General features: G+C 68.5%; 64 protein-coding genes (1 of these 64 running past the window's edge). 41 read left to right on the top strand and 23 right to left on the bottom strand.

Annotated elements, in window-relative coordinates; genetic code table 11:
* The 6 genes from ABT070_RS10590 to ABT070_RS10615 all read left to right on the top strand — a co-directional run.
* A protein-coding gene (locus ABT070_RS10590; protein WP_351757636.1) for an SCO4651 family lipoprotein crosses the window boundary here: on the top strand, positions 1-189 show its 3' portion. Its footprint begins 720 nt before the window's first position; 189 of the gene's 909 nt are visible here — the last part of the coding sequence; its start codon lies off the left edge, out of view; it ends in the stop codon at positions 187-189.
* Between the two features lie 93 nt (positions 190-282).
* Positions 283-1,104 carry an SCO4651 family lipoprotein gene (locus ABT070_RS10595; RefSeq protein ID WP_351757639.1) on the top strand — a complete coding sequence of 274 codons (822 nt, stop codon included), beginning with the start codon at positions 283-285 and terminating at the stop codon, positions 1,102-1,104.
* A 293-nt stretch (positions 1,105-1,397) separates the two neighbouring features.
* On the top strand, positions 1,398-1,928 hold the full coding sequence (gene rplJ, locus ABT070_RS10600) for a 50S ribosomal protein L10 (protein ID WP_351757641.1): 531 nt from the start codon (positions 1,398-1,400) through the stop codon (positions 1,926-1,928).
* Positions 1,929-2,039: 111 nt separating this feature from the next.
* The gene (gene rplL, locus ABT070_RS10605; protein WP_189147766.1) at positions 2,040-2,423 is read left to right on the top strand and encodes a 50S ribosomal protein L7/L12; all 384 of its coding nucleotides are present in this window, start codon (positions 2,040-2,042) and stop codon (positions 2,421-2,423) included.
* Positions 2,424-2,981: 558 nt separating this feature from the next.
* Entirely contained in the window at positions 2,982-6,467 is a 3,486-nt protein-coding gene (rpoB, locus tag ABT070_RS10610) for a DNA-directed RNA polymerase subunit beta (protein WP_351757644.1), read from the top strand.
* 97 nt (positions 6,468-6,564) lie between these two features.
* Positions 6,565-10,464: a DNA-directed RNA polymerase subunit beta' gene (locus ABT070_RS10615; protein WP_351757645.1), complete on the top strand. Its 3,900-nt coding sequence runs from the start codon at positions 6,565-6,567 to the stop codon at positions 10,462-10,464.
* A gap of 80 nt (positions 10,465-10,544) precedes the next feature.
* Here ABT070_RS10615 and ABT070_RS10620 read toward each other — a convergent pair whose 3' ends face one another.
* The 14 genes from ABT070_RS10620 to ABT070_RS10685 form a co-directional block, all read right to left on the bottom strand.
* Entirely contained in the window at positions 10,545-10,805 is a 261-nt protein-coding gene (locus ABT070_RS10620; RefSeq protein WP_054238759.1) for a hypothetical protein, read from the bottom strand.
* Positions 10,802-11,050 (bottom strand): hypothetical protein, encoded by a 249-nt coding sequence (locus tag ABT070_RS10625; protein WP_351757648.1) that lies wholly within the window; start codon positions 11,048-11,050, stop codon positions 10,802-10,804. Before ABT070_RS10625 ends, ABT070_RS10620 begins: the two co-directional genes overlap by 4 nt.
* Before the next feature lie 15 nt (positions 11,051-11,065).
* The gene (locus tag ABT070_RS10630; RefSeq protein WP_351757650.1) at positions 11,066-11,959 is read right to left on the bottom strand and encodes a peptidoglycan-binding protein; all 894 of its coding nucleotides are present in this window, start codon (positions 11,957-11,959) and stop codon (positions 11,066-11,068) included.
* A 131-nt stretch (positions 11,960-12,090) separates the two neighbouring features.
* On the bottom strand, positions 12,091-12,552 hold the full coding sequence (locus ABT070_RS10635; RefSeq protein WP_351757653.1) for an ATP-binding protein: 462 nt from the start codon (positions 12,550-12,552) through the stop codon (positions 12,091-12,093).
* Positions 12,553-12,582: 30 nt separating this feature from the next.
* On the bottom strand, positions 12,583-13,323 hold the full coding sequence (locus tag ABT070_RS10640) for a hypothetical protein (protein ID WP_351757655.1): 741 nt from the start codon (positions 13,321-13,323) through the stop codon (positions 12,583-12,585).
* Positions 13,323-14,468: a hypothetical protein gene (locus tag ABT070_RS10645; protein WP_351757658.1), complete on the bottom strand. Its 1,146-nt coding sequence runs from the start codon at positions 14,466-14,468 to the stop codon at positions 13,323-13,325. The genes ABT070_RS10640 and ABT070_RS10645 overlap by 1 nt, the downstream gene beginning before the upstream one ends.
* 36 nt (positions 14,469-14,504) lie before the next feature.
* Complete coding sequence (locus tag ABT070_RS10650) at positions 14,505-15,527, bottom strand: hypothetical protein (protein ID WP_351757661.1); 1,023 nt, start codon at positions 15,525-15,527, stop codon at positions 14,505-14,507.
* 43 nt (positions 15,528-15,570) lie between these two features.
* A complete protein-coding gene (locus ABT070_RS10655) occupies positions 15,571-16,758 on the bottom strand; it encodes a hypothetical protein (protein WP_351757662.1) in 1,188 nt (395 codons plus the stop codon).
* A gap of 26 nt (positions 16,759-16,784) precedes the next feature.
* Complete coding sequence (locus ABT070_RS10660; RefSeq protein WP_351757665.1) at positions 16,785-17,999, bottom strand: hypothetical protein; 1,215 nt, start codon at positions 17,997-17,999, stop codon at positions 16,785-16,787.
* Positions 18,000-18,091: 92 nt separating this feature from the next.
* Complete coding sequence (locus ABT070_RS10665; protein WP_351757667.1) at positions 18,092-19,408, bottom strand: hypothetical protein; 1,317 nt, start codon at positions 19,406-19,408, stop codon at positions 18,092-18,094.
* 4 nt (positions 19,409-19,412) lie between these two features.
* Positions 19,413-20,333 carry a phage distal tail protein gene (locus ABT070_RS10670; protein ID WP_351757670.1) on the bottom strand — a complete coding sequence of 307 codons (921 nt, stop codon included), beginning with the start codon at positions 20,331-20,333 and terminating at the stop codon, positions 19,413-19,415.
* A 19-nt stretch (positions 20,334-20,352) separates the two neighbouring features.
* Positions 20,353-21,642 (bottom strand): phage tail family protein, encoded by a 1,290-nt coding sequence (locus tag ABT070_RS10675; protein ID WP_351757673.1) that lies wholly within the window; start codon positions 21,640-21,642, stop codon positions 20,353-20,355.
* A complete protein-coding gene (locus ABT070_RS10680) occupies positions 21,639-22,832 on the bottom strand; it encodes a phage tail protein (protein ID WP_351757675.1) in 1,194 nt (397 codons plus the stop codon). Before ABT070_RS10680 ends, ABT070_RS10675 begins: the two co-directional genes overlap by 4 nt.
* Before the next feature lie 10 nt (positions 22,833-22,842).
* Positions 22,843-23,553, bottom strand: coding sequence for a hypothetical protein (locus tag ABT070_RS10685; protein WP_351757677.1), 711 nt, complete (start codon positions 23,551-23,553; stop codon positions 22,843-22,845).
* A 28-nt stretch (positions 23,554-23,581) separates the two neighbouring features.
* Here ABT070_RS10685 and ABT070_RS10690 point away from each other — a divergent pair, with 28 nt between their 5' ends.
* A complete protein-coding gene (locus ABT070_RS10690) occupies positions 23,582-24,259 on the top strand; it encodes a hypothetical protein (RefSeq protein WP_351757680.1) in 678 nt (225 codons plus the stop codon).
* Positions 24,260-24,331: 72 nt separating this feature from the next.
* On the opposite strand, the gene ABT070_RS10695 is transcribed toward ABT070_RS10690, so the two are convergent.
* Positions 24,332-24,541 (bottom strand): hypothetical protein, encoded by a 210-nt coding sequence (locus ABT070_RS10695; protein ID WP_351757683.1) that lies wholly within the window; start codon positions 24,539-24,541, stop codon positions 24,332-24,334.
* Positions 24,542-24,859: 318 nt separating this feature from the next.
* On the opposite strand from ABT070_RS10695, the gene ABT070_RS10700 reads away from it, so the two are divergent.
* Positions 24,860-26,011, top strand: a complete 1,152-nt coding sequence (locus ABT070_RS10700; protein ID WP_351757685.1) for a hypothetical protein — start codon at positions 24,860-24,862, stop codon at positions 26,009-26,011.
* Positions 26,012-26,155: 144 nt separating this feature from the next.
* On the opposite strand, the gene ABT070_RS46255 is transcribed toward ABT070_RS10700, so the two are convergent.
* From ABT070_RS46255 to ABT070_RS10725, 5 genes are all read right to left on the bottom strand, one after another.
* On the bottom strand, positions 26,156-26,563 hold the full coding sequence (locus ABT070_RS46255) for a hypothetical protein (protein ID WP_451101751.1): 408 nt from the start codon (positions 26,561-26,563) through the stop codon (positions 26,156-26,158).
* A gap of 116 nt (positions 26,564-26,679) precedes the next feature.
* Entirely contained in the window at positions 26,680-26,970 is a 291-nt protein-coding gene (locus tag ABT070_RS10710) for a hypothetical protein (protein WP_054238774.1), read from the bottom strand.
* Positions 26,971-27,075: 105 nt separating this feature from the next.
* Positions 27,076-27,678: a phage tail tube protein gene (locus tag ABT070_RS10715; protein ID WP_020132649.1), complete on the bottom strand. Its 603-nt coding sequence runs from the start codon at positions 27,676-27,678 to the stop codon at positions 27,076-27,078.
* A gap of 143 nt (positions 27,679-27,821) precedes the next feature.
* Complete coding sequence (locus ABT070_RS10720) at positions 27,822-28,235, bottom strand: phage tail termination protein (protein WP_351757688.1); 414 nt, start codon at positions 28,233-28,235, stop codon at positions 27,822-27,824.
* A gap of 545 nt (positions 28,236-28,780) precedes the next feature.
* Entirely contained in the window at positions 28,781-29,272 is a 492-nt protein-coding gene (locus ABT070_RS10725; protein WP_351757691.1) for a helix-turn-helix domain-containing protein, read from the bottom strand.
* Between the two features lie 222 nt (positions 29,273-29,494).
* Here ABT070_RS10725 and ABT070_RS10730 point away from each other — a divergent pair, with 222 nt between their 5' ends.
* From ABT070_RS10730 to ABT070_RS10740, 3 genes are all read left to right on the top strand, one after another.
* A complete protein-coding gene (locus tag ABT070_RS10730; RefSeq protein ID WP_351757693.1) occupies positions 29,495-29,893 on the top strand; it encodes a WhiB family transcriptional regulator in 399 nt (132 codons plus the stop codon).
* A complete protein-coding gene (locus ABT070_RS10735; RefSeq protein WP_351757696.1) occupies positions 29,886-30,548 on the top strand; it encodes a hypothetical protein in 663 nt (220 codons plus the stop codon). The genes ABT070_RS10730 and ABT070_RS10735 overlap by 8 nt, the downstream gene beginning before the upstream one ends.
* A 125-nt stretch (positions 30,549-30,673) precedes the next feature.
* Positions 30,674-30,841 carry a MerR family transcriptional regulator gene (locus ABT070_RS10740; protein ID WP_502990162.1) on the top strand — a complete coding sequence of 56 codons (168 nt, stop codon included), beginning with the start codon at positions 30,674-30,676 and terminating at the stop codon, positions 30,839-30,841.
* A 106-nt stretch (positions 30,842-30,947) separates the two neighbouring features.
* Here ABT070_RS10740 and ABT070_RS10745 read toward each other — a convergent pair whose 3' ends face one another.
* Entirely contained in the window at positions 30,948-32,225 is a 1,278-nt protein-coding gene (locus ABT070_RS10745; RefSeq protein WP_351757699.1) for a putative hexosyltransferase, read from the bottom strand.
* A 141-nt stretch (positions 32,226-32,366) separates the two neighbouring features.
* Between ABT070_RS10745 and ABT070_RS10750 the strand changes: the two genes are divergently transcribed.
* From ABT070_RS10750 to tuf, 5 genes are all read left to right on the top strand, one after another.
* Positions 32,367-33,476: a glycosyltransferase family 2 protein gene (locus ABT070_RS10750; protein ID WP_351757701.1), complete on the top strand. Its 1,110-nt coding sequence runs from the start codon at positions 32,367-32,369 to the stop codon at positions 33,474-33,476.
* 257 nt (positions 33,477-33,733) lie between these two features.
* Entirely contained in the window at positions 33,734-34,105 is a 372-nt protein-coding gene (gene rpsL, locus ABT070_RS10755) for a 30S ribosomal protein S12 (protein WP_003948652.1), read from the top strand.
* A 3-nt stretch (positions 34,106-34,108) separates the two neighbouring features.
* Positions 34,109-34,579: a 30S ribosomal protein S7 gene (gene rpsG, locus ABT070_RS10760; RefSeq protein ID WP_020132641.1), complete on the top strand. Its 471-nt coding sequence runs from the start codon at positions 34,109-34,111 to the stop codon at positions 34,577-34,579.
* Between the two features lie 39 nt (positions 34,580-34,618).
* The gene (fusA, locus tag ABT070_RS10765) at positions 34,619-36,745 is read left to right on the top strand and encodes an elongation factor G (RefSeq protein ID WP_351757704.1); all 2,127 of its coding nucleotides are present in this window, start codon (positions 34,619-34,621) and stop codon (positions 36,743-36,745) included.
* 156 nt (positions 36,746-36,901) lie between these two features.
* Entirely contained in the window at positions 36,902-38,095 is a 1,194-nt protein-coding gene (tuf, locus tag ABT070_RS10770) for an elongation factor Tu (RefSeq protein WP_351757707.1), read from the top strand.
* Between the two features lie 108 nt (positions 38,096-38,203).
* Here the strand turns inward: tuf and ABT070_RS10775 are convergent, their stop codons facing one another.
* Positions 38,204-39,238, bottom strand: coding sequence for a hypothetical protein (locus ABT070_RS10775; protein WP_351757710.1), 1,035 nt, complete (start codon positions 39,236-39,238; stop codon positions 38,204-38,206).
* Positions 39,231-39,836, bottom strand: a complete 606-nt coding sequence (locus tag ABT070_RS10780; protein ID WP_351757713.1) for an RNA polymerase sigma factor — start codon at positions 39,834-39,836, stop codon at positions 39,231-39,233. The genes ABT070_RS10775 and ABT070_RS10780 overlap by 8 nt, the downstream gene beginning before the upstream one ends.
* 533 nt (positions 39,837-40,369) lie before the next feature.
* On the opposite strand from ABT070_RS10780, the gene rpsJ reads away from it, so the two are divergent.
* The 25 genes from rpsJ (at position 40,370) to infA (ending at position 54,319) form a co-directional block, all read left to right on the top strand.
* Positions 40,370-40,678: a 30S ribosomal protein S10 gene (gene rpsJ / locus ABT070_RS10785; protein WP_003948644.1), complete on the top strand. Its 309-nt coding sequence runs from the start codon at positions 40,370-40,372 to the stop codon at positions 40,676-40,678.
* 18 nt (positions 40,679-40,696) lie between these two features.
* Positions 40,697-41,341 carry a 50S ribosomal protein L3 gene (rplC, locus tag ABT070_RS10790; protein WP_351757716.1) on the top strand — a complete coding sequence of 215 codons (645 nt, stop codon included), beginning with the start codon at positions 40,697-40,699 and terminating at the stop codon, positions 41,339-41,341.
* A gap of 7 nt (positions 41,342-41,348) precedes the next feature.
* Positions 41,349-42,005, top strand: coding sequence for a 50S ribosomal protein L4 (gene rplD, locus ABT070_RS10795; protein ID WP_020132635.1), 657 nt, complete (start codon positions 41,349-41,351; stop codon positions 42,003-42,005).
* Positions 42,005-42,424, top strand: coding sequence for a 50S ribosomal protein L23 (gene rplW / locus ABT070_RS10800; protein WP_020132634.1), 420 nt, complete (start codon positions 42,005-42,007; stop codon positions 42,422-42,424). The genes rplD and rplW overlap by 1 nt, the downstream gene beginning before the upstream one ends.
* A 40-nt stretch (positions 42,425-42,464) precedes the next feature.
* Positions 42,465-43,301: a 50S ribosomal protein L2 gene (rplB, locus tag ABT070_RS10805; RefSeq protein WP_020132633.1), complete on the top strand. Its 837-nt coding sequence runs from the start codon at positions 42,465-42,467 to the stop codon at positions 43,299-43,301.
* A 12-nt stretch (positions 43,302-43,313) separates the two neighbouring features.
* Positions 43,314-43,595, top strand: coding sequence for a 30S ribosomal protein S19 (gene rpsS / locus ABT070_RS10810; RefSeq protein WP_020132632.1), 282 nt, complete (start codon positions 43,314-43,316; stop codon positions 43,593-43,595).
* Positions 43,596-43,636: 41 nt separating this feature from the next.
* Positions 43,637-43,984, top strand: a complete 348-nt coding sequence (gene rplV / locus ABT070_RS10815) for a 50S ribosomal protein L22 (RefSeq protein WP_054238783.1) — start codon at positions 43,637-43,639, stop codon at positions 43,982-43,984.
* Entirely contained in the window at positions 43,984-44,817 is an 834-nt protein-coding gene (gene rpsC / locus ABT070_RS10820; protein ID WP_054238784.1) for a 30S ribosomal protein S3, read from the top strand. The genes rplV and rpsC overlap by 1 nt, the downstream gene beginning before the upstream one ends.
* Before the next feature lie 5 nt (positions 44,818-44,822).
* Positions 44,823-45,242: a 50S ribosomal protein L16 gene (gene rplP / locus ABT070_RS10825; RefSeq protein ID WP_006140905.1), complete on the top strand. Its 420-nt coding sequence runs from the start codon at positions 44,823-44,825 to the stop codon at positions 45,240-45,242.
* On the top strand, positions 45,242-45,466 hold the full coding sequence (gene rpmC, locus ABT070_RS10830; RefSeq protein ID WP_005481220.1) for a 50S ribosomal protein L29: 225 nt from the start codon (positions 45,242-45,244) through the stop codon (positions 45,464-45,466). The genes rplP and rpmC overlap by 1 nt, the downstream gene beginning before the upstream one ends.
* Positions 45,466-45,753 carry a 30S ribosomal protein S17 gene (gene rpsQ / locus ABT070_RS10835; protein WP_351757722.1) on the top strand — a complete coding sequence of 96 codons (288 nt, stop codon included), beginning with the start codon at positions 45,466-45,468 and terminating at the stop codon, positions 45,751-45,753. The genes rpmC and rpsQ overlap by 1 nt, the downstream gene beginning before the upstream one ends.
* Positions 45,754-45,856: 103 nt before the next feature.
* Complete coding sequence (rplN, locus tag ABT070_RS10840; RefSeq protein WP_003992364.1) at positions 45,857-46,225, top strand: 50S ribosomal protein L14; 369 nt, start codon at positions 45,857-45,859, stop codon at positions 46,223-46,225.
* Between the two features lie 2 nt (positions 46,226-46,227).
* Positions 46,228-46,551 carry a 50S ribosomal protein L24 gene (gene rplX, locus ABT070_RS10845; protein ID WP_030039760.1) on the top strand — a complete coding sequence of 108 codons (324 nt, stop codon included), beginning with the start codon at positions 46,228-46,230 and terminating at the stop codon, positions 46,549-46,551.
* Entirely contained in the window at positions 46,551-47,108 is a 558-nt protein-coding gene (gene rplE / locus ABT070_RS10850; RefSeq protein WP_020132628.1) for a 50S ribosomal protein L5, read from the top strand. Before rplX ends, rplE begins: the two co-directional genes overlap by 1 nt.
* 5 nt (positions 47,109-47,113) lie before the next feature.
* Entirely contained in the window at positions 47,114-47,299 is a 186-nt protein-coding gene (locus ABT070_RS10855) for a type Z 30S ribosomal protein S14 (protein WP_030890724.1), read from the top strand.
* Positions 47,300-47,512: 213 nt separating this feature from the next.
* Positions 47,513-47,911, top strand: coding sequence for a 30S ribosomal protein S8 (rpsH, locus tag ABT070_RS10860; RefSeq protein ID WP_028807312.1), 399 nt, complete (start codon positions 47,513-47,515; stop codon positions 47,909-47,911).
* A 24-nt stretch (positions 47,912-47,935) separates the two neighbouring features.
* Positions 47,936-48,475 carry a 50S ribosomal protein L6 gene (rplF, locus tag ABT070_RS10865; protein ID WP_171398928.1) on the top strand — a complete coding sequence of 180 codons (540 nt, stop codon included), beginning with the start codon at positions 47,936-47,938 and terminating at the stop codon, positions 48,473-48,475.
* 3 nt (positions 48,476-48,478) lie between these two features.
* Entirely contained in the window at positions 48,479-48,862 is a 384-nt protein-coding gene (rplR, locus tag ABT070_RS10870; RefSeq protein WP_020132625.1) for a 50S ribosomal protein L18, read from the top strand.
* 64 nt (positions 48,863-48,926) lie between these two features.
* Positions 48,927-49,532, top strand: a complete 606-nt coding sequence (rpsE, locus tag ABT070_RS10875) for a 30S ribosomal protein S5 (RefSeq protein ID WP_171398929.1) — start codon at positions 48,927-48,929, stop codon at positions 49,530-49,532.
* Positions 49,532-49,714, top strand: a complete 183-nt coding sequence (gene rpmD, locus ABT070_RS10880; RefSeq protein WP_005313525.1) for a 50S ribosomal protein L30 — start codon at positions 49,532-49,534, stop codon at positions 49,712-49,714. Before rpsE ends, rpmD begins: the two co-directional genes overlap by 1 nt.
* Before the next feature lie 2 nt (positions 49,715-49,716).
* The gene (gene rplO / locus ABT070_RS10885) at positions 49,717-50,172 is read left to right on the top strand and encodes a 50S ribosomal protein L15 (protein WP_351757729.1); all 456 of its coding nucleotides are present in this window, start codon (positions 49,717-49,719) and stop codon (positions 50,170-50,172) included.
* Positions 50,173-50,429: 257 nt separating this feature from the next.
* The gene (gene secY, locus ABT070_RS10890; RefSeq protein ID WP_020132622.1) at positions 50,430-51,743 is read left to right on the top strand and encodes a preprotein translocase subunit SecY; all 1,314 of its coding nucleotides are present in this window, start codon (positions 50,430-50,432) and stop codon (positions 51,741-51,743) included.
* Positions 51,743-52,405 carry an adenylate kinase gene (locus tag ABT070_RS10895; RefSeq protein WP_351757732.1) on the top strand — a complete coding sequence of 221 codons (663 nt, stop codon included), beginning with the start codon at positions 51,743-51,745 and terminating at the stop codon, positions 52,403-52,405. The genes secY and ABT070_RS10895 overlap by 1 nt, the downstream gene beginning before the upstream one ends.
* A 105-nt stretch (positions 52,406-52,510) precedes the next feature.
* The gene (gene map / locus ABT070_RS10900) at positions 52,511-53,347 is read left to right on the top strand and encodes a type I methionyl aminopeptidase (RefSeq protein ID WP_351757735.1); all 837 of its coding nucleotides are present in this window, start codon (positions 52,511-52,513) and stop codon (positions 53,345-53,347) included.
* Positions 53,348-54,097: 750 nt separating this feature from the next.
* Entirely contained in the window at positions 54,098-54,319 is a 222-nt protein-coding gene (infA, locus tag ABT070_RS10905) for a translation initiation factor IF-1 (RefSeq protein WP_003948620.1), read from the top strand.
* The last annotated feature ends 3 nt before the right edge of the window (positions 54,320-54,322 follow it).

Genomic DNA, 54,322 nt, shown 5'->3' on the forward strand with positions numbered 1-54,322 from the left:
ATCTGGGTCGACGACCGGGATCTGCTGGTCAAGAAGGTCGAGAAGGGCGAGACCACGGCGGGCGCCTACACCCAGACCGCGTACTACAGCGACTACGGCACCGAGGTCTCCGCCGAGGTGCCCCCGGCGAGCGACACCGCGGACTTCTCGGAGCTGGTGAAGCTGCAGGGGGCGGGTACCGGCTCGTAAATCACGGGACCTCGCCCGATCCCCTGGGATACGTTCACGGTCTTGCTGTTAATCGACCGTGTGTTCGCTGTATGGGGTTCTGGGGGAAGTTGGATGAGGTCTTCCGTGGGTGTCCTCGGGCTGTCCGCGCTGCTCGTCGCCGGGTGTGCCGGGGCGGGCGGCACGGAGGGCGGGGGTGGCTCGGCCGCCGAGGCCGCGGTCACCCGGGCCGCGGAGAAGGCGGAGCAGGCCGTGTCCCTGCGCTACCGCATGACCGGCCGGACGCCGGAGGAAGGCCGCATCAAGGCCGAGGCCGCGATCGGCACCGAGCCGCCGGTCATGAGCCTGAAGTCCACCGTGCTCAGTGGACCCGATCAGGGCACGGGCGAGTTCCGGCTGGTCAGCGGGGTGCTGTACGTGGGCTCCGACGAAGCAGGTGAGGGCGGCAAGCACTGGATCAAGTTCGGGGCGCCGGGCAGCTCCGACACTCCCAGCGGGATCAAGGTCGACACCGGCACGATGGTGGACCGGGTCCGGGAGAACCCCTCCCACGAGGGTGGCTTCCTCGCCGCGGCCGACGACCTGAAGAAGGCCGGCTCCGAGACCGTCGAGGGCGTGCGCACCACCCGCTACACGGGCACGGCCACCGTCGACGACATCCGCGCCTCCTACGAGGACGAGGACAAGGGCGTCCGGCAGCGGACCGAGAAGAGCCTCGCCCAGTACGAGAAGCAGGGTGTGGACGAACTCACCATGGACCTGTGGGTCGACGCGGAGGACCGTACGCGGCAGCTGCGGGTGCAGGGCTTCGGGCGGCACGGCGAGCTCGACCTCACCATCACGTTCCTCGACTTCGGCAAGCCCGTGACCGTGAAGGTGCCGCCCGCCTCGGACACGCTGGACATGGCCGAGGAGCTGAAGAAGGCCCGGGACTGAGGTCCGGACAGCCCCCGTACGGGCGGATTTGCTTGACGGCGCCCCGTTCACGTACGCTCCTCGAGAAGCCAAAGACCGCTGGTCGTTGCCGTGCTCTCGCAAGAGGGGGCGGTGGCCGAAGGATCCGCTGCAATGCGGACGACCCGCGCAGGTGTCAGTGGATACGCTCCCGGACGAAATCCTTCCACGGAATTCATTCGGTCGAGTCACGCCCCGTGCGCCTGCGCCGGGGCGTTTCGTTGTCCCAGCCCCTTCTGAGCGGTCCTCATCACCCGGAAGGAGGCCGACGCTCTATGGCAAGGCCCGACAAGGCTGCCGCGGTAGCCGAGCTGACGGACGCGTTCCGCAGCTCGAACGCCGCCGTGCTGACCGAGTACCGGGGTCTCACCGTGGCGCAGCTCAAGACGCTGCGTCGTTCGCTCGGTGAGAACGCCCAGTACGCCGTGGTGAAGAACACGCTGACCAAGATTGCGGCCAACGAGGCCGGGATCACGACGCTCGACGACCTGTTCAATGGTCCGACGGCAGTCGCCTTCATCACCGGTGACCCGGTGGAGTCGGCGAAGGGTCTTCGTGACTTCGCCAAGGACAACCCGAACCTCGTCATCAAGGGCGGTGTCCTTGACGGCAAGGCGCTGTCCGCCGACGAGATCAAGAAGCTTGCGGACCTCGAGTCCCGCGAGGTTCTGCTCAGCAAGCTGGCGGGTGCCTTCAAGGGTAAGCAGACTCAGGCTGCTCAGCTCTTCCAGGCGCTTCCCTCGAAGCTCGTCCGCACCGTGGACGCTCTTCGTGCCAAGCAGGCCGAGCAGGGCGGTGCCGAGTAACTCGGCTCGCACTTTGACCGCCGCCTGACGTGGCGGTCGACGCGGGCCGAACGTACGCCCGCCGACATGTACATCCGGCACCTGCCGAATTGAATGGAAGGATCGCCCACCATGGCGACGAAGCTGTCCCAGGAAGAGCTGCTCGCGCAGTTCGAGACCCTCACCCTCATCGAGCTCTCCGAGTTCGTGAAGGCGTTCGAGGAGAAGTTCGACGTCACCGCCGCCGCCGCGGTCGCCGCTGCCCCGGCCGGCCCGGCCGCCGCCGCTGAGGTCGCCGAGGAGCAGGACGAGTTCGACGTCGTCCTCACCGGCGCCGGCGAGAAGAAGATCCAGGTCATCAAGGTCGTGCGTGAGCTGACCTCCCTGGGCCTGAAGGAGGCCAAGGACCTCGTCGACGGCGCTCCGAAGCCCGTCCTCGAGAAGGTCGCGAAGGAGGCCGCCGAGAAGGCTGCCGAGTCCCTCAAGGCCGCCGGCGCCTCCGTCGAGGTCAAGTAACACCTCCCGGTCGGCGACGACCGGACGCGAAGGCTGAATCAGTCCCTCCGGGGCTGTAACGCTCACGCACCGAAGAGCGATCATCCATCTGGGTGGTCGCTCTTCGGCGTTCCTGGGAGCGCGGCCACGGTTGCCTCACACCTGCTTGACCGGGGGGTATGGTGATCTTCATCGTGTCTCCGAGCGCCCGAGTTCGCGCAGGGGGGCCTTGACGAACCGCACGCAGCGCGCAATTCTCAGGACGCGTCGTCACAAGGATCCGAATCCGAGGCATGGATCGACGGCGGAGAGGGCAGTATCACCGTGCGTTGAGGACTAGCAGACCGAGGGCGTTGAGAACTACGAGGGTCTCGAAAAACCCGCACTGGACATCAGTGTGCCAAGTGGCTACACTGACCCTTTGCGCTGCCTGTTAGCTGTTCCCTGCCCGTCACCAGGGGCATGCCCTCACTTGAGCCCGGACGACCAGACAATCCCTCACCTGGGATTTCTGTCTCTGTGCGCAGGAGGGGAGCCGGTACGCGCGTAGTGAGTCCGAGCCCTCGGAAGGACCCCCTCTTGGCCGCCTCGCGCAACGCCTCGATCGCGAATACGAACAACGCCGCCAGCACCGCCCCGCTGCGCATCTCCTTTGCAAAGATCAGGGAGCCCCTCGAGGTTCCGAACCTTCTCGCGCTGCAGACCGAGAGCTTTGACTGGCTGCTCGGCAACGACGCATGGAAGGGTCGCGTCGAGGCCGCTCTGGAGTCCGGTCAGGACGTCCCCACCAAGTCCGGTCTGGAAGAGATCTTCGAGGAGATCTCGCCGATCGAGGACTTCTCCGGGTCGATGTCGCTGACCTTCCGCGACCACCGTTTCGAGCCTCCGAAGAACAGCATCGACGAGTGCAAGGACCGCGACTTCACGTACGCGGCCCCGCTCTTCGTGACGGCCGAGTTCACCAACAACGAGACCGGCGAGATCAAGTCCCAGACGGTCTTCATGGGCGACTTCCCGCTCATGACCAACAAGGGCACCTTCGTCATCAACGGCACCGAGCGTGTCGTGGTGTCGCAGCTGGTCCGTTCGCCGGGCGTCTACTTCGACTCCTCGATCGACAAGACGTCCGACAAGGACATCTTCTCCGCCAAGGTGATCCCCTCCCGGGGTGCCTGGCTGGAGCTCGAGATCGACAAGCGCGACATGGTCGGTGTGCGTATCGACCGCAAGCGCAAGCAGTCCGTCACCGTCCTTCTGAAGGCTCTCGGCTGGACCACCGAGCAGATCCTCGAGGAGTTCGGCGAGTACGAGTCCATGCGCGCCACCCTGGAGAAGGACCACACCCAGGGCCAGGACGACGCGCTGCTGGACATCTACCGCAAGCTGCGTCCGGGCGAGCCGCCGACCCGTGAGGCCGCGCAGACGCTGCTCGAGAACCTCTACTTCAACCCCAAGCGCTACGACCTGGCCAAGGTCGGCCGCTACAAGGTCAACAAGAAGCTCGGTGGCGAGGCCCCGCTCAACGCGGGTGTCCTGACCGTCGAGGATGTCATCGCGACCATCAAGTACCTGGTCAAGCTGCACGCCGGGGAGACCGAGACGGTCGGCGAGTCCGGTCGCTCGATCATGGTCGAGACCGACGACATCGACCACTTCGGCAACCGTCGTATCCGCAGCGTCGGCGAGCTCATCCAGAACCAGGTCCGTACGGGTCTGGCTCGTATGGAGCGCGTCGTGCGTGAGCGCATGACGACCCAGGACGTCGAGGCGATCACGCCGCAGACCCTGATCAACATCCGGCCGGTCGTCGCCTCCATCAAGGAGTTCTTCGGCACCAGCCAGCTGTCCCAGTTCATGGACCAGAACAACCCGCTGTCGGGTCTGACGCACAAGCGTCGTCTCAACGCCCTCGGCCCGGGTGGTCTCTCCCGTGAGCGGGCCGGCTTCGAGGTCCGTGACGTGCACCCGTCCCACTACGGACGCATGTGCCCGATCGAGACCCCCGAAGGCCCGAACATCGGTCTGATCGGTTCGCTCGCCTCCTACGGCCGCGTCAACGCGTTCGGTTTCGTGGAGACGCCGTACCGCCGGGTCACCGAGGGTGTCGTCACCGACGAGGTCGACTACCTGACGGCCGACGAAGAGGACCGGTTCGTCATCGCGCAGGCCAACGCCACGCTCGACGACGACCTGCGCTTCACCGAGAACCGCGTCCTGGTCCGCCGCCGTGGCGGCGAGGTCGACTACGTCCCCGGTGACGACGTGGACTACATGGACGTCTCGCCGCGCCAGATGGTGTCGGTCGCGACCGCCATGATCCCGTTCCTCGAGCACGACGACGCCAACCGTGCCCTCATGGGCGCGAACATGATGCGTCAGGCCGTGCCGCTCATCAAGAGCGAGGCCCCGCTCGTCGGCACCGGCATGGAGTACCGCTCCGCCGTCGACGCCGGCGACGTGGTCAGGGCCGAGAAGGACGGTGTGGTCCAGGAGGTCTCCGCGGACTACATCACCACGACCAACGACGACGGCACGTACATCACGTACCGCCTGGCCAAGTTCTCCCGCTCCAACCAGGGCACCTCGGTCAACCAGAAGGTCATCGTCAACGAGGGCGACCGGATCATCACCGGTCAGGTCCTCGCCGACGGCCCGGCCACCGAGAACGGCGAGATGGCCCTGGGCAAGAACCTGCTCGTGGCGTTCATGCCGTGGGAGGGTCACAACTACGAGGACGCGATCATCCTGTCGCAGCGCCTCGTGCAGGACGACGTCCTCTCCTCGATCCACATCGAGGAGCACGAGGTCGACGCCCGTGACACCAAGCTCGGCCCGGAGGAGATCACCCGGGACATCCCGAACGTCTCCGAGGAGGTCCTCGCCGACCTCGACGAGCGCGGCATCATCCGTATCGGTGCCGAGGTCGTCGCCGGCGACATCCTCGTCGGCAAGGTCACGCCCAAGGGCGAGACCGAGCTGACGCCGGAGGAGCGCCTGCTGCGCGCGATCTTCGGTGAGAAGGCCCGTGAGGTCCGTGACACCTCGCTGAAGGTGCCCCACGGCGAGATCGGCAAGGTCATCGGCGTCCGCGTCTTCGACCGTGAGGAAGGCGACGAGCTGCCGCCGGGCGTGAACCAGCTGGTTCGGGTCTACGTGGCGCAGAAGCGCAAGATCACGGACGGTGACAAGCTCGCCGGCCGCCACGGCAACAAGGGTGTCATCTCCAAGATCCTGCCCATCGAGGACATGCCGTTCCTCGAGGACGGGACCCCGGTCGACATCATCCTCAACCCGCTGGGTGTGCCGTCCCGAATGAACCCGGGACAGGTGCTGGAGATCCACCTCGGCTGGCTCGCCAGCCGCGGCTGGGACGTCTCCGGTCTCGGCGAGGACTGGGCGAAGCGTCTCCAGGGCATCGGCGCCGACCAGGTCGCCCCGGGTACCAACGTGGCCACCCCGGTCTTCGACGGTGCGCGTGAGGACGAGCTCGCGGGCCTGCTGAACCACACCATCCCGAACCGCGACGGCGACCGCATGGTGCTCCCGACCGGCAAGGCGCGGATGTTCGACGGCCGCTCCGGCGAGCCGTTCCCGGAGCCGGTCTCGGTCGGCTACATGTACATCCTGAAGCTGCACCACCTGGTCGACGACAAGCTGCACGCCCGTTCGACCGGTCCGTACTCGATGATCACCCAGCAGCCGCTGGGTGGTAAGGCGCAGTTCGGCGGTCAGCGTTTCGGCGAGATGGAGGTGTGGGCGCTGGAGGCTTATGGCGCCGCGTACGCCCTCCAGGAACTGCTGACGATCAAGTCCGACGACGTCACCGGCCGCGTGAAGGTCTACGAGGCCATCGTCAAGGGCGAGAACATCCCCGAGCCTGGCATCCCCGAGTCCTTCAAGGTGCTCATCAAGGAGATGCAGTCTCTCTGCCTGAACGTGGAGGTGCTGTCCAGTGACGGTATGTCCATCGAGATGCGTGACACCGACGAGGATGTCTTCCGCGCTGCGGAGGAGCTCGGCATCGACCTGTCCCGGCGTGAGCCGAGCAGCGTCGAAGAGGTCTGACGGGAGTTCGGCAGGGCTCACGAAGTTGAGCCCTGCCGGCCCCAGGACCCCCGTATCAGACCCCAAGACTTACAACCCTGAGAGGGATTGACGCATAGTGCTCGACGTCAACTTCTTCGACGAGCTCCGGATCGGTCTGGCTACCGCTGACGACATCCGTCAGTGGAGCCACGGCGAGGTCAAGAAGCCCGAGACGATCAACTACCGCACGCTCAAGCCCGAAAAGGACGGACTCTTCTGCGAGAAGATCTTCGGTCCGACCCGGGACTGGGAGTGCTACTGCGGCAAGTACAAGCGTGTCCGCTTCAAGGGCATCATCTGTGAGCGCTGCGGCGTCGAGGTGACCCGCGCCAAGGTGCGTCGTGAGCGGATGGGTCACATCGAGCTGGCCGCTCCCGTGACGCACATCTGGTACTTCAAGGGTGTCCCGAGCCGTCTGGGCTACCTGCTCGACCTGGCTCCCAAGGACCTCGAGAAGGTCATCTACTTCGCGGCGTACATGATCACGTACGTCGACGACGAGCGCCGTACCCGTGACCTGCCCTCGCTGGAGGCGCACGTCTCCGTCGAGCGTCAGCAGATCGAGAACCGTCGCGACTCCGACCTCGAGGCCCGCGCCAAGAAGCTCGAGACCGACCTGGCCGAGCTCGAGGCCGAGGGCGCCAAGGCCGACGTGCGCCGCAAGGTGCGCGAAGGCGCCGAGCGTGAGATGAAGCAGCTGCGTGACCGCGCCCAGCGCGAGATCGACCGCCTCGACGAGGTGTGGGCCCGCTTCAAGAACCTCAAGGTCCAGGACCTCGAGGGCGACGAGCTGCTCTACCGCGAGCTGCGTGACCGCTTCGGCACGTACTTCGACGGTTCGATGGGTGCCGCGGCACTGCAGAAGCGCCTGGAGTCCTTCGACCTCGACGAGGAGGCCGAGCGCCTCCGCGAGATCATCCGTACCGGCAAGGGCCAGAAGAAGACCCGTGCGCTCAAGCGCCTCAAGGTCGTCTCCGCGTTCCTGCAGACCAGCAACAGCCCCAAGGGCATGGTGCTGGACTGCGTGCCGGTCATCCCGCCGGACCTTCGCCCGATGGTGCAGCTGGACGGTGGCCGCTTCGCGACCTCCGACCTGAACGACCTGTACCGCCGTGTGATCAACCGCAACAACCGCCTGAAGCGCCTTCTCGACCTCGGTGCGCCCGAGATCATCGTGAACAACGAGAAGCGCATGCTCCAGGAGGCCGTCGACGCGCTGTTCGACAACGGTCGTCGTGGCCGTCCGGTCACCGGTCCCGGTAACCGCCCGCTGAAGTCCCTCAGCGACATGCTGAAGGGCAAGCAGGGTCGATTCCGTCAGAACCTGCTCGGCAAGCGTGTGGACTACTCCGCGCGTTCCGTGATCGTCGTCGGTCCGCAGCTCAAGCTGCACCAGTGCGGTCTGCCGAAGGCCATGGCGCTGGAGCTCTTCAAGCCGTTCGTGATGAAGCGCCTGGTGGACCTGAACCACGCGCAGAACATCAAGAGCGCCAAGCGCATGGTGGAGCGCGGCCGCACGGTCGTGTACGACGTCCTCGAAGAGGTCATCGCCGAGCACCCGGTTCTGCTGAACCGTGCGCCCACCCTGCACCGCCTCGGCATCCAGGCCTTCGAGCCGCAGCTGGTCGAGGGCAAGGCCATCCAGATCCACCCGCTCGTCTGCACCGCGTTCAACGCGGACTTCGACGGTGACCAGATGGCCGTCCACCTGCCGCTCTCCGCGGAGGCGCAGGCCGAGGCCCGCATCCTGATGCTGTCCTCGAACAACATCCTGAAGCCCGCCGACGGCCGTCCGGTGACGATGCCGACCCAGGACATGGTCCTCGGTCTGTTCTTCCTCACCACCGACGGCGAGCTGCGTGACACCAAGGGCGAGGGCCGCGCGTTCGGCTCCTCGGCCGAGGCGGTCATGGCGTTCGACGCCGGCGAGCTCGCGCTGCAGTCGGCGATCGACATCCGCTTCCCGGTGGGCACCATCCCGCCGCGCGGCTGGACCCCGCCGGTTCGCGAAGAGGGCGAGCCGGAGTGGCAGCAGGGTGACACCTTCCGTCTGCGGACGACCCTGGGTCGCGCGCTCTTCAACGAGCTGCTGCCCGAGGACTACCCGTTCGTCGACTACTCGGTGGGCAAGAAGCAGCTCGGTGAGATCGTCAACGACCTCGCGGAGCGCTACCCCAAGGTCATCGTGGCGGCGACGCTCGACAACCTGAAGGCGGCCGGCTTCTACTGGGGCACGCGTTCCGGTGTCACCGTGGCCATCTCCGACGTCGTCGTCCCCGAGGCGAAGAAGGCCATCGTCGCGGGCTACGAGGCCCAGGACGAGAAGGTCCAGAAGCAGTACGAGCGCGGTCTGATCACCAAGGAAGAGCGCACGCAGGAGCTCATCGCGATCTGGACCAAGGCGACCAACGAGGTCGCCGAGGCGATGAACGCGAACTTCCCCAAGACGAACCCCATCTTCATGATGGTTGACTCGGGTGCCCGAGGAAACATGATGCAGATGCGGCAGATCGCCGGTATGCGTGGTCTGGTGTCGAACGCGAAGAACGAGACCATCCCGCGTCCGATCAAGGCCTCGTTCCGTGAGGGCCTGTCCGTCCTCGAGTACTTCATCTCGACGCACGGTGCCCGTAAGGGTCTGGCCGACACCGCCCTGCGTACCGCCGACTCGGGTTACCTGACCCGTCGTCTGGTAGACGTCTCGCAGGACGTCATCATCCGCGAGGAGGACTGCGGCACCGAGCGCGGTCTGAAGCTGCGGATCGCCTCGCACGACGAGGCCGGCGTGCTGCGCAAGGCCGAGGACGTCGAGACCAGCGTCTACGCCCGCATGCTCGCCGAGGACGTCGTCATCGACGGCAAGGTGATCGCGCCGGCCAACGTGGACCTGGGCGACGTGCTCATCGACCAGCTGGTGCGCCACGGTGTCGAGGAGGTCAAGACCCGTTCGATCCTGACCTGTGAGTCCCAGGTCGGCACCTGCGCCATGTGCTACGGCCGCTCGCTGGCCACCGGCAAGCTGGTCGACATCGGTGAGGCGGTCGGCATCATCGCCGCCCAGTCCATCGGTGAGCCCGGTACCCAGCTGACGATGCGTACCTTCCACACCGGTGGTGTGGCCGGTGACGACATCACCCAGGGTCTGCCGCGTGTCGTCGAGCTCTTCGAGGCCCGTACCCCGAAGGGTGTCGCCCCGATCTCCGAGGCCCAGGGCCGCGTGCGGATCGAGGAGACCGAGAAGACCAAGAAGATCGTCATCACGCCGGACGACGGCAGCGACGAGACGGCGTTCCCGATCTCGAAGCGTGCCCGTCTTCTGGTCAGCGAGGGCGAGCACGTCGAGGTGGGCCAGAAGCTCACCGTGGGTGCCACCAACCCGCACGACGTGCTGCGCATCCTGGGTCAGCGTGCCGTCCAGGTCCACCTGGTCGGCGAGGTCCAGAAGGTCTACAACTCGCAGGGTGTGTCGATCCACGACAAGCACATCGAGATCATCATCCGGCAGATGCTGCGCCGGGTGACGATCATCGAGTCCGGCGACGCCGAGCTGCTGCCCGGCGAGCTCGTCGAGCGCTCGAAGTTCGAGGTCGAGAACCGTCGTGTGGTGCAGGAGGGCGGTCACCCGGCCTCCGGTCGTCCGCAGCTCATGGGTATCACCAAGGCCTCGCTGGCCACGGAGTCCTGGCTGTCGGCGGCGTCCTTCCAGGAGACGACCAGGGTGCTGACGGACGCGGCGATCAACGCCAAGTCCGACTCCCTGATCGGCCTCAAGGAGAACGTCATCATCGGTAAGCTCATCCCGGCCGGTACGGGTCTGTCCCGCTACCGCAACATCCGGGTCGAGCCGACCGAGGAGGCCAAGGCCGCGATGTACTCGGCCGTCGGCTACGACGACATCGACTACTCGCCGTTCGGCACGGGCTCCGGCCAGGCCGTTCCGCTGGAGGACTACGACTACGGTCCGTACAACCAGTAAGGCGTACGTCTGAAGTACTGAAGGGCGGTCACCCCGTTGCGTACGGGGTGGCCGCCCTTCGGCATGTCCGGGGAGCCGGTCTAGCGGCCGGTCAGCTCCCAGGCGGTGACGGCGACCGTCGCGAGGGCGGCCAGGGCGCCGATGCTGGCGAGCGGCCAGCGGGAGCGCTCCAGCGCGTCGAGGCGCTGTTCGTGGTCGGCGATCTGTTTGTCGGTCTGGTCGCTGCGCTGGACCAGCAGGGCGAGCGAGCCGTCGACGCGGGCGAAGCCGGCCTCGACGGTGCCGCGCAGCCGCTCCAGTTCCAGGGCCACGGCGGCCGGGTCGGAGAAGGGTTCGTTCACGCGTCGCTCGTTTTGCTGGGCTTTCCGCCGGCCGGGGTGTCCGTGCGCAGCCACGCGGGCAGCAGGGTCTGCACGGCGGGCAGGGCCATGACCCTGGTCAGGCCGGCGGCGGCGGTGAGCGCCGCGGCGACCCAGGGCAGGGTGCCCGGTATGCCGGCGGCGTCGACGACCGTCGGCAGCAGGACGCACAGGCCGACAGCGGTCTGGAGAACGGTACGGAGGGTGCGCTTGGCGGCCTCTGACATCGGGAGCCTCGATTCTCAGGAGCTGTACGGGACCTTCAGGGCCGCCCAGGACTTGGCGCCCGGCCAGCCGTCGGCGGAGGAGCCGGTGTAGCCGAGCTTGCGCTGCCACTGGGCGTAGGAGAGACGGTCGGCCTCGGTCCACTGCGGGCCGGGACCGGAGGCGTAGGCGGAGCAGCCGACGGCGATCAGGCGCTTGCCCAGTGCGGTGACGACGGCCGACTTGGGGTTCTTCCGGAACCAGGCGGCGCCCGGGAAAGGCTGGTACTGCGGGGTGCCGGTGCCGGTGCCGGTGCCGGTGCCCGTGCTCGGGGTGGTCTGCTTGCCCAGCCGGGTCGCGACCCTGGCGCGGAAGTCGGCCATGGTGAAGCCCCGCGGGTCGATCTTCGTGTTCGTCCACTCCTTGTGGCCGATCACGGAGGCGGCGGACCAGCCGTGCGCCCGGCACAGTGCGGCGGAGGCGCGGACCATGGCTTCCAGCTGGACCGCCGGCCAGGGGTCCTTGCCGTCGCCGAGGTTGACGCACTCGAAGCCGTAGAAGTGGACGTTGCCGTCCGTGTCGTTCTCGTTCGGCGCGGGCAGCGGCTTCTCGGCGATGACCGCTTTGAGGACGTCGCCGTCGCCGCTTCCCGCGTGGTTGGCGCGGCCGTTCCCGACCAGGTGGACCGTGCCGTCCTTGGCGATCACGCCGTGGCAGAGGGGGCCGGGCAGGGCGGAGTGGCCGTTGAAGCAGAGGCTCACGCTGTTGCTGGTGCCGGAGGTGACGGTGTGGTGGACGATCACGCCGTTGACCGGTCCCCAGCTTCCCTTCTGGTTGCGGTTGTTGGTGCGCCAGCCGGAGTGCTCGACGACGGTGACGCCCTCGGCCCGCAGTGCGGACACGAGGGCGTCGGCGGAGAGGGGGTTGGCCATGGTGGTGCCTCCCTGGGGAGTGTTCGGGCATGAGAAAACCCCGGCCGGCGGGGGAGCGGCTCGGGGTGGCGGGGGTGGTTCTTGTGCGGGGCGGTCTTTGTGCGGGGGCGGGGCTCGGAGCGTGGTGGGCCTCAGGCCGTGGTTTCCGGGTCGGTTTCCGGGGCGGTCTCAGGGTCGGTCTCCGGGTCAATTTCCGGGTCCGGGGTGGCGCCGTCGCCGTCGCTGTTTCCGTCGTGCGGCTGCCACTGGGCGCACAGGGTGACGTAGGCCGCCGCGTTGGTCTCGAAGTCGGCCAGGGCCGCGGCGACCGCACGCTGGACGGCCGTCGGGTCGGGGACGACCGGGTCGGCGCCGACGGGCATGATCGTGATGCGCCCGGTGCCGCGCAGGACCGTGCCGCCCTCGCCGGTCTCGGTGAACTGGGCGGTGACGTTGACCGGCGAGTAGGTGCCGCTGATCGAGTCGGGGCCGATGACCGAGCTGAGGCTGGTGTCGGCGACGTTGACGTGGATCGTGTGGCCGCTCTCGGTGAGGGTGGCCCGGCCCGCGTAGTCGATCGCGAGGCCCCAGGGCTGAGTGGGGTCGATGTCCATGGACGCGCTGCCTTCCTTGTGGTGTCGGGATCAGCTCTGGCGGCCGTGCATGAGGACCGGGGTGGCGTAGACGGTGCCGGAGGCGCTGGTGACGATGGCCTGGATCTCCACCTTGACCGTGGTGGTGTACACGGAGGAGAAGGTGGTGCTGATCAGGTCCGTGTAGTCGAACTCGGTGCCCGCGGCGACCGTGGGACCCCACTGGGCGCTGTTCACCAGCACCCGGACCTGACCGGTCGCGCCGGAGCTCGCCGCGGTGCTCAGCCGCAGCCGTATCTTCGGCTGCCAGACCGGGTTGTACGACAGCGCGATCGTCGCCCAGGCCGTCGAGGCGGTCTGCGGCCAGCGTGCCGTCGCGGTGTCCTGCGGGGGCAGCATGGCCAGCCAGGGCCGGGCCAGGCCGCCGCTGTTGACGTCGTCGGAGAAGATCTCCCGGTTGCCGTTGTCGTAGATCCGCAGCGGCTGGAGCGAGTTCGCGCTGCCGTCCCCGTTGAACAGGGTCATGGCGAGGCTGCCGGTCTGGCGGTGGATCTCCAGGCCGTACTCGGCGTCCTTCCAGGAGCCGACCCGGAACATCGTGTCGGTGCTGCCGGGCCGCTGGACCAGGAGGGTGCCGCCGTCGGTGACCTTCAGGGTGCCGTCCTTGATCTCCACCTCCCCGCCGGTGATCGTGTTGAGGGCGGGACGGGTGTTGACGGCGGTGGACAGCTGCTGGATGCGGCGTTCCATCTGGGTGAGCCGGTCGATGATGTCTTCGGGCAGCTGGGGCATCAGACCTCCTCCAGGTAGAGCTCGGCGGTGTCGGGGCGGCCGCGCTGGGCCGGGCTGACCTTGACGCCGATGATCCGGTAGCGGGCGTCCAGGCCCTCGGTCCACCACTCGTCGGTGATCCGCAGGCGGACGGTACGGCCCAGCAGCGCGGACGGCACCAGGTCGTCGAGCCGGACGCTGATCTCGGGGATCACGACGGCGCCGGTGCCCTCGGCGAGTTCGGCGTTGGCCAGGGACCGCAGGATCGTCGTGCTCGCGATGTCGTTGTGGTCCGAGGCGAGGTCGATCCGCGGATAGCCGACCTTGATCAGGTCTTCGCCGTCGGGGATGTCGGCGTCGGCGAAGAGCGGGCGGGACTCGACGGCCTGGTTGGTGTTGTCGGTGGCGCCGCGGGCCCGGGCGGTGGTCCCGCCGCGGGTGGCGTCGCGCGGGAAGGTGTACGACAGGATCGTGCCGGGCCGGTCCATCACCAGGTCGGTGCTGCCGGTGGTGATCTTCGGGCTGCCCAGCCGCAGCCGGCGGACCCGGGTGCCGGTGACCGGGTCGCGGTAGACGGCGATGTAGTGCTCGAAACCGTTCTCCAGCGCGGCCAGGGCGTCGATCGCCTCCAGGTAGACCGTCTCGTCGCCGTCGCGGTACGACACCGAACGCGTCACCCCGGAGAGCTCCTGCCCGAAGGTGACGCCGATGTCGCCGCCGGTCGGCGCGGGAGGCGTGCCGTCGTCGACGAGCTCGCCGGTCTGGAGGTGGCGCCACAGCCGCCGCGCCACCTCCAGCTGGTCGTCGCTCCCGGAGAACGTGAGGTCCTGGCGGACGCGGCGGCGGCCCGCGTACGACTCGAAGGTGGCCGCCTGGATGCCGAGGGTGAGCACGCCCCGGTCGTCGCTCTGCAGGGTGGACGTCCAGATGACGCCGCCCCACCACAGGTCGTTGCCGCGCTGGAGGTAGACCGAGGTGCGGCCCTCCTCGATGCGGCGGACCCGGGCGGCCATCTCCGCGTTGGGGACGGGAACGGTGCCGGAGAGGGACCCGGCCTTGCCGATGTAGTCGTCGACGGTGACGTCCCGCAGGGGCAGGATGTCGATGGTGTCGTCGGTGCGCAGATCGCAGAAGATCGCGCGGTAGGGGGTGGTGGTCGTGGTCATACGGCGGTCAGCTCCCAGGGCCGGGTCGGTCGGCGCTCACAGCACGAAGCAGGCGGAGAAGCGCAGGACATTGCCGACCTGGATGACACCGCTGGTCGACCAGGTGATCAGCTGGACCGAGCCGTCGGCGGCGATCCGGACGGCGCCGTCGGCGAAGCCGTCGCTCGCGGACGCGTAGGTCTCGACGACCGGCCGCCAGCCCGCCGGGAGGGCACAGATCAGCTCGTCGCCGACGTTGCCCGGGTTGGTGGTGCCGGCGGCCGTCGCGGTGAGGACGCTGGTGGTGCGGGTGAGCCCGACGGTGAACGAGCACACGCCGCGGGTACGGCGGGCGCCGAACCAGGACAGCGACCAGTTGCCCTGGGCGGTGACCCCGGTGGTCGTCGTCTCCACGACGAGCGGCGGCTGGTAGTCGGCCCAGGCGGTGCCGGACCAGCGCTGGATCACGCCGCTCAGGTCCCGGTACTGGCCGGGGTAGGCGCCGTTGGAGGTGTCCGTGGTCACCGGGAGGATGCCGCCGACGCCGACCGTGGCGGTGCGGCGGCCGACCAGCGCCGTCGCCCAGGCGATGCCGCCGGTGCCCGCGCTCGCGTTGGCCGGCACGGTGACCTCGTACAGCGGAAGCGACAGACCGGGCGCCGCCGGTACCGTCGGGGCCGCGGCCGGGGTGCCCGGGACGATCTCGACGACGGCCTCGGTGCGGCTGAGGCCGTCGTAGGCGTCGTCGTAGACCCGCAGGACGACGAGGTCGATGCGGTTGTACTGGGCGTTGCCGTCCGCGAACGTCACGGGCAGGTACTCGGTGAGGGCGACCGGGTAGGCGCCCCTGGCGTCGGTGCTCTGGAGCACGGCACGGCCGGGGCTGACCGTGGCGGACATGCTGCTCGCCGTGCCGGTGAGCGTGAAGCCGGAGATGCGGGAGGCGCCGTCGGAGGAGCCCGGCAGGACACCGGAGCGGGTCGCGACGGGCGAGGTGGGGGTCAGGGCGCCGAGCGAGACGAGGCGGGTGTCCTCACGGGACTGGCCGTCGGGGGAGAGCCAGCCGGAGCGCACGGGCATGGTCGACTCCTTTCGGGAGAACGGGCGGGAACGGGACGGTGGTTCAGGCGATCGGGTCGACGCGCAGGAAGATGTTGTCGAACGCGCAGGTGAAGCTCGCGTTGCTCGACCGGTGCATCGCGGTGACGGTGTAGGTCGAGCCGGCGGTGAGGGAGTTCAGGCGCAGCTGGGTCGACGTCGACTTGGACACGGCGCCCGAACCGGACGCGCCCCGCTCGTCGTCCGCCGCCCAGATCACCGTGGAGCCCAGCGTGACCTGCGGGGACATGTGCGCCTGCGCGGTCTCGCCGCCCGAGGACATCCGGGCGCCCAGGCCGATGATCACGGAGCCGGACGGCGGGGCGGTGAAGGTGAGCGTGAGCGCCGTGACGGTGGTGGAGGCCAGGGCGGCCGTGTACGTCGTCGAGGCGGTGGTCCCGGCGTCCAGCGACTGCACGAAGACGGGCCCCGGAACGGCCGGCTGCCAGGCGCCGCCGTTCCAGCGCTGGAGCTGGCCGAGCGAGGAGTCGCGGTACTGGCCGACGTAGCCGCCGGTGGTCAGCACCCCGGCCGGGACGAGTCCGCCGACGCCCTTGGGGTAGGGCACCCAGGCGGTGGAACTCCAGCGCTGGAGCGTGTCGTTGACGTCCCGGTAGTGGCCGGGATAGCCGCCGGGCGCGGTGTCGTCGGAGCGGGTCGGCAGGATGCCGCCGAGCGGGACGGTGGTGGGGCGCAGATCGACGCGGGCGCTGTCCCAGTCGATGCCGCCGCTGCCGGCGCCGGCGTTCTTGGCCACGGCGACGGTGAACAGGACGAGGGAGGCGTCCGGGGCGGCGGGGGCCACCGGAGTGGCGGCCGCGACGCCCTTGACGATCTCCACGGCGGCTTCGGTGCGGTCCGAGCCGTCGTAGTCGTCGTCGTAGACCCGCAGGACGACGAGGTCGACGCGGCCGAACTGGGAGTCGCCGGCGTCGAAGGTGAGCGGGACCGGCTCGGTGACGGCGACCGGGTAGGCGCCGCGGGCGACGGACGTCTGGATGACGGCCCGGCCCACCCCGACGGTGGCGGTCATACCGCCGGTGGTGCCGTTGAGCCAGAGTCCGGTGACCCGGTACAGGCCGTTTTCGGAGCCGGGCAGGACACCGGAGCGGCCCTTGATGTCGGTGACCGGGGTGACCGCCCCGATCTGGGTGACCCGGGTGTCCTCCCGGGTCTGTCCGTCGGGTGACAGCCAGGCGGAACGTACGGCCATGGTGGTTCCCTTCGTCAGGAGGCCGGTCAGGAGGCCGACTCGTAGGTGCCGTGGAGGGAGAGGATGTCGTTGACGGCCCAGGCGAACGGGGCCGACTTGTCCCACGGGCTGGTGCCGGTCTTGAGGGTGTCGCGCAGCGAGCGGACGACTCCGCCGTTGGCCACCGCGAGGAGCCCGCTGCCCTGGTGCATGAGGATGGCGGAGTCGTCGAAGGCCTCCGCGCTCACCACCCGCCCGTCCAGCTTCCAGGCCGTGGAGACCGGTGCGGCGGGCAGCGAGAAGGTCCAGTCGCCGTTGGCGTCCTGGGCGGACAGGTTGGTCGTCGAACCGATCTTGAGGTAGATCCGGAAGGTGACGACGGTGCCCGTCTTCACGTACGCCCCGGCCAGCGTGCCGTTGCCCAGCGTGGGCGCCACGCCGGTCTCGCAGCGCCAGACCGGTGTGTAGTTCGTCCAGGTCGGGACCGGCTGGTACGTCACCCAGGCGGTGCCGTTCCAGCGCTGGAGCCCGGCGGGGCTGTCGCGGTACTGGCCGGTGTAACTGGCCGTGGCGACGGCGCCGGAGGGGGCGATGCCGCCCAGGGCGCTGGGGTAGGACACCCAGGCGGAGCCGTCCCAGCGCTGGAGGGCGCCGCCGGAGTCGCGGTACTGGCCCGGGTAGGCGCCGTTGCCGGTGTCGCCGTAGACGGGCAGGATGCCGCCGACCGCGACGGTGGGCGTACGCAGGTCGGTCACGTCGGTGCTCCAGTTGACCCCGCCCTTGCCGGCGCTGATGCCGGCCCGGACGGCGACCTGGTAGACCGGCAGCGCGATCTCCGGGAGCGCGGGCACGACGGGGGTGGCCGCCGGGGTTCCCCGGACGATCTCCACGGCGGCCTTGGTGAAGCCCGAGTCGTCGTACAGGTCGTCGTAGACGCGCAGGACGACGACGTCGATCCGGCCGTAGGAGGCGTCGCCGTCGGCGAAGGTGAGGGTGATCGGCTCGGCCAGCGTGACCGGGTAGGCGCCCTGGTTGCTGTCGGCCTGGACGACGGCCCGGCCCTCGTGGACGGTGGCGGTCATGGTGCCCGCGCCGCCCTCCAGCCAGAAGCCCGAGAGGCGGTACTGGCCGTCGTAGGAGCCGGGCAGGATGCCGGAACGGACGTCCAGCGGGTTGGCCGGGGTGGTCGCGCCGAGCTGGGTGAGGCGGGTGTCCTCGCGGGTCTGGCCGGTCTCGGCCACCCATGAGCTGCGCAGGTTCATCTGCTGGTCTCCTGTGGTCTTCGGAGGCGAACTCCGGGAGGTGCGGGAGGTGCGGGAGATGCGTGGGTGGGCTGAGGGCCCGTCAGGACACGTCAGGACCTGAGCCATTCGGCGGTGAAGTTGGTGAAGTAGCCGGAGCCGCCGAGGGTGTTGATGGTCACGCCGGAGCTCTGCAGCCCGTAGAGCGCGAGCTTGTCGCCCGCGACGCACCTGATCAGGGCGCTGCCGCCGACCGAGGTCGCACCGGGGCCCGCGCCGATCAGCCAGGTGGCGCGCGCGACTCCGCCGCCGTTGAGGTGGATCCGTGCGCCGCGCGAGCCCGTGGAGGGCTGCTGGAGCCAGGTCACGGACCCCGACACCCGCCACCAGCCGGCCCTCGGCACCGTGTAGGTGTTGGATCCCGACCAGCCGGCCGCGTCGTCCACGTCGGTGCTCTGCAGGGTCATCTGCGTCCACGTGTTGTGGACCACGGACTGCTCGCTGGTCTGCGAGACGCTGAGCAGCAGGGTCGTGCGGCCCTCCGCGTAGATCCAGGCCGAGCCGTTCCAGCGCTGGAGCAGACCGGCCGAGTCCTCGCGGTACTGGCCGGGGTAGCCGCCGGTGGCGACGGTGCCGGAGGGGGCGATGCCGCCGACCGACTTCGGGTACGCCACCCAGGCACTGCCGTTCCAGCGCTGGAGCGGACCGGTGGGGTCCTCCTGGTACTGGCCCGTGTAGCTGCCCGCGGTCAGGGTGCCGGCCGGTGGGATCCCGCCGACGCCCTTGGGGTAGGCGACCCAGGCGGTGCCGTCCCAGCGCTCCAGGACGCCGGCGTTGTCCCGGTACTGGCCGGCGTACGCGCCGTTGAAGCCGGCGGCGGGGACGATGCCGCCCAGGGCCACCGTGGCGTAGCGCAGGTTGGTGACGGCGGAGTCCCATGCCAGGCCGCCGGAGCCGGCCGACGCCCCGGCGGGCACCAGGATCCGGAAGAGCGGCAGGGTGCTGCCGTCGGGGCCGACCGGCTGCTGGGGCGTCGCCGAGGGGGTGCCCTTGACCAGACGCACGCGTGCCACGGTGTCCGCGGTGCCGTCGTAGGTGCTGTCCTGGACGACGAGCTCGACCAGGTCGATCCGCTGGTGCGCGGCGTCGCCGTCGTCGATCGTCAGGCTCTCGGGCTCGGTCACCGCCACGGGGTAGGTGCCCTGGCCGGTTCTGCCGCCCTGCACGAAGGCACGACCGGTGCCGATCGTGAAGGTCATGCCCCCGGCGGCGCCGGTGAGCGCGAAGCCACCGGGGACGATGCCGCCGCGGGCCTTGAGCGGGATGTTCTCCGCGACCAGGGCGTTCGGGGTGAGGAGTCCGGACAGGGTGAGGCGGGTGTCCTCCCGGGTCTGGCCGGACTCCGTGAGCCAGGCGGCTCGCACGGTCATGGGGTCACCACTCCGCTTCTCGCCAGCGCACCGTCATCTGGGCGCCGGTGCTGTAGGTGTCGGGGCGGAACGCGAGCTGGGCGCGGCCCGGGGCGAACGCGAAGAGTTCCTCGGGGCTGCTGTCCGCGGCCGCGGTGTGCCGCCGGGAGGCGGTGCTGTTGAGGGTGACCGTGCCGGCGGCGGTGTCGACGACGAGCTCGTCGCCCGAGGCCAGCGCGATCTCGTAGCGCAGCCGCTGCGCCGACGTCCGGTCGGTCACCGTCGGGTTGGCGCACGGGCCGGTGAAGGTGATCACCGGGTGGGTGGGCGCCGAGCCGCCGTTGTCGGCGTTGACGTCCCCGGTGGAGGCAGCCTGCCCCCAGTACAGCGGCCAGGTCAGCGGCCAGGTCAGACCGCTCTCCGGCTGCGGGGCGCCGGTGACGGCGGACTGCTCGGTGACCGAGTAGCGCCGCGGGTCGGTGGCGTACCACTGCACGGACGCCCGGGAGACGCCCTGGGTGGTGTACGTCCGGTCGGCGGCCAGCACCCGCTGGCTGACCCGGGCCCGCACGGCCAGCGTCTCGCCGTGCAGCCGCACCGCCAGCCAGCGCTCCGCGTCGCCGAGCAGCAGGGCCTGGCGCAGGACGCGGGTGGCGGCGAGCGAGGAGGCGGTGTCGTCCTGCGCCGGGACGGTCCACACCGTGCCGCCGACCCTGCGCGGCTTGGCGTAGCGGGCGCCCGGCCAGGCGCCGTGCGCGGTGGGGTGGTCGGCGTCGGAGGAGTCGTACTCCGGCAGGTCCTCCCAGCCGCTGAGGCCGCCGCGGTCGATCTCGTAGGGGGTGCCGGGGCCCATCAGCAGTCCGGCCCACTGCATCTGCCCGTCGCGGGTGATGAGTGAGCCGGGGGCCACGTCGTCGGTGTATGCGGTTGTCGTGATCTCGGCCATGGTGGCCGTCACCTCACTCTCATGTGCAGGCGTGGGCGGAGGCGAGGAAGAGCAGGTCTTCCGCGGTGCCGCGGGCGCCCGTGCCCGCGCTCTCGTGGAACTCCTTGACCCGGTGAGCCGGTCGGGACGCCGGCGCCCCGGTGCGCCGGGCGAGTGCCCGCTGCCGCTCCAGGGTGGTCAGCGGCAGTACCCGGCCCGCGCCCCGGGAGGCGCCGGGGACGGCGATGCCGCCCTCCGCGAGCATCGGGATCTTGTCCAGGTGGATGCCGAACTTCTTGCCGAGGACCGAGAAGCTCAGGGAGTTGAGCCCGTCGATGACCCAGTTGGCGAAGGCGATGAGCCCGGTGATCGGACCCTTGACCACACCGGCGACGGTCTGCGCGCCGGTGGTGACGAACTTCCCCATCGCGCCCAGGGTGCTGGAGGTGGCCTCCTTGATCCGGGCGAACATCCGGGGGATGTCCTTGGTGATCCACTCCAGCGCCGGCTTCACCGCGTCCTTGAACCCCCGCCAGACCGACGACACCTTGCCGCTGAGCGCCCGGGTGTCCCCGGTGGTCAGTGCCTTCAGGACGGCGAAGCCGGTACCGACGAGGGCGCCGATCGCGGTGAGCGCGGTGGTGAAGACCCCGAGGTAGACGGTGACGTACGTGTTGACGGCGCTCGCGATGCCCTTCAGCAGCGGTGTCATGACGGTCAGATAGCCCTCGACGTACTTCAGCACGAGGGTGGCGAGCTGCTCCATCAGCCGTTGCCCGGTCTCCGAGTTCAACGCGAGATCGATCAGCCAGCCGGCGACGGGCAGGAGGAGACCGGTGACGAACCCGATGGGGTTGGCGCGGGTGAGCGCGTTGACGATCAGCATCACGCCGGAACCGATGGTCATGGCGGTGCCGAAGGCTCCCATGAGGTCTCCGAGCACTCCGGAGGCCTCGATGAGCGCGCCGACGATGGCGAAGACACCGCCGAACGCGGAGTTCAGGGCACCGAGCGACCTGCCGGCGCCCTTGGCGCGGGTGCCGGCCGACTTGATGCCGGAGGCTGCTTCGGTGGCGCTCTGCCCGGTCTTCGCGACGGAGCGGCTCGCGGCGTCGGCGCCGGTCTTGACCTGACGTACGGCGGTGGCGCCCTGGGAAGCGGCGGAACGGACGGCGTCGACGCCGGTGGCGGCACTCTTGATCCGGCCGACCAGAGAGCGCGCCGCGGCGGTGTTCTGCCCCAGCCGGGACCGGAAAGCCTGGAGAGCCGGTGCCACCCCGGCGAACAGATCGGCCGCTCCGCCTCCCGCAGGCAGTGCGGCGGCGCTCATCCGCGTGCCTTCGCCAGGAACATCAGCGCGTCGGCGGTCCGCTGCGGGCTGCTGCTCTCGGCCGCGTAGTAGTGCTCGATGTGCAGCGCGCCGCCGGCCCCGGCGGCTCCGGCGTACGCCGGGCCCTGGGCGGCGGCCCGCCGCAGCAGCCGGTCCAGTTTGCTCAGCGGCAGGACGGCCTCCGCCTCACCGGCCTCGGCGAGGATCGCGGGGACACCGCCGGAGCGGGGCATGACGACACCGCCGGTGGCCAGCATGGGGATCCTGGGCAGGCTGACGCCGAAGGTCTTGCCGCCGACGCCCGGGACCCAGCCCGGGATCGACACCTTGATGCCGTTGAGGGCGCCGATCGCACGGTTGATGATGCCGATGACCGCGTTGATCGGGCCCTTCACCGCGCTCTTGATGCCGTCGAAGGCGCGGCCCGCGATGCCCTTGAGGCCGCCCCAGATGCTGGACAGCTTGTCCTTGACGGCCTTGAAGGCGTTCGGGATCGCGGACTTGACCCAGTTGACGACCGGCGAGATGACGGCCTTGATGCCCTTCCAGACGCTGGAGACGACCGTCTTGATCGCGTTCAGCGCGGTGGTGATGACCTTCTTCCAGATGGCGACATAGGTCTTGATCACCGTGGCGACGGCCTTGACGACGGCCGAGATCGCCTTCTTGATGCCGTCCCAGACCGACTTGATCAGCTTGGCGGCGTTCTTCATGATCGGCCCGATGGCCTTCATGACGGTGCTGATCACGGACTTGATGACGTCGAAGGCGGTCTTGAGGACCTTCTGCATGGTCTTCGACTTGGTCGCCATCTCGACGACCTTCTCGATGAGCGGCGCCAGCAGGTCCATGAGCATGCCGAAGAAGTTGCCCTTCATCGACTTGTTCATCTTGTCCTGGCCCTTGGCCGCCTTGCCCGCCCCGGACTCGTACTTGCCGAGATTCGTGCCGGCGCCGGAACCGGTCTTCCCGGCCTTCCCGAGCGACTTCTCGGCCTGGTCGGAGGCGGTCTTGAGGTCCTTCAGCTGCTTGGTCGTCTCCTGGGACGCGGAGCGGAGCCTGCCTATCTCGCCCTTTCCGCTCTGAGCCGCACGGCTGAGGCTCTGGGTCGCCGTCGCGACCCCGGTGGCCTGGGACTTGAACTGCTGGAGAGATTTGGCGGCCCGGCTCGCCGCTGAGGACAACGACATATGTGTCTCCTTAGAATGCTGCGGTGAGTTCCTGGAGAGCTCTGCGCAGAACAGTCACCTCGCTGGCGACACCGCGGACCACGGGAACCGGTGCGTCGATTCCCCGGTCGGTCCGCATCCTGGGATCTGCCTCCAGTCGACTGCGTTCAGTGTCCGCGGCGTTTCGCGCCACCTCGATCCTCTGCTTCAGCTTCACAACCGTCTGTTCTGTTTCCTTCAGGTTGTCGATGTACTGGTAGTTGTCATCGATGAGCTTGTCGCGCCTTTCCTTCTTTTCGCGATCTGTTGTCTGTGTCTGTGACTCGATCTTTTTCTGGAGCTCGTCGATCTTCTTCTTCCAGGGGAATTCCCGGGTCGCCCCGAGGATCGTTATCCCTTTCTCGTCGACCTTGAAGATGGACAGACCGACGGTCAGCAGGGTGAGACTGGCGGCAAGGCCGGTGAGACCGTTCGTGTGCGCCGCGATGGAGTTGCTCATCAATGAAAGAGAGGTTGAGATACCGCTGTGGGTCGTGCGGAGTCCCTTGTAGGACTGCTGGAGCTTGGTGATGTCCGTGGCCTGCGTGCCGAGCTTGGTGTTTATCCCGGTGATATTCGTGGTGTGCGTTCCGAGAGTGGTCCTTATCCCGGAGATGCTGGTGTCGACCTGGGTGTTCCTTGTCCTGGTGTTGTCCTCCAGGATTTTGAGATCCTCGTCGACTTTTTTGAGATCTCGCGCCATGGTTACCCTCCTGTGCTAGCGTTCCCGCATGCCTTCTGATGATGTGCGTATTGTTCTCGCCGTCCCCACCAGTTGGAGTTGGTATTTCGAGCCGAACAGAAAAAGATCGATCGCCTGGTATGCGGAACGAGCTCTGGATATTGCGGATAAATTCCATCCGGGGCGAGGCCTGGATGTCTTCCTCTACGGTGAATCGAAAGATCCGGAGGGATCGGGTGGGTCGAATTACGAGGACGCCGGGACCGAGGTGATCCGTACTCGGCTGGAGCGGGATTCCCTGCCCGAGTGGATCGGCGACTGGGCGGTCCGGCCGAACATGGGGCGAGGGCTCTTCGAGGATCGCGGCCCCGAGAGCAAGGTGGAGGAGCGCCTCGGCGTCGGGGACACCCCCTGGTACGGCCGGCCGTTGCCGGCGGTACGGGCGGTCGGTGAGTGGAATGCCGGACATGAGGGCACGACACTCGTGATCTTCTGGCTCGACAGGATGACCCAGGCCGAGGAGATGGCACGGTTCATCGGCCGGTACGACGCCTCGCGCACGTTCTGGCAGTTCTTCGGCGATCCCGATGACGTCTACTACTCGTTCTGGACCAGGCAGGGGATGCATCAGGGCAAGGTGCTGCCCCAGGTCAGGTTCCACTTCGGCCTGCAGTGGAGCACGCGGGCCATCCTCCGGGGGTTTTCGCGCTGGTCGAAGAACGTCTGACAGGTCGAAGAACGTCTGACCGCACGGCCGGGCGGGGCCGTGTGCGGGACCCCGCGGGCTGGGCGGCGCAGGTCAGGGGCGGCGTCCGGCACGCGCCCGACGTGCCTCCGTCAGGGCGTCCGTCCACCCCGCCGCGTACGCGCGCGACTCCCGGGCGAGCAGCTCTTCGTACACCCGGTCGAGAAGGGCCTCGCGGTCGCGGGGTGTGGTGTGCAGGAGGTGGGCGAGGCGGGTGTAGGTGTCGATCGGCTGCTTCGGGGAGTTGCTCGTGCCAGTCACCATGTCGGCCTGCTTTCCGGTCTGTCCGCTGGGCTGTGGTACAGGTGGCGCCTCTGGGGCGTTCGAAACGCGTGTTCGAACTAGTGTACGAGTAATCCTGTGGTGCCGTTCCGTGTTTGGCGAGGAGCATCCGGTGTTCAGCGGTCGGGACCTGCGGTGATGCCGGGTGCGCCCGAAGTGCCGCCCAGGTTGGTGGAGTAGGATCCGGCCGTTCTCCCGTCGCGTAGGAAAAGGTGAACGGCGGTGCTCGGCAAGGGAACTGAGTGACCGCCAGACGACGGTGGACGGCGACGGACAGCCGTCCTCGCGCTGGGGGGCGCGATGGGGCCAGGGGACGAGAGCAAGGCCTACGGGGTGGACGGGGACGCGAGCAACGTGCGGCGCGAGCATGTGATCGATTGGCTGGAACAGGCCTCCGATCTGCCGCATCTCATCGCCCGTGTCTCGGAGTTGGTGCTCCTGCTCGGCCATGAACCGGACGCCCTGGTGGTCCTTCCCCGCAGCGAACTCGACCGGCGGGAACTGGCCGCGTACAGCGCCGGCTGGGCCGACGTGGTCGACGAACAACTGCCCGCGATCCGCCGCGCGTACGAAGAGCGGATCACCGCCGCCTACCTCCAGGGCCAGGAGGACGCCCGCACCGGCCACCGCCCCCGCCGGACCCGACGGGCCGAGGCGGAACGCGAGCACGAGTACGAGCACGAGCGTGGCGGCGAGGTCATTCCGCTCCCCTATGTCGAACTGCTGCGCCCTCCGTCCGCGTGGGCGCGCGTGGAGGAGCGGGGCGAACGGGAACGGTCGGTGGCGGACGGAGCCCCGGTGCCCGCGCCTCCCCCGGGAGGGGGGACGGACGGGGGCGAGGAGGATGCGTACGGCGACCCGCGCGATCCGGCCAACGTTGTCGGTTCGGCGAGCCCGACGAGCCCGACGAGCGCGAGCGGCCCGGCCAGGGGTGCGCGCGAGGGGGACCGGGCCGTCGAGGGCAAGGACGAGGACAAGGACGAGGACGAGGTCGCGGGCGCCGGCGGAGCCGAGGCCGGCTCCGGTGCCGAGGGGGACATACTGCTCTCCGCCCGTGAGGTGCGGGGGAGACGCGTCACGTCCTCCGACCGGCGGCCGGTGGTCCGGCGCAACGGCCGGCCGAGCGTGCCCCCGCTGGCCCTGCCCGGCGACATCGGAGCCCCGGGACGGGAGAAGGCGCGCAGACCGGACGGCTCCGGGCCCGCGGAACGGCCGCCCCAGGAACGGCCGCCGCAGGAACGGCCGCCGCAGGAACGGCCGCCGCAGGAACGGCCCGAGCAGACCGGCCGGGCCGAGTGGCCGGAGCCGGTCGAGCCGGCCGATCCGCAGGGCGCCCGCGACGAACCCCGACCCCGGCTGCTTTCGGACAAGGCCCGGGCCCTCGCGGACGAACTGGAGGGCCGGGCCGGCCGCCGCCGGGACGAGCAGAACGGCCCGCCGGACTCCCGTTGAGCGGAGCCGACGGGCACGCGCTGACCGATCGTCCGGCGGTCGTCCGGCATTCGTCCGGCATTCGTCCGGCGGGCGACCGGGCGACCGGGCGGATCAGCGGATGGGGCGGGTCGGCCGACGAAGTGAGTCAGCCGGGCAAGCTGGTCAGCCGAAGAAGCGGGCCAGTTGGAATGCCGACGGTGCTTCGTCCGGCGCGGGAGTCCGCGACCGGTCCGCCGCGCTGTCCGGCCCCGGGGCCGACCGTCCGACGTCCCCGGAGCGCTCTCCGTACTCGCCGGACTCTCCGTACTCGCCGGACCTCCCGTGCCCCTCCTCGTACACGTCGCCGTCGTCGTAGACGTCGTTCTCGGCCCGGTCCGTCGGACGCGGCACCGGAGCCGGGGCGTCCGGCTGCTCCCCCTCCTCCGAGTTGACGCAGGCGAACATCCAGTTGGCGGCCGCCAGATGGTCCACGGCGGCGGCCAGCAGATGGTCGGTCACCGACCACTCGGCGGCCTCGCCGTGCAGTTCCCGGTTCAGCGCGCTGTCGCGCGGCAACTGCTTGACGAGCACCGCGAGCCGCCGCGCGGAGAGGCGCTCGCGGTGCCAGTCGAGCAGGTCGATCCCGTAATAGCGGAGCAGGTCCGCTTCGAGGGCCTCGGCGTGTTCGTCGACGAACCCGACGAGGCTCAGCCTTCCCCCAGGCCGAGCCCGGTCTCCTTGCCGTAGGCCTCCAGGATCGCCGCGATGTCCTGCATGGTGACCTCGTGCCGCTCGAAGCGGGCGAACTGCTGCTCACCCATGAGCAGCCCGAGCAGCCCGTCCACGTCGTTGTCGTCGAGCTCGCGCAACGCCTTCGCGGTGGCGCGGGTCAGCTCCGTGGGCAGGGTGAAGCTCTCGTCGTCGAGCTCGAACGACCAGGTACGGCCGAGGGCTTCGAGGCGCTGGGCGCGGGCGGCGTTGACGTCGAAACGGGCCATGGCGATGGGTGCTCCTTGGGTTCTCGGGTCATCGGGAGTCAGCGGGAGGTGTGGGCCCGGGGCGGGGCGGGCGGCCGGTGTCGGCGCCCGCCCCGCCCCGGTGGGTCAGGACGCGGCGTACGCGGCGTCCTTCATCACGAAGCTGGCCAGCGCCGAACCGTCGGCGGCGGCCATCGCCGTGTAGGTGATGCCGAGCTGGGCCGCCGACTTGCGGGCCAGCTTGATGTCGTCCGCCGCCGTGACCTGGCCGCGCGGAACACCGAAGCGGTAGGTCACCGTGGCGCCGTCGGAGGCACGGACGTCCGTGAACTCCAGGCCGAGGGCGCGCACGTCGGCGTACGGGCGGTCGGCGATCTCGTACTTGTAGACGCCGGTCGAGCCGGTGACCGCCTCGACCGCGCCGCCGCCCATGAAGAACGGCAGCGTGTCCTCGTTGAACTGCATCAGCGAGAACTTCAGGGTCAGGTCGCGGTCCGAGTACACGAAGTGCACCGGGCTCACGGCCTGCCACACGTCGACCGGCTCCAGCTTGTCCTTCTTGCTGAAGGTGACGCCCTCACCGGAGGTGAAGCCGAGGTTCTTCCAACCGGTGGCCCAGTCGGTGGACGGGTCGGTGGAGAAGGTCGTCGGAACCTTGGTGTCGGCGGCGGCGACGTAGAGCCGGCCGACGCCTGCGATGCGGATCTCGGAGGAGTTGGTTCCTGCCATGGGTGGGTCTCCTTATAGAGGGGTGATGCGGGGCGCCGTTCCCGGCCGTTCCGGGTACGGAGAAGGCCCCGCCGACTCGCGGATGCGAGGGCGGGGCCTTCGGTCTGTGGGGTGCGGCCTCCGGGCGGATCGCCCGGGGCCTGTCAGTAGACGTCCAGGTACACCTTGAGCACGGCCACGTAGCGATTGGCCGCGCGGTAGAGGTAGTCGGGCAGCCAGCGCGGGCCGTCCTGCTCCTCCACCTCGGTGATGAGGTTCGTGCCGTACCGGTTGCCGGCCGCGGCCAGCAGCGCGCGGCGGGCGGAGTTGGCCAGGACGTGCGCGGCCTGCTTGGTCGGGCCGTACACCTCCAGCTCGATCAGCGGCTGGTCGACGTGCAGTTCGCCGATCCAGGCGCCGCCGCGCCGGTTGACGAGGACGGCGGCGGTCGTGCCGTCGAAATTCGCGGGCGGTTCGACGGCGACGAGCGCCGTGGAGAGCGCCGAGTCGGCCTCCAGGATGTCGACGACCAGGGCCTCGACGTCCGGGAAGGCGCTCGGTGGGGTGGGTGTGGTCATGCCGGGTCACCTCGCCGGGAAGAAGGGGAAGTCGCCGGGCGGGCGCCGCACGGGGGCGGGGAAGGGGAGGCGCGCGGCGCCTCGGCCCGGCTGACGGCGGCGGGTGCGGCCCGCTCGGGGCTCGCGGGCACAGCTCCGCCGCTGCACCAACTGTGACAGACGAGCGTGCGCGCACGCAACTAAAACGGCGAGAGAGATGTGAGAGGAGGTGCGGGAGGGGCGAAGGCGAGGGGGTGGCGCGAGGGCGGCGCGGGAGTGAGCGCAGGTCACGAAGGGGGGAGTGCGCGGTCAGGAAGGGGGGAGTGCGCAGGTCAGGAGGGGGAGCGTGCGCGCAGGTCATGAAGGGGGTGCGCGTGTCGGCAGGGGGAGCGCGGCACGGGGAGCGCGGAGGGGGGAGGGGGGAGGGTGAGGGGGGAGCGCAGGGGTTGGTCGTGGTGCGGGTCGGCGAAGCCGTGGGTGGTGCCGTCGACCGGAGCTCCCGTCGGCCCACGGGCGCCCTTCGATCGGAACCGTCACGGCATGCGTGACCGGTGGTCCCGGCCGGGTCAGTCGGCGGTGGGCGCGGCCGCGGCCGTCTCCACCAGGACCCGCCGGTCCTCACGCGCCTGCGTCACCTCGGCCTCGGCCTCGCTCGGCAGGAACTGCTCCACCACCCTGACGAACATCTCCCGCCGGTCGGCGGGCACGCCCAGCAGGTCGGCGACCTCCTCCAGGGTGGGGCGGCGGCCGAACTCGGCGCTGGGCGCGGGAGAGGCCAGGTAGTCGTGCGGGTCGGCCAGTTCCTCCGCGGTCAGCCGGCCGGAGCGGATGAGCATGTCGCGCACCGGCACGCCGAGCACGCGGGCGAGCCTGCGGGTGGTCTCGAGGTCCGGCATGCTCTGCCGCTGGAGCAGGCGGGTGACCGCGGCGCGGTGCACGCCGGCCTCGTCCGCGATCCGCGACTTGCCGCCGCCGCGTGGGCTGTCGATGTCGTAGCCGCGTTCGCGCATGAGGTCTTCGACCCACGCGGCGAATGCGTCCAAGCCCTGGTTGGTCATGTCTTTCTCTCTTCCTTCGGGGGTGGGCAAGAGTTTAGCTTGCTTGCGCGCGCGGAATTACGTGCTCTCGAGCAAGCACTGAGGAAAATTCGTGCTGTTCGTGGAGATTCGGGGGACGTCGAAGGCTCCGGCCCGTCGGAATTTCGTTGCGGGCGCGCACGCAATCTGTAGTCTGGGGGGCGTTCACCCAGTACGGCTCGTTCACGAACCCAGGGGGGTCCCATGTCCATGCCCGAAACGAACTCCTGCCCATCAGCCCCCGGTTGGCAGTCCGCGGCCGCCTGTGGCGGGCTCTCCCCGCGGGTCGTCTTCTCCAAGAAGGCCAAGGTCGCCGCCCCCGCGCTCCGGGCCTGCGCCGACTGCCGCGTGCGGCGGGCCTGCGAGGAGGCGGTGGCACCGGCCGACAACTGGTTCGACGGCGTCTGCGGCGGCCGTCTCTGGCGCTCCGGCCGCCCGGTCCCCGTACCCGCGCACCTCCTGTCGCCGGCCACGACCGCCGGCCTCGCCCCCCTCCCGACTCAGGCGGTCGGCCTCGCCCACCTCCCGGCTCCGGCCGCCCACCTCCCGGCTACGGCCACCGGCCTCGTCCACCTCCCGGCTCAGGGCGGCACCCGTGGCTGAAGCCTGCGAGGACCGACCCACCGCCCAGGCCGCCCTCTGGATCGGCACACTTCTCCAGCAGTTCCCCGAACTGTCCACGGAACTGGTGCCCGGCCGTACCAGCCCCGCCCACCGCCCCGTCGCACCGCGGCCCCCCGTCGATCTCGGCGCCCGCCTGCGCGAGGAGCGCGAGGAGCAGCTGCTCCTCCAGCAGCGGCACGGCCTGGTGGCCCCCGGCCACGGCGCGGCCCCGCTCCGCCTGCATGTCTCCGACGCCATCCGCGACATCACCGACGGCGTCCTCGAACTGGAGGAGGCGGTACGCGACCGGCTCGGTCTGCCCCGTCCGCGCCGCGCCCCCGTGCCCGAGCGGCTGCGCAGGATCGCGTCCCTCCTCGACCGCGTGGCCGCCGACACCGTCCTGGCCGCGCACGTACGCGACGAGACCCGCCGGATGGCCCGCCGCTGCGCCCGCGCGCTGGGCGACACCGAGACCGTCGTACGGGTCGCGGGCCGCTGCCCCTGGTGCGACTCCGTCTCCCTGCGGGCCTTCCCCGACCGCGCGGCCGTCCTCTGCGTCAACCCGGCCTGCCGCTGCCCGGAACCGGACTGCGGCTGTCACGACGATCCGGCCTACCGGCACACCTGGGACGAGGGGGAGTGGGCGCGCGCATGAGCACCTCGGACCGACCGACCGCGGACCGACGCACTCCGGACCGGAGCACCCCCGATCGACGAGCCCCCGATCGACGCGCTTCCGATCGACGCGCTTCCGATCGACGCGCCGCCGGGCGACCGACCCTGATTCCGGGCCCCCTGGCGGCCCAGGAGGTCGGTGTGGCCCCCGCCACCATCCGCAAGTGGGTCCAGCTGGGGCACCTCGCGCCGGCCGGCAAGGCGGGACGGGCCCAGCTCTTCCGGCTGGAGGACGTGTTCGCCGCAGAACGCGCCACCCGCCGGGCCCGGTGACCTCCGGCCCCCGCGCCGCACCGGGTCACCGCGCCGGACCACCGCACCGCACCGGACCACCGCACCGCACCGGACCACCGCACCGCGCCAGGTCACCGCGTCGGGTCTACGGAATGCCCAACTCGAAGATCACGTAGTGCGCGTACCACCCCGACGCGAGGGCCGCCGTCCCGAAGAACACCGCCAGGCTCGGCCACTTCAGCCGGCTCAGCGCCGCCGCCGGGGCCAGCAGCAGCGGGAAGACCGGCAGCAGGTACCGCCCCGTGTTGCCGAACATCTGCTGGGTGCCCAGCACGGTGATCACACTCGCCAGCGTGTACGCCACCAGCACCAGCGGCGGTTTCCTGCGGAGCATCAGCGCGATCAGGAAGGGCAGCGCCAGCACCAGCTGTACGCCGAGGAGGTCGGGGACCGAGAACGCGAACAGATAGTCGTGGCGACCGATCGCGGTGTTGCCCAGCACGTCGAGCGTGTAGGAGCCGAAGTCGAAATAGTGCGCCCACCCCTCGCGCTGGAGCGTGAAGTACGCGGTGAGGTCGCCCATGCTGAGACCGACCCAGGTGACGTAGGTGAGCAGGCCGAGCGGCGCGGCGAACATGGCGTACAGGGGCCCCGACACCCCGTGCTCGCGCCTGCTCTCCCGCCGGGCCAGGGTGACGATCGCGGCGAGCCCGACCGCGCCGATGAGGGCGGCGGAGGTCGGCCGGTTGAGCCCGGCCACGAAGGCGAGCAGCCCCGCCGCGACCCATCGCCGCTTCATCACGCAGTAGCAGCACCAGGAGGCGATGGCGACGAAGACCGACTCCGAGTAGACCGCCCACTCCACGCCCGCCCCGGGCACCACCGCCCACAGCCCGGCCGCGATCGTGCCCGCCCGCACTCCGGCGAGCGTCGCGACCACGGCGTAGACGCCGGCGGCCGCGACGAAGGAGGCGAGCACCGAGACCAGGATCCCGGAGCCGAACAGCCCCAGCCCGGTGATCTCGGAGACGCCCCGGATCAGGCCCGGGTAGAGCGGGAAGAAGGCGACCGAGTTCTGCTTGACGGTGAAGAGGCCGCCGGGGGCGAGCTGCTCCAGCGGGCGGGGGTCGTACCCCTTCTCGGCGACCTGGAGGTACCACCAGCCGTCCCAGGTGGCCAGGACGTCCCACCAGTGGGCGCCGCCGCCGAAGCGCGGGTTCTTCTTCTGGTATTCGTCGGCCGACTCCAGGAGCCAGGCGAAGACGGACAGGCCCACGAGCTTCGTGACGCCGTAGAGGAGCAGCGGAGCGAGGTACGGTCGTACACCGTCCGGCAGGCTGAGGCGGCGCAGTCTCCGCGAGCGCTCCTGTGGCCCGTCGGGCACGGCGGAGTCCGTCGCCGTGTCGCTGGAAGCCGTGCTCATGGCTGGGGTCCCCCCTCGGCCGATCGCCGGACACCCAGGGGCGGCACCGCTGTCCGGATGATCGTGAAGTGTGGTCATAAGAGTGCGGTCATAAGATCGCAACAGAGTCGCACATGTGCGCCACAGGTTGGGGGAGGACGGGTGACCGAAGCGCCGAACGCCACGGCCGCGGCGACCGTCTTGTCGGTCGTCATACCCATGTACAACGAGGAAGAGGTGCTTCCCGCGCTGGTCAGCCGGTTGCGCCCGGTCCTGGCGGACCTCGGCGTCGGCTACGAGGTGGTCGCCGTCGACGACGGCAGCACCGACCGCACGGCCGAGCTGCTGGCCGCCTTCCGGCTGGGCTGGCCGGAACTGCGGGTCATCGGCCTGCGCCGCAACTCCGGTCACCAGGCCGCCCTCACCGCGGGCCTGGACCGCGCGCACGGCGCGTACGTCGTCAGCATCGACGCCGACCTCCAGGACCCGCCGGAGAAGATCCCCGAGATGCTCGGGCTGGCCCGCGCCGAGGGGCTCGACATCGTCTACGGCATCCGCGCCGACCGGGCCAGCGACACCGGCTTCAAGCGGTGGACGGCGGGCCTGTACTACCGGCTCGTCCGCCGTCTCGCCGGACCGTCGGTGCCGGCCCAGGCCGGTGACTTCCGGCTGCTGAGCCGGGCCGCCGTGGACGCCCTGAAGGCCCTGCCGGACCAGCAGCGGGTCTACCGCCTCCTCGTGCCCTGGCTGGGCTTCCCCAGCGGAGAGGTGCGCTACGAGCGCGCCCCGCGCCCGGCGGGCCAGAGCAAGTACCCCCTCGGCCGGATGATCCGGCTGGCCGTCGACAGCGTCACGGGCTTCTCGGCGGCTCCCCTGCGCATCGCCACCTGGCTGGGCGGCTTCGCGTTCCTGGTCTGCCTGGGCCTGATGATCTACACCCTGAGCGCCCACGCCTTCCAGCACACCGTTCCCGGCTGGACCTCCCTCTTCACCGGCGTGCTGTTCATCGGCGCGGTCCAGCTGATCTGCGTCGGCCTGCTCGGCGAGTACGTCGGCCGCATCTATACGGCCGTCCAGAACCGTCCGACGTACTTCATCGGTCACGACACGGCGTCGGATGCGGCGGCGGACACGGCGGGAGATCCGGCGGCTGGCGCCGGGAAGCGGCCGTCGCGGGCCGGCGACCCGGTCGTGCCGTCCCCGGCGTCGCCCCCGGAGGGCTCCGCGGACGCCGCGGCCCCGGTATCACAGGGGTCGGGACGGCGCTCGTAAACCTCCGGCGTGTCGGGGGCGCGGGTTCTGTTTTGACCGGAGTGAATGCGCTAGGTACGCTCAGACCTTGTGCCTGGGGTGTGCCCTGGCCCTCGTGCGTGTCTTCAACCGCACACGGGGCCTAGCTAGCGGCCACCGTGATCTGCGCCTCTTCCTGCCTTACGGCGGAAGTTCGCCGGATCCGACACACCCGACCGCGTGGGTCGGCGAAGTTCCAGGTTAGCTTCACCATTCGGCACACAGAAACCGGAGAAGTAGTGCCTACGATCCAGCAGCTGGTCCGGAAGGGCCGGCAGGACAAGGTCGAGAAGAACAAGACGCCCGCACTCGAGGGTTCGCCCCAGCGTCGCGGCGTCTGCACGCGTGTGTTCACGACCACCCCGAAGAAGCCGAACTCGGCCCTGCGTAAGGTCGCGCGTGTGCGTCTGACCAGCGGTATCGAGGTCACTGCTTACATTCCGGGTGAGGGACACAACTTGCAGGAGCACTCCATCGTGCTCGTGCGTGGTGGCCGTGTGAAGGACCTGCCCGGTGTTCGCTACAAGATCATCCGCGGTTCCCTTGACACCCAGGGTGTCAAGAACCGCAAGCAGGCCCGCAGCCGCTACGGCGCCAAGAAGGAGAAGTAAACAATGCCTCGTAAGGGCCCTGCCCCGAAGCGCCCGGTCATCATCGACCCGGTCTACGGTTCTCCTCTTGTCACGTCGCTCATCAACAAGGTGCTGCTGAACGGCAAGCGCTCCACCGCCGAGCGCATCGTCTACGGCGCCATGGAGGGCCTGCGCGAGAAGACCGGCAACGACCCGGTCATCACGCTGAAGCGCGCTCTCGAGAACATCAAGCCGACCATCGAGGTCAAGTCCCGCCGTGTCGGTGGCGCGACCTACCAGGTCCCGATCGAGGTCAAGCCGGGTCGCGCGAGCACCCTGGCGCTGCGCTGGCTCGTCGGTTACTCCCGCGCCCGTCGCGAGAAGACCATGACCGAGCGCCTCCTCAACGAGCTTCTCGACGCGTCCAACGGCCTCGGCGCCGCTGTGAAGAAGCGCGAGGACACCCACAAGATGGCCGAGTCCAACAAGGCCTTCGCGCACTACCGCTGGTAGTCGCTACCCACATCGAGACCGAGAGAAGACGAAAGCCTTATGGCTACCACTTCACTTGACCTGGCCAAGGTCCGCAACATTGGGATCATGGCCCACATCGACGCGGGCAAGACGACCACCACCGAGCGGATCCTGTTCTACACCGGCGTCTCCTACAAGATCGGTGAGGTCCACGACGGCGCCGCGACCATGGACTGGATGGAGCAGGAGCAGGAGCGTGGCATCACGATCACCTCTGCTGCCACCACCTGTCACTGGCCGCTGGCCGATGTCGACCACACCATCAACATCATCGACACCCCGGGCCACGTCGACTTCACCGTCGAGGTGGAGCGTTCGCTTCGCGTGCTCGACGGTGCCGTGACGGTGTTCGACGGCGTCGCGGGTGTCGAGCCCCAGTCCGAGACCGTGTGGCGTCAGGCGGACCGCTACGGCGTCCCGCGTATCTGCTTCGTCAACAAGCTCGACCGCACCGGTGCCGAGTTCCACCGCTGTGTCGACATGATCAGCAGCCGCCTCGGTGCGACGCCGATCGTCATGCAGCTCCCGATCGGTGCCGAAGCCGACTTCAAGGGCGTCGTCGACCTGGTCACGATGAAGGCCTTCGTGTGGTCCGCCGAGGCGGAGAAGGGCGAGATGTACGACGTGGTCGACATCCCGGCCACCCACACCGAGGCTGCCGAGGAGTACCGCGGCAAGCTCGTCGAGACCGTCGCCGAGAACGACGACGAGATCATGGAGCTGTACCTGGAGGGCCAGGAGCCTTCCGTGGAGCAGCTGTACGCCGCGATCCGTCGGATCACCATCGCGTCCGGCAAGTCCAGCGACATCACGGTCACCCCCGTGTTCTGCGGTACCGCGTTCAAGAACAAGGGCGTTCAGCCCCTGCTCGACGCGGTCGTGCGCTACCTTCCCTCCCCCCTGGACGTCGAGGCCATCGAAGGCCACGACGTCAAGGACCCGGAGCTGGTCGTCAAGCGCAGGCCGTCCGAGGACGAGCCGCTGTCCGCGCTCGCGTTCAAGATCATGAGCGACCCGCACCTGGGCAAGCTCACCTTCGTCCGGGTCTACTCGGGCCGCCTGGTGTCCGGCACTGCCGTGCTGAACTCCGTCAAGGGCAAGAAGGAGCGCATCGGCAAGATCTACCGCATGCACGCGAACAAGCGTGAGGAGATCGAGGCGGTCGGCGCCGGCGACATCGTCGCCGTCATGGGTCTGAAGCAGACCACGACCGGCGAGACGCTGTGCGACGACAAGCAGCCGGTGATCCTGGAGTCCATGGACTTCCCGGCTCCGGTCATCCAGGTCGCCATCGAGCCCAAGTCGAAGGGCGACCAGGAGAAGCTGGGCATCGCGATCCAGCGCCTGGCCGAGGAGGACCCGTCGTTCCAGGTCCACTCGGACGAGGAGACCGGCCAGACCATCATCGGTGGCATGGGCGAGCTGCACCTCGAGGTGCTGGTCGACCGTATGCGCCGTGAGTTCAAGGTCGAGGCCAACGTCGGCAAGCCGCAGGTCGCCTACCGCGAGACCATCCGCAAGGCGGTCGACCGGGTCGACTACACGCACAAGAAGCAGACCGGTGGTACCGGCCAGTTCGCGAAGGTGCAGATCGCGATCGAGCCGATCGAGGGCGGCGACGCCTCGTACGAGTTCGTGAACAAGGTGACCGGTGGTCGTATCCCGAAGGAGTACATCCCTTCGGTCGACGCCGGTGCGCAGGAGGCCATGCAGTTCGGCATCCTCGCCGGTTACGAGATGACCGGCGTGCGCGTCACCCTGCTCGACGGTGGCTACCACGAGGTCGACTCCTCCGAGCTCGCGTTCAAGATCGCCGGTTCGCAGGCCTTCAAGGAGGCCGCGCGCAAGGCCAGCCCCGTGCTGCTCGAGCCGATGATGGCCGTCGAGGTCACCACGCCCGAGGACTACATGGGCGAGGTCATCGGCGACATCAACTCCCGCCGTGGTCAGATCCAGGCCATGGAGGAGCGGGCCGGTGCCCGCGTCGTCAAGGGCCTGGTGCCCCTGTCGGAGATGTTCGGCTACGTCGGCGACCTCCGCAGCAAGACGTCGGGTCGCGCAAGCTACTCGATGCAGTTCGACTCCTACGCCGAGGTTCCCCGGAACGTCGCCGAGGAGATCATCGCGAAGGCCAAGGGCGAGTAACACACTCGGTTTACACGCCGTAGGCTTGACTCCGGAGCCTCAAGGGGCAAACAGCCGCATCCCCGGATGTTTGCCCCCTGGACCCGGGCTTTCCAGCAAAGATCACCTGGCGCCGATGAAGCAAGGCGTTCCAGAACCACTCCCAGGAGGACCCCCGTGGCGAAGGCGAAGTTCGAGCGGACTAAGCCGCACGTCAACATCGGCACCATCGGTCACATCGACCACGGTAAGACGACCCTCACGGCCGCCATTACCAAGGTGCTGCACGACAAGTACCCGGACCTGAACGAGGCCTCGGCCTTCGACCAGATCGACAAGGCTCCCGAAGAGCGTCAGCGCGGTATCACCATCTCCATCGCGCACGTCGAGTACCAGACGGAGGGCCGCCACTACGCCCACGTCGACTGCCCGGGTCACGCGGACTACATCAAGAACATGATCACCGGTGCCGCGCAGATGGACGGCGCGATCCTCGTGGTCGCCGCCACCGACGGCCCGATGCCGCAGACCAAGGAGCACGTGCTCCTGGCCCGCCAGGTCGGCGTTCCGTACATCGTCGTCGCCCTGAACAAGGCCGACATGGTGGACGACGAGGAGATCCTGGAGCTCGTCGAGCTCGAGGTCCGTGAGCTCCTCTCCGAGTACGAGTTCCCGGGCGACGACCTGCCGGTCGTCAAGGTCTCGGCGCTCAAGGCGCTCGAGGGCGACGCCGAGTGGGGTCAGTCGGTTCTCGACCTCATGGCCGCCGTCGACGAGGCGATCCCGACCCCCGAGCGTGACGTCGACAAGCCGTTCCTCATGCCCGTCGAGGACGTCTTCACGATCACCGGTCGCGGTACGGTCGTCACCGGCCGTATCGAGCGTGGTGTCCTGAAGGTCAACGAGACCGTTGACATCATCGGCATCAAGCAGGAGAAGACCACCACCACGGTCACCGGCATCGAGATGTTCCGCAAGCTGCTCGACGAGGGCCAGGCCGGTGAGAACGTCGGTCTGCTGCTCCGCGGCATCAAGCGCGAGGACGTCGAGCGCGGCCAGGTCATCATCAAGCCGGGTTCGGTCACGCCGCACACCGACTTCGAGGCCCAGGCCTACATCCTGTCCAAGGACGAGGGTGGCCGCCACACGCCGTTCTTCAACAACTACCGTCCGCAGTTCTACTTCCGTACGACGGACGTGACGGGCGTTGTGACCCTCCCCGAGGGCACCGAAATGGTGATGCCGGGTGACAACACCGAGATGAAGGTGGAGCTCATCCAGCCCATCGCCATGGAAGAGGGCCTGAAGTTCGCCATCCGCGAGGGTGGTCGCACGGTGGGCGCCGGCCAGGTCACCAAGATCACCAAGTAGTTCTTGCTGATCGACCTGGTAGCTCCAGCTTGAGCTGAGCACCTGAGAGGGCCCGTACGACTTCGGTCGCACGGGCCCTCTCGCATGTTCCCGGCCACCCGGCCAGGCTCAGTTCCGCTCGCCGGCCTTGTCGACGACGACCGTGGCGACACGGGTGGCCGTGGCGAGGACGGTCCCCTTCGCCACGAACAGGCCCCCGGAGGCCTTGCCGCCCACGTAGTAGCCCATTCCGGCCACCCAGCGGACACCCCGGTAGGCGAAGGTCTCCGGGTCGAGCAGCACCTGCATGCTGTTGCGCTCGTACGCGTAGTCACGGAAGTTGCCGTCGACGCCGATGGCCACGACCTTCCGTCCCTCGCCGTCGGTCACCTCTACCGGCTCGGTCGCTCCCTCCAGTCCCGTGATGATCCGGTAGATCGTCCGAGCCTTGTCGGCCGGGACGACGGAGGCTCCGGAGAGCACCTCGACCACCTCGTCGAAGTCGCGCTGGGCCTGGGTCAGCCGGTACGCGCTGGTGACGCGGGTGGGGACGGACTTCTTGAGGATCGCCTTCAGGGCGGCGCCGGGGTCGTCGGGCAGCGCGGCCAGCAGGGCGTCCGTCTGCTGGGGCGGGAGCATCTGTCCGGGCGCGGAGCCGGCGAGTTCGGCCCACGCCCGGACGCCGTCCGCATCGCCGTTGCTCGTGTCCGGCACGGCCGTGGACCGGCCGTCGTAGCGGATCCAGTGGTCCGAGTCGAACGACGTCGGTGTCTTCGTGTCGCACGGGCGCGTTCCGGGTGACAGATCGAACGAGCCGGCCTCGCTGTACGCGAGGGAGCTCCTGACGGCGGGGCAGTTCAGCAGGACCAGCCGAACCCGCTGGTACACCCAGGAGTCCGGCCGGGCGGTCGCCGTCGGAGCCGGCCCCGTCGGCGTCCTGTCGTCCTCGCGCAGCGTCAGGGTGGAGAGCAGCGCCGCGGCCGTCACCGCGGCGACCGCTCCCGCCGCTTTGAGCTGCCACCCGGCCCGGCCGCGCCGGGGTGGTCCGGCGATCTCGTCCAGCAGCCGCCGGTGGGCCGGGGCGAGCCGGGCACGGTCGGGCAGGGGAGCGTCGGCGCGCAGCTGTCGGACCGCCGTCACCTCGTCCATCGCCGGTTCAGCCATGGCCGATCACCTCCGCGGAGTCGCGTACGAACGTGGGGTCCGCATCGCCGAGTGCGAGGCGTACCTTCCTGCGGGCCCGGTTGAGGCGGGAGCGCACCGTGCCCACCGGGATGGACAGCGCCTGGGCGACCTCCTGGTAGCCGAGGTCCGCCCAGGCGACCAGCAGCAGGACGTCCCTGTCGCCGCGCGAGAGACCGGCCAGCGCGCCTGCCAGGCGGCCCTGCGCGGCCTGCGCGGTGACGCGGCTGTCGCTGCGGTCGGTCCAGGAGTCGGCCACGGGGTCGTGTCCCGTGCGGGCCAGGGCTCTGAGCGCCCGCACCTCGGCACGGCGCTGCTTGCCGATGAGGTTGGCGGCGATTCCGTACAGCCAGGGCCGGGCGCCGGCGCGGGAGGCGTCGTAGCGTCCCCGGGTGCGGAACGCGGCCAGAAAGGTCTCGGCGGTGATGTCCTCGGCCGCGTCCTCGCCCAGGCGTCGGGCCGCGTACCGGTGGATCACCGCGGCGTGCCGGTGATAGAGCTCCCCGAACAACTCGGGCCGGGTCAGGGAGTCGGCGATGACGGATGCGTCCTCGTCATGTCTGCCAGGTGGGCTGTTCACGCGGGCTCCGTGTCTGCCGTCGGTCGGATACACCCGTTGTTACCCGGAGCCCTCGAACGGGTTCACGGTGACCGGCCTCACAAGCGGGCCTCGAAAAGCCCGGGTTGGAGCGGCTCGGCGTTTGACCTACGTCACGTCCGGGGTATTGTCTCCGGCTCGATTGGCGGAGGCAGTGCCCCATATGGCAGACTGTCGGAGTTGCTCGGTCGAGTGTTGATGTTGCGCGCCTCCCGCCGGGAGGACCGAAAGCGAGTCCCACAGTACTCGTCGCCCTAACTGCCTGTTGGCAGCGCTGGGGCGGACGTACGGGAATCTTTCGGGAAGTGTCAATAGAGCGCCGACCAGGCACCCGGTGGGCCTTTCGTCCCCGGCTTGCGGTTCCGGAAGGGCCGTGCTTTCCCAGCAGGGATGTTCGAACAAGGGGCATCTGTGTCGGTGACAGCGCGACACACCCGACCGCGTGGGTCGGCGGAACGAAGTAAACAGACCATCTGGTTCCAGAGCGTTAGAAGAGACAGGACTACTGAGTAGCCATGGCGGGACAGAAGATCCGCATCCGGCTCAAGGCCTACGACCACGAGGTCATCGATTCCTCGGCGAAGAAGATCGTCGAGACGGTGACCCGCACTGGTGCGTCGGTCGCGGGCCCGGTGCCGCTGCCCACTGAGAAGAACGTGTACTGCGTCATCAAGTCGCCGCACAAGTACAAGGACTCGCGCGAGCACTTCGAGATGCGCACGCACAAGCGTCTGATCGACATTCTCGACCCGACGCCCAAGACCGTTGACTCTTTGATGCGACTCGACCTCCCGGCCGGTGTCGACATCGAGATCAAGCTCTAGGGGCCGGTGATCTGAAGAATGGCTAAGCAGATCAAGGGCATCCTGGGCGAGAAGCTCGGCATGACGCAGGTGTGGGACGAGAACAACCGTGTTGTTCCGGTCACCGTCGTCAAGGCCAGTGCCAACGTCGTGACCCAGGTCCGTACGAACGACAGTGACGGCTACGAGTCGGTCCAGATCGCCTTCGGCGAGATCGACCCGCGCAAGGTGAACAAGCCCCTCAAGGGTCACTTCGCCAAGGCCGACGTCACCCCCCGTCGCCACCTCGTCGAGATCCGCACCGCGGACGCCTCCGAGTACACGCTGGGCCAGGAGATCACCGCTGAGGTGTTCGAGGCCGGCGTGAAGGTCGACGTGACCGGCAAGAGCAAGGGCAAGGGCTTCGCCGGTGTCATGAAGCGTCACAACTTCAAGGGCCTCGGCGCCGGACACGGCACCCAGCGCAAGCACCGCTCGCCCGGTTCCATCGGTGGCTGCGCCACCCCGGGCCGCGTGTTCAAGGGCCTCCGCATGGCGGGTCGCATGGGCAACGAGCGTGTCACCACCCAGAACCTGACCGTCCACGCCGTTGACGCGGAGAAGGGTCTGCTGCTCATCAAGGGCGCTGTCCCCGGTCCGAACGGCGGCCTCGTCCTGGTCCGCACTGCGGCCAAGGGGGCCTGAGGTACCGATGAGCACTGTTGACATCCTTTCGCCTGCAGGCGAGAAGACCGGAAGCGTCGAGCTCCCCGCGGAGATCTTCGGCGTGGAGAAGATCAGCATCCCGCTGATCCACCAGGTCGTCGTCGCGCAGAACGCGGCTGCCCGTCAGGGCACGCATAAGACCAAGCGCCGCGGTGAAGTCCGCGGTGGCGGTAAGAAGCCTTACCGTCAGAAGGGCACCGGCCGCGCACGCCAGGGCTCGACCCGCGCGCCGCAGTTCGCCGGCGGTGGCGTCGTCCACGGCCCGCAGCCGCGTGACTACTCGCAGCGGACCCCGAAGAAGATGAAGGCTGCCGCTCTGCGTCACGCCCTCACCGACCGGGCCCGCCACAACCGCATTCACGTCGTCACCGGCGTGATCGAGGGCGAGGCTCCCTCCACGAAGGCCGCTCGTACGCTGTTCGGCAAGATCTCGGAGCGCAAGAACCTGCTCCTGGTCGTCGACCGCGCCGACGAGGCCGCGTGGCTGTCCGCCCGCAACCTGCCCCAGGTGCACATCCTGGAGCCGGGCCAGCTGAACACGTACGACGTGATCGTCTCGGACGACGTGGTCTTCACCCAGGCCGCTCTCGAGTCCTTCGTCGCCGGCCCGCAGGCCAACGACACCGAAGGGAGTGACGCCTGATGGCTACGCGTCACCCGAGCATCGCCTCCAAGGCGGCCAAGGTCGCCAAGGCCGCGCGCGTCGCCAAGGCGAAGCGCCACGCCACCGAAGGCAAGAACACCGTCGTCACCGCGCCCAGCAAGGCGTTCACGGACCTCCGTGACGTGCTGCTGAAGCCGGTCGTGTCGGAGAAGAGCTACGCGCTCCTCGACGAGAACAAGTACACGTTCATCGTCGCCCCGAACGCCAACAAGACCCAGATCAAGCAGGCCGTCCAGGCGGTCTTCTCGGTCAAGGTCACCGGCGTCAACACGATCAACCGCATCGGCAAGCGCAAGCGCACCAAGACCGGTTTCGGTCAGCGTGCCGGCACGAAGCGCGCGATCGTGACCCTTGCCGAGGGCGACCGTATCGACATCTTCGGCGGTCCGACCGCCTGAGGGCGGTCCGGATCGTCCGATATCGGACGAGGACTGAATAATGGGAATCCGCAAGTACAAGCCGACTACGCCGGGCCGTCGTGGCTCCAGCGTCGCCGACTTCGTCGAGGTCACGCGGTCCACGCCGGAGAAGTCGCTGGTCCGCCCGCTGCACAGCAAGGGCGGCCGTAACAACGCCGGTCGTGTGACCGTTCGCCACCAGGGTGGCGGACACAAGCGCGCCTACCGAGTGATCGACTTCCGTCGTCACGACAAGGACGGCGTGCCGGCGAAGGTCGCGCACATCGAGTACGACCCCAACCGCACCGCGCGCATCGCGCTGCTGCACTATGCCGACGGCGAGAAGCGCTACATCCTCGCCCCGCGCAACCTGTCGCAGGGCGACCGCGTCGAGAACGGTCCCGGGGCCGACATCAAGCCGGGCAACAACCTGGCGCTCCGCAACATCCCGGTCGGTACCACGATCCACGCGATCGAGATCCGTCCCGGTGGCGGCGCCAAGTTCGCCCGCTCCGCCGGTGCCTCGGTGCAGCTGCTCGCGAAGGAGGGCACGATGGCCCACCTTCGTATGCCGTCCGGTGAGATCCGTCTGGTCGACCAGCGCTGCCGCGCCACGGTCGGCGAGGTCGGCAACGCCGAGCAGAGCAACATCAACTGGGGCAAGGCCGGCCGTAAGCGCTGGCTGGGCGTCCGCCCGACCGTTCGCGGTGTGGCGATGAACCCGGTTGACCACCCCCACGGTGGTGGTGAGGGCAAGACCTCCGGTGGTCGCCACCCGGTCAGCCCCTGGGGTCAGAAGGAGGGTCGTACTCGTTCGCCGAAGAAGGCTTCGAACAAGTACATCGTCCGCCGCCGCAAGACGAACAAGAAGCGCTAGGAGCGGGTTTAGATGCCGCGCAGTCTCAAGAAGGGGCCCTTCGTCGACGGACACCTCGTAAAGAAGGTGGACGCCCAGAACGAAGCCGGTTCCAAGAACGTCATCAAGACCTGGTCCCGTCGCTCGATGATCATCCCGGCCATGCTGGGTCACACGATCGCGGTGCACAACGGCAAGACCCACATTCCGGTGTTTGTCACCGAGTCGATGGTCGGCCACAAGCTCGGCGAGTTCTCGCCGACGCGCACCTTCCGGGGTCACGTCAAGGACGACCGGAAGTCGAAGCGCCGCTAACGCGGGGTGGAATGACCATGACAGACACTGGAAGGACAACCATGGAAGCCAGGGCCCAGGCGCGGTACATCCGCGTCACGCCCATGAAGGCCCGCCGGGTGGTGGACCTTATCCGTGGCATGGACGCCACGGAGGCTCAGGCGGTCCTGCGTTTCGCCCCGCAGGCCGCGAGCGTGCCGGTCGGCAAGGTGCTTGACAGCGCCATTGCCAACGCCGCGCACAACTACGACCACACTGACGCCGACAGCCTCTTCATCTCCGAGGCGTACGTCGACGAGGGTCCGACCCTGAAGCGGTTCCGTCCGCGTGCCCAGGGCCGCGCATACCGGATCCGCAAGCGGACCAGCCACATCACCGTGGTCCTCAGCAGCAAGGAAGGATCCCGGTAATGGGCCAGAAGGTTAACCCGCATGGGTTCCGGCTCGGCATCACCACGGACTTCAAGTCCCGTTGGTACGCCGACAAGTCGTACAAGGAATACGTCGGAGAAGACGTCGCCATCCGTCGGATGATGACGTCCGGCATGGAGCGCGCCGGCATCTCGAAGGTGGAGATCGAGCGCACCCGTGACCGCGTGCGTGTGGACATCCACACCGCTCGCCCGGGCATCGTCATCGGCCGCCGCGGCGCCGAGGCCGACCGTATCCGCGGCGACCTGGAGAAGCTGACCAAGAAGCAGGTCCAGCTGAACATCCTCGAGGTCAAGAACCCCGAGGTCGACGCTCAGCTGGTGGCTCAGGCCGTCGCCGAGCAGCTCTCCTCCCGCGTCTCCTTCCGTCGCGCCATGCGTAAGAGCATGCAGTCGGCGATGAAGGCCGGCGCCAAGGGCATCAAGATCCAGTGCGGTGGCCGCCTCGGTGGCGCCGAGATGTCCCGCTCGGAGTTCTACCGCGAGGGCCGTGTGCCCCTGCACACGCTCCGCGCGAACGTGGACTACGGCTTCTTCGAGGCCAAGACGACCTTCGGCCGCATCGGCGTGAAGGTCTGGATCTACAAGGGCGATGTCAAGAACATCGCCGAGGTCCGCGCCGAGAACGCTGCTGCCCGCGCCGGCAACCGCCCGGCCCGTGGTGGCGGCGGCGCCGACCGCCCGGCCCGTGGTGGCCGTGGTGGCGAGCGTGGCGGTCGCGGTCGCAAGCCGCAGCAGGCTCCCGCTGCCGAGGCCCCCAAGGCCGAGGCTCCGGCGGCCGCTCCGGCTGAGAGCACCGGAACGGAGGCCTGACCGAAATGCTGATCCCCCGTAGGGTCAAGCACCGCAAGCAGCACCACCCGAAGCGCCGCGGTCAGGCCAAGGGCGGTACGACGGTCTCGTTCGGCGAGTACGGCATTCAGGCCCTCACGCCGGCGTACGTGACCAACCGCCAGATCGAAGCAGCGCGTATCGCGATGACCCGCCACATCAAGCGTGGCGGCAAGGTCTGGATCAACATCTACCCGGACCGCCCGCTCACGAAGAAGCCTGCCGAGACCCGCATGGGTTCCGGTAAGGGTTCTCCCGAGTGGTGGATCGCGAACGTGCACCCGGGACGGGTCATGTTCGAACTGTCCTACCCCAACGAGAAGATCGCCCGTGAGGCCCTCACTCGCGCAGCCCACAAGCTGCCGATGAAGTGCCGGATCGTCAAGCGCGAGGCAGGTGAAGCGTGATGTCGGCCGGTACCAAGGCGTCCGAGCTGCGCGAACTGGGTGACGAGGAGCTTCTCAACAAGCTCCGCGAAGCCAAGGAAGAGCTGTTCAACCTCCGCTTCCAGGCGGCGACGGGTCAGCTCGAGAACCACGGTCGGCTCAAGGCCGTCCGTAAGGACATCGCGCGGATCTACACCCTGATGCGTGAGCGCGAGCTGGGCATCGAGACGGTGGAGAGCGCCTGATGAGCGAGAGCAACGTGACTGAGAACACCCCCGAGGCGCGCGGTTTCCGCAAGACCCGTGAGGGTCTCGTCGTCAGCGACAAGATGGACAAGACCGTCGTCGTCGCCGTCGAGGACCGCGTGAAGCACGCGCTGTACGGCAAGGTCATCCGCCGTACGAACAAGCTCAAGGCTCACGACGAGCAGAACGCCGCAGGCGTCGGCGACCGTGTCCTCCTCGCGGAGACCCGGCCGCTGTCCTCGACGAAGCGCTGGCGCATCGTCGAGATCCTCGAAAAGGCCAAGTAATTCTCCTGCGGGCATCCCCGCAGGACAGTTCCGCCAGGCTCGGTGAGCTCCGTAGGTCACTTACGGAGCTCGCCGGGAACCGGCAGACACACAGGAGATAGACGTGATCCAGCAGGAGTCGCGACTGCGCGTCGCCGACAACACTGGTGCGAAGGAAATCCTTTGCATCCGTGTGCTCGGTGGCTCCGGTCGCCGCTACGCGGGCATCGGCGACGTCATCGTCGCCACCGTCAAGGACGCGATCCCCGGCGGTAACGTGAAGAAGGGTGACGTCATCAAGGCGGTCATCGTTCGCACCGTCAAGGAGCGTCGCCGTCCGGACGGCTCGTACATCCGCTTCGACGAGAACGCCGCTGTCATTCTGAAGAACGACGGTGACCCTCGTGGCACCCGCATCTTCGGCCCGGTCGGCCGGGAGCTGCGCGAGAAGAAGTTCATGAAGATCATCTCGCTGGCTCCGGAGGTGCTGTAAGCATGAAGATCAAGAAGGGCGACCTGGTCCAGGTCATCACGGGTAAGGACAAGGGCAAGCAGGGCAAGGTCATCGCGGCCTTCCCCCGCGAGGACCGTGTCCTGGTCGAGGGTGTCAACCGGGTCAAGAAGCACACGAAGGCCGGTCCGACGGCCAAGGGCTCGCAGGCCGGCGGCATCGTGACCACCGAAGCCCCGATCCACGTGTCCAACGTTCAGTTGGTCGTGGAGAAGGACGGCAACAAGGTCGTCACGCGCGTCGGTTACCGCTTCGACGACGAGGGCAACAAGATCCGCGTTGCCAAGCGGACGGGTGAGGACATCTGATGGCTACCACCACGACTCCGCGTCTCAAGACGAAGTACCGCGAGGAGATCGCGGGCAAGCTGCGTGAGGAGTTCTCCTACGAGAACGTCATGCAGATCCCCGGCCTCGTCAAGATCGTGGTCAACATGGGTGTCGGCGACGCCGCCCGTGACTCGAAGCTCATGGACGGTGCCGTCCGTGACCTGACCACCATCACCGGTCAGAAGCCGGCCATCACCAAGGCCCGCAAGTCCATCGCGCAGTTCAAGCTGCGCGAGGGTCAGCCGATCGGTGCCCACGTCACGCTTCGTGGCGACCGCATGTGGGAGTTCCTGGACCGCACCCTGTCGCTCGCGCTTCCGCGCATCCGCGACTTCCGTGGTCTGTCCCCCAAGCAGTTCGACGGCCGTGGCAACTACACCTTCGGTCTCACGGAGCAGGTCATGTTCCACGAGATCGACCAGGACAAGATCGACCGTGTCCGGGGTATGGACATCACCGTGGTCACCACGGCGACCAACGACGCTGAGGGCCGTGCGCTCCTTCGTCACCTCGGCTTCCCCTTCAAGGAGGCGTGAGCGAGATGGCGAAGAAGGCTCTGATCGCAAAGGCTGCTCGTAAGCCTAAGTTCGCTGTGCGGGCGTACAACCGCTGCCAGCGTTGCGGCCGTCCCCACTCCGTGTACCGCAAGTTCGGCCTCTGCCGTGTGTGCCTTCGTGAGATGGCTCACCGCGGCGAGCTGCCGGGCGTGACCAAGAGCTCCTGGTAAACCCCCTTTTAAGGGTTCCAGAGGCTCTCGGTAAGCAATGGGCGTGTCAGGTGCCCACCTCTTCATGGCTTAGGCTTGGAGGGTTGGGCACCTGATGGTCGCCCGTACGACTTACTACGCCGTAGGTCCACCGCGCCGCACCCGCCCCGTCTCGGATCGGGGAGAGGGATGGCGCAACAGGAAACCCCGGCGAGAGAGGCCACAGGCCAATTCATGACCATGACTGATCCGATCGCAGACATGCTGACGCGTCTGCGGAACGCGAACTCGGCGTACCACGATTCCGTGACGATGCCGGCGTCCAAGATCAAGTCTCACATCGCGGAGATCCTCCAGCAGGAGGGCTTCATCACGGGCTGGAAGGTCGAGGACGCCGAGGTCGGCAAGGACCTCACCCTCGAGCTCAAGTTCGGCCCGAACCGCGAGCGCTCCATTGCGGGCATCAAGCGGATCTCCAAGCCCGGTCTCCGGGTTTACGCGAAGTCCACCTCCCTGCCCAAGGTGCTGGGCGGCCTCGGCGTGGCGATCATCTCCACGTCGCACGGTCTCCTCACCGACAAGCAGGCCGGCAAGAAGGGCGTAGGCGGAGAAGTTCTCGCCTACGTCTGGTAGCGGAAGGGAACGGAGGAAACAGCTATGTCGCGCATTGGCAAGCTCCCCATCACGGTTCCCGCCGGCGTGGACGTCACCATCGACGGCCAGACGGTTGCGGTCAAGGGCCCCAAGGGCACGCTGACCCACACCGTCGTTGCGCCGATCGAGATCGCCAAGGGTGAGGACGGCGTTCTGAACGTCACCCGCCCCAACGACGAGCGTCAGAGCAAGGCCCTGCACGGCCTGTCCCGCACGCTGGTGGCGAACATGATCACCGGCGTGACCCAGGGTTACGTGAAGAAGCTCGAGATCAGTGGTGTCGGTTACCGCGTGACCGCGAAGGGCTCGAACCTCGAGTTCGCGCTCGGTTACAGCCACCCGATCACCGTCGAGGCCCCCGAGGGAATCTCCTTCAAGGTCGAGAACCCCACCCGGTTCTCGGTCGAGGGCATCGACAAGCAGAAGGTCGGCGAGGTTGCGGCCAACATCCGCAAGCTGCGCAAGCCCGACCCGTACAAGGCCAAGGGCGTCAAGTACGAGGGCGAAGTCATCCGCCGCAAGGTCGGAAAGGCGGGTAAGTAAGCCATGGCATACGGACAGAAGATCCTCAAGGGCGACGCTTACAAGCGTGCCGCGATCAAGCGTCGCCACATCCGGATCCGTAAGCACATCTCGGGTACGGCTGAGCGTCCGCGTCTCGTCGTGACGCGCTCCAACCGCCACATCGTGGCCCAGGTCATCGACGACATCAAGGGTCACACCCTGGCGTCGGCGTCGACCCTGGACACGACGATCCGCGGCGGCGAGGGCGACAAGTCCGCGCAGGCCAAGTCGGTCGGCGCCCTGGTCGCCGAGCGCGCCAAGGCCGCCGGAGTCGAGGCTGTCGTGTTCGACCGTGGTGGCAATCAGTACGCCGGGCGCATCGCCGCCCTGGCGGACGCCGCCCGCGAAGCCGGACTCAAGTTCTGAGTCGCCCGTCGCGCTAGCGACCTAGGTCGCTGCGTAGCTAGCGGAAAAAGAGAGAGGTAATCCAATGGCTGGACCCCAGCGCCGCGGGAGCGGTGCCGGTGGCGGCGAGCGGCGGGACCGGAAGGGCCGTGACGGTGGCGCCAGCGCTGCCGAGAAGACCGCGTACGTTGAGCGCGTCGTCGCGATCAACCGCGTCGCCAAGGTTGTGAAGGGTGGTCGTCGCTTCAGCTTCACCGCGCTGGTCGTGGTGGGCGATGGTGACGGCACCGTCGGTGTCGGTTACGGCAAGGCCAAGGAGGTGCCGGCCGCGATCGCCAAGGGTGTTGAAGAGGCCAAGAAGCACTTCTTCAAGGTCCCGCGTATCCAGGGCACCATCCCGCACCCGATCACGGGCGAGAAGGCCGCGGGCGTCGTCCTGCTCAAGCCTGCTTCCCCCGGTACCGGCGTCATCGCCGGTGGCCCGGTGCGTGCAGTGCTCGAGTGCGCCGGCGTTCACGACATCCTGTCGAAGTCGCTCGGCTCGTCGAACGCGATCAACATCGTGCACGCGACCGTGGAGGCCCTCAAGGGCCTGCAGCGTCCCGAGGAGATCGCGGCTCGCCGTGGTCTGCCCCTCGAGGACGTCGCTCCCGCGGCTCTGCTTCGTGCGCGTGCCGGGGCTGGTGCGTAATGGCCCGCCTCAAGATCACGCAGACGAAGTCGTACATCGGTAGCAAGCAGAACCACCGTGACACTCTGCGTTCGCTCGGGCTCAAGCGCCTGAACGACGTGGTCGTCAAGGAGGACCGCCCCGAGTTCCGCGGAATGGTGCACACCGTCCGCCACCTCGTGACGGTTGAGGAGGTCGACTGATCATGGCGGAGAACAACCCGCTCAAGATCCACAACCTCCGTCCCGCCCCGGGCGCCAAGACCGCCAAGACCCGTGTTGGTCGTGGTGAGGCGTCGAAGGGTAAGACGGCCGGTCGTGGTACCAAGGGCACGAAGGCCCGTTACCAGGTTCCGGAGCGCTTCGAGGGTGGGCAGATGCCCCTCCACATGCGTCTTCCGAAGCTCAAGGGCTTCAGGAACCCGTTCAAGACCGAGTTCCAGGTCGTGAACCTCGAGAAGCTGGCCGCGCTGTACCCGGAGGGTGGCGAGGTCACCGTCGAGGGTCTCGTCGCCAAGGGTGCCGTTCGCAAGAACAGCCTCGTCAAGGTCCTCGGCCAGGGCGAGATCTCCGTGGCGCTGCAGGTGACGGTCGACGCCGTCTCCGGCTCCGCCAAGGAGAAGATCACCGCCGCCGGCGGTACCGTCACCGAGCTCGTCTGAACACCACAGGCGTCTCGATGACCTGAGCGATCCCGACCGGGGATACCCCACATATGGGGTATCCCCGGTTGGTCGTTCCTACGGCGGTACTCTCGCCGGTAAGGTGACCTGCACTGCCCACTTTCACAAGATGCTTCCCATGGGGCACCTTGAGAGGCAGTCGACCGTTACACAAGTCGTTGTCGTTGTCGTTGTTCTTATTGGACCCTCAAGACCGTCACCCTTGACGCAGATGCGCGGGGGTCGCAGGAGGCACCGTGCTCACCGCGTTCGCCCGGGCGTTCAGGACGCCCGACCTGCGCAAGAAGCTGCTCTTCACGCTCGCCATCATCGTGATCTACCGGCTCGGAACGCATATTCCGATTCCCGGTGTCGACTACACGTCCGTTCAGCGGTGCGTGGACGAGGCGTCCGGCAACCAGGGCCTCTTCGGTCTGGTGAACATGTTCAGCGGCGGCGCGCTGCTCCAGATCACCATCTTCGCGCTGGGCATCATGCCGTACATCACGGCGAGCATCATTCTTCAGCTGCTGACCGTGGTGATCCCGCGTCTGGAAGCCCTCAAGAAGGAGGGCCAGGCCGGCACCGCGAAGATCACGCAGTACACCCGCTACCTGACGGTGGCGCTCGCGATTCTTCAGGGCACCGGCCTGGTGGCCACCGCCCGCAGCGGCGCCCTGTTCTCCGGTTGCACGGTCGCCTCGAGCATCGTCCCGGACCGCGCGATCTTCACCACCATCGTCATGGTCATCTGCATGACCGCCGGTACGGCCATGGTCATGTGGCTCGGTGAGCTCATCACCGACCGCGGTATCGGCAACGGCATGTCGATCCTGATGTTCATCTCGATCGCCGCGACCTTCCCCTCGGCCCTGTGGGCCATCAAGAAGCAGGGCACGCTCGCGGGCGGCTGGATCGAGTTCGGCACCGTCATCCTGGTCGGCCTGGTCATGGTCGGTCTGGTGGTCTTCGTCGAGCAGGCTCAGCGCCGTATCCCCGTGCAGTACGCGAAGCGCATGATCGGCCGCCGGTCCTACGGCGGTACCTCGACGTACATCCCGCTCAAGGTGAACCAGGCCGGTGTGATCCCGGTCATCTTCGCCTCGTCGCTGCTCTACATCCCGGCTCTCGTCGCCCAGTTCTCCAGCGGAACCTCCACCTGGAAGACCTGGATCGAGACCAACCTGACCAAGGGTGACCACCCGATCTACATCAGCATGTACTTCTTGCTGATCGTTTTCTTCGCGTTCTTCTACGTGGCTATCTCCTTCAACCCCGAGGAAGTAGCCGACAACATGAAGAAGTATGGTGGCTTCATCCCGGGCATCCGGGCTGGCCGACCGACCGCTGAGTACCTCTCCTACGTACTCAACCGGATCACCTGGCCGGGTTCGCTGTATCTGGGTCTGATCGCTCTTGTACCGACGATGGCGTTGGTTGGCTTCGGGGCAAGCCAGAACTTCCCGTTCGGTGGTACCAGCATCCTGATCATCGTGGGTGTCGGTCTCGAGACGGTGAAGCAAATCGAGAGCCAGCTCCAGCAGCGCAATTACGAAGGGTTCCTCCGCTGATGCGTATCGTCCTCGTCGGGCCGCCGGGCGCCGGAAAGGGAACGCAGGCCACACGTCTGGCCGAGAAGCTCCGCGTTCCTCACATCTCCACGGGCGACCTGTTCCGCGCCAACATCAGCCAGCAGACGGAGCTCGGGAAACTCGCGAAGTCCTACATGGACGCCGGCAACCTCGTCCCCGACGAGGTCACCATCGCCATGGCCAAGGACCGTATGGAGCAGCCGGACGCCGAGCGCGGCTTCCTGCTGGACGGTTTCCCGCGCAACGTCTCGCAGGCCGAGGCACTGGACGAGCTGCTCACCCTCGAGGGCATCAAGCTGGACGCGGTACTGGACCTGGAGGCCCCGGAGGAGGAGGTCGTCAAGCGGATCGCCGGTCGGCGCATCTGCCGCAACGACTCCGCGCACGTCTTCCACGTGACGTACAAGAAGGCCGCCGCGGAAGGCGTCTGTGACGTCTGCGGCGGCGAGCTGTACCAGCGGGACGACGACTCCGAGGAGACGGTCCGCACCCGGCTCGAGGTCTACCACACGCAGACCGAGCCGATCATCGACTACTACAAGGCGCAGGGCCTGGTCGTGACCATCGAGGCCATGGGCCCGGTGGAAGAGGTCACCGCCCGTGCGCTGGCCGCACTGAAGCGTGAGGGCGACGACCAGTAGTCGTCGCTCCCCGTACGGCCGTGGAGTCCCTCCGGACACCACGGCCGTACTGTTGTGTGCATACGTAACCCGACCGACCTGAGTGACGGAGAGCGCAGGCCCCCCATGGTGCAGATCAAGAGCCCCGAGCAGATCGCCAAGATGCGTGCGGCGGGGCTGGTCGTCGCCGCCATCCACGCGGCCACGCGTGAAGCGGCGGTGCCGGGGGCGACGACCAAGGATCTCGACGACGTCGCCCGCAAGGTCCTCGCGGAGAACGGCGCGAAGTCGAACTTCCTCGGCTACGGCGGCTTCCCCGCGACGATCTGCACCTCGGTGAACGACGTGGTGGTGCACGGCATCCCCTCCGACGAGGTCGTCCTCAAGGACGGCGACGTCATCTCCATCGACTGCGGCGCGATCGTCGACGGCTGGCACGGCGACGCGGCGTACACGGCGTTCGTCGGCTCGGGGCACGCTCCGGAGCTGATCGAGCTGTCGCGGGTCACCGAGGAGTCGATGTGGGCCGGCATCGCCGCCATGAAGGCGGGCGGCCGGCTGGTCGACGTCTCCCGCGCGATCGAGACGTACATCCGCCGTCAGCCCAAGCCGGGCGGCGGCCGCTACGGCATCATCGAGGACTACGGCGGCCACGGCATCGGCACCGAGATGCACATGGACCCCCATCTGCTGAACTACGTCGACCGCAGGCGGGGCAAGGGGCCGAAGCTGGTTCCCGGCTTCTGCCTGGCCATCGAGCCGATGGTGTCCCTGGGGACCCCGCGCACCGAGGTCCTCGAGGACGACTGGACCGTGATCACCACCGACGGCACCTGGTCCTCGCACTGGGAGCACTCCGTCGCGCTGACCGAGGCGGGTCCGCTGGTGCTGACGGCTCCCGACGGGGGCAGGGCGAAGCTGGCGGAGCACGGCGTCACGGCGGCGCCGGACCCGCTGGGCTGAGGGTTTCTCCGGGGCGCGCCGTGGGGTTTCCCGCCCCCGCCGCCCCTTCCCATTCCCGCCCCCGGACCCCCACTCGGCTCCGCCCCGGGGGCAGCCGCCCCCGCCCGGACCCCGCCGCTGGAGACTGCCGTCCCCCGGCCCCCGGTTTCGCCCGGCTCGCTGGGGGCTGCCGCCCCCGTACCCCCGCGTCGGTCCCCTTGCTGGGGGGCTGCCGGGCCCCGCTTCGGCCTCCGCCCGAGTGCTCGGGGGCTGCCGCCACCCGGTCCTTGCTTCGGCCCCGCCGCCGAGGGCTGCCGGCGCCGGGTCCTCGCTTCGGTCCCGCGGCTGGTGTCTGCCGGGCCCAGGCCCTCGCTTATGCCTCGTGGCTGAGGGCCGGCACTCTCACACGCTCGCTTCGGTCCCCTCGCCGGGGGCTGCCGGGTCCCCGCATGGGGCCGCCCCCGGGATGCGGGGTGCTGCCCTCTGGCCCTCGCTTCGGCAGTCGTCCTCGGGGTGGCGATCCGGCGTCCCAGGGCCTCGGGTCGGCCTTCGGTTTCGGGGCTTGAGGGGTCTTGGCCTTGTGTGTCGGACGGGCTGGGTGGGGGCATGTGCTGCTTAAGGATCTCCTTGCTGGGGCAGACTTCTCGATTCGTCTTTCGGCGGGGCCTGACGTAGACTGACTCGTCGGCTCTCGTGCACCCGCATGTCTGCATGCACCCGTAAGGGATACGCAGGGGAGTCGATCAAGGTAGTCGATTCGAAGGGCGAAGCGTGGCCAAGAAGCAAGGTGCCATCGAGATCGAGGGCACTGTCGTCGAGTCTCTTCCGAACGCCATGTTCAAGGTCGAGCTCCAGAACGGCCACCAGGTTCTGGCACACATCAGCGGCAAGATGCGTATGCACTACATCCGTATCCTCCCTGACGACCGGGTCGTGGTGGAGTTGTCTCCGTACGACCTGACGCGTGGCCGGATCGTCTACCGCTACAAGTAGATC

Origin of the sequence: Streptomyces sp. NPDC002884 (genome assembly GCF_040295245.1) — a bacterium.
In the GTDB taxonomy this organism is placed as follows: Bacteria; Actinomycetota; Actinomycetes; order Streptomycetales; family Streptomycetaceae; genus Streptomyces.

Coding starts and splice junctions, on each gene's coding strand:
- ABT070_RS10650 (WP_351757661.1), bottom strand. CDS start 15,527: ATGCCCGTGCGCTCCGGCTGGCTCTCCCCCGACGGCCAGTCCCGTGAG.
- ABT070_RS10745 (WP_351757699.1), bottom strand. CDS start 32,225: ATGAGCACGGCTTCCAGCGACACGGCGACGGACTCCGCCGTGCCCGAC.
- rplV (WP_054238783.1), top strand. CDS start 43,637: ATGGAAGCCAGGGCCCAGGCGCGGTACATCCGCGTCACGCCCATGAAG.
- ABT070_RS10855 (WP_030890724.1), top strand. CDS start 47,114: ATGGCGAAGAAGGCTCTGATCGCAAAGGCTGCTCGTAAGCCTAAGTTC.
- ABT070_RS10680 (WP_351757675.1), bottom strand. CDS start 22,832: ATGTCGTTGTCCTCAGCGGCGAGCCGGGCCGCCAAATCTCTCCAGCAG.
- rpmC (WP_005481220.1), top strand. CDS start 45,242: ATGTCGGCCGGTACCAAGGCGTCCGAGCTGCGCGAACTGGGTGACGAG.
- rpsG (WP_020132641.1), top strand. CDS start 34,109: ATGCCTCGTAAGGGCCCTGCCCCGAAGCGCCCGGTCATCATCGACCCG.
- rpsJ (WP_003948644.1), top strand. CDS start 40,370: ATGGCGGGACAGAAGATCCGCATCCGGCTCAAGGCCTACGACCACGAG.
- ABT070_RS10635 (WP_351757653.1), bottom strand. CDS start 12,552: ATGGACATCGACCCCACTCAGCCCTGGGGCCTCGCGATCGACTACGCG.
- ABT070_RS10675 (WP_351757673.1), bottom strand. CDS start 21,642: ATGAGCGCCGCCGCACTGCCTGCGGGAGGCGGAGCGGCCGATCTGTTC.
- ABT070_RS10775 (WP_351757710.1), bottom strand. CDS start 39,238: ATGGCTGAACCGGCGATGGACGAGGTGACGGCGGTCCGACAGCTGCGC.
- ABT070_RS10725 (WP_351757691.1), bottom strand. CDS start 29,272: ATGACCAACCAGGGCTTGGACGCATTCGCCGCGTGGGTCGAAGACCTC.
- ABT070_RS10710 (WP_054238774.1), bottom strand. CDS start 26,970: ATGGCCCGTTTCGACGTCAACGCCGCCCGCGCCCAGCGCCTCGAAGCC.
- ABT070_RS10670 (WP_351757670.1), bottom strand. CDS start 20,333: ATGGCCGAGATCACGACAACCGCATACACCGACGACGTGGCCCCCGGC.
- ABT070_RS10715 (WP_020132649.1), bottom strand. CDS start 27,678: ATGGCAGGAACCAACTCCTCCGAGATCCGCATCGCAGGCGTCGGCCGG.
- ABT070_RS10665 (WP_351757667.1), bottom strand. CDS start 19,408: ATGACCGTGCGAGCCGCCTGGCTCACGGAGTCCGGCCAGACCCGGGAG.
- ABT070_RS10700 (WP_351757685.1), top strand. CDS start 24,860: ATGGGGCCAGGGGACGAGAGCAAGGCCTACGGGGTGGACGGGGACGCG.
- ABT070_RS10595 (WP_351757639.1), top strand. CDS start 283: ATGAGGTCTTCCGTGGGTGTCCTCGGGCTGTCCGCGCTGCTCGTCGCC.
- rpsQ (WP_351757722.1), top strand. CDS start 45,466: ATGAGCGAGAGCAACGTGACTGAGAACACCCCCGAGGCGCGCGGTTTC.
- rplC (WP_351757716.1), top strand. CDS start 40,697: ATGGCTAAGCAGATCAAGGGCATCCTGGGCGAGAAGCTCGGCATGACG.
- rplW (WP_020132634.1), top strand. CDS start 42,005: ATGGCTACGCGTCACCCGAGCATCGCCTCCAAGGCGGCCAAGGTCGCC.
- ABT070_RS10655 (WP_351757662.1), bottom strand. CDS start 16,758: ATGGCCGTACGTTCCGCCTGGCTGTCACCCGACGGACAGACCCGGGAG.
- rplR (WP_020132625.1), top strand. CDS start 48,479: ATGGCATACGGACAGAAGATCCTCAAGGGCGACGCTTACAAGCGTGCC.
- ABT070_RS10685 (WP_351757677.1), bottom strand. CDS start 23,553: ATGGCGCGAGATCTCAAAAAAGTCGACGAGGATCTCAAAATCCTGGAG.
- ABT070_RS10695 (WP_351757683.1), bottom strand. CDS start 24,541: ATGGTGACTGGCACGAGCAACTCCCCGAAGCAGCCGATCGACACCTAC.
- rplF (WP_171398928.1), top strand. CDS start 47,936: ATGTCGCGCATTGGCAAGCTCCCCATCACGGTTCCCGCCGGCGTGGAC.
- ABT070_RS10640 (WP_351757655.1), bottom strand. CDS start 13,323: ATGCCCCAGCTGCCCGAAGACATCATCGACCGGCTCACCCAGATGGAA.
- rpmD (WP_005313525.1), top strand. CDS start 49,532: ATGGCCCGCCTCAAGATCACGCAGACGAAGTCGTACATCGGTAGCAAG.
- ABT070_RS10730 (WP_351757693.1), top strand. CDS start 29,495: ATGTCCATGCCCGAAACGAACTCCTGCCCATCAGCCCCCGGTTGGCAG.
- ABT070_RS10660 (WP_351757665.1), bottom strand. CDS start 17,999: ATGAACCTGCGCAGCTCATGGGTGGCCGAGACCGGCCAGACCCGCGAG.
- ABT070_RS10625 (WP_351757648.1), bottom strand. CDS start 11,050: ATGTCAGAGGCCGCCAAGCGCACCCTCCGTACCGTTCTCCAGACCGCT.
- ABT070_RS10895 (WP_351757732.1), top strand. CDS start 51,743: ATGCGTATCGTCCTCGTCGGGCCGCCGGGCGCCGGAAAGGGAACGCAG.
- rpsS (WP_020132632.1), top strand. CDS start 43,314: ATGCCGCGCAGTCTCAAGAAGGGGCCCTTCGTCGACGGACACCTCGTA.
- rpsE (WP_171398929.1), top strand. CDS start 48,927: ATGGCTGGACCCCAGCGCCGCGGGAGCGGTGCCGGTGGCGGCGAGCGG.
- rplB (WP_020132633.1), top strand. CDS start 42,465: ATGGGAATCCGCAAGTACAAGCCGACTACGCCGGGCCGTCGTGGCTCC.
- fusA (WP_351757704.1), top strand. CDS start 34,619: ATGGCTACCACTTCACTTGACCTGGCCAAGGTCCGCAACATTGGGATC.
- rplE (WP_020132628.1), top strand. CDS start 46,551: ATGGCTACCACCACGACTCCGCGTCTCAAGACGAAGTACCGCGAGGAG.
- ABT070_RS10690 (WP_351757680.1), top strand. CDS start 23,582: ATGCCTTCTGATGATGTGCGTATTGTTCTCGCCGTCCCCACCAGTTGG.
- rplJ (WP_351757641.1), top strand. CDS start 1,398: ATGGCAAGGCCCGACAAGGCTGCCGCGGTAGCCGAGCTGACGGACGCG.
- map (WP_351757735.1), top strand. CDS start 52,511: ATGGTGCAGATCAAGAGCCCCGAGCAGATCGCCAAGATGCGTGCGGCG.
- rplP (WP_006140905.1), top strand. CDS start 44,823: ATGCTGATCCCCCGTAGGGTCAAGCACCGCAAGCAGCACCACCCGAAG.
- ABT070_RS10630 (WP_351757650.1), bottom strand. CDS start 11,959: ATGGCCAACCCCCTCTCCGCCGACGCCCTCGTGTCCGCACTGCGGGCC.
- rplO (WP_351757729.1), top strand. CDS start 49,717: ATGGCGGAGAACAACCCGCTCAAGATCCACAACCTCCGTCCCGCCCCG.
- ABT070_RS10720 (WP_351757688.1), bottom strand. CDS start 28,235: ATGACCACACCCACCCCACCGAGCGCCTTCCCGGACGTCGAGGCCCTG.
- rpsC (WP_054238784.1), top strand. CDS start 43,984: ATGGGCCAGAAGGTTAACCCGCATGGGTTCCGGCTCGGCATCACCACG.
- rplD (WP_020132635.1), top strand. CDS start 41,349: ATGAGCACTGTTGACATCCTTTCGCCTGCAGGCGAGAAGACCGGAAGC.
- rplL (WP_189147766.1), top strand. CDS start 2,040: ATGGCGACGAAGCTGTCCCAGGAAGAGCTGCTCGCGCAGTTCGAGACC.
- rpsH (WP_028807312.1), top strand. CDS start 47,513: ATGACCATGACTGATCCGATCGCAGACATGCTGACGCGTCTGCGGAAC.
- rplX (WP_030039760.1), top strand. CDS start 46,228: ATGAAGATCAAGAAGGGCGACCTGGTCCAGGTCATCACGGGTAAGGAC.
- ABT070_RS10645 (WP_351757658.1), bottom strand. CDS start 14,468: ATGACCACGACCACCACCCCCTACCGCGCGATCTTCTGCGATCTGCGC.